58 protein-coding genes, 2 tRNA genes and 1 rRNA gene (1 of these 61 only partly in view) are annotated in these 57,165 nt (G+C 56.3%); 2 read left to right on the top strand and 59 right to left on the bottom strand.

What is annotated here, in order from left to right; all coding sequences use genetic code 11:
• The 17 genes from dusB to C8P63_RS13645 form a co-directional block, all read right to left on the bottom strand.
• Positions 1–10, bottom strand: the beginning of a protein-coding gene (dusB, locus tag C8P63_RS13725) for a tRNA dihydrouridine synthase DusB (protein WP_108025166.1). 998 nt of this gene lie to the left of the window's left edge; the window shows 10 of its 1,008 coding nt (coding positions 1–10); its start codon is at positions 8–10; its stop codon lies beyond the left edge, outside the window.
• Between the two features lie 3 nt (positions 11–13).
• Positions 14–544, bottom strand: coding sequence for a 2-amino-4-hydroxy-6-hydroxymethyldihydropteridine diphosphokinase (gene folK, locus C8P63_RS13720; protein ID WP_108025164.1), 531 nt, complete (start codon positions 542–544; stop codon positions 14–16).
• The gene (gene folB, locus C8P63_RS13715; protein ID WP_108025162.1) at positions 541–903 is read right to left on the bottom strand and encodes a dihydroneopterin aldolase; all 363 of its coding nucleotides are present in this window, start codon (positions 901–903) and stop codon (positions 541–543) included. Before folB ends, folK begins: the two co-directional genes overlap by 4 nt.
• Entirely contained in the window at positions 903–1,757 is an 855-nt protein-coding gene (gene folP, locus C8P63_RS13710; protein WP_108025160.1) for a dihydropteroate synthase, read from the bottom strand. Before folP ends, folB begins: the two co-directional genes overlap by 1 nt.
• Positions 1,758–1,839: 82 nt before the next feature.
• The gene (locus C8P63_RS13705; protein WP_108025158.1) at positions 1,840–2,439 is read right to left on the bottom strand and encodes an anthranilate synthase component II; all 600 of its coding nucleotides are present in this window, start codon (positions 2,437–2,439) and stop codon (positions 1,840–1,842) included.
• Between the two features lie 190 nt (positions 2,440–2,629).
• A complete protein-coding gene (cysK, locus tag C8P63_RS13700) occupies positions 2,630–3,556 on the bottom strand; it encodes a cysteine synthase A (protein ID WP_108025156.1) in 927 nt (308 codons plus the stop codon).
• A 95-nt stretch (positions 3,557–3,651) separates the two neighbouring features.
• On the bottom strand, positions 3,652–4,536 hold the full coding sequence (hslO, locus tag C8P63_RS13695; protein ID WP_108025154.1) for an Hsp33 family molecular chaperone HslO: 885 nt from the start codon (positions 4,534–4,536) through the stop codon (positions 3,652–3,654).
• 66 nt (positions 4,537–4,602) lie between these two features.
• Positions 4,603–5,370: a type III pantothenate kinase gene (locus C8P63_RS13690; RefSeq protein ID WP_108025152.1), complete on the bottom strand. Its 768-nt coding sequence runs from the start codon at positions 5,368–5,370 to the stop codon at positions 4,603–4,605.
• A 146-nt stretch (positions 5,371–5,516) separates the two neighbouring features.
• Complete coding sequence (locus C8P63_RS13685; protein WP_108025150.1) at positions 5,517–7,208, bottom strand: formate--tetrahydrofolate ligase; 1,692 nt, start codon at positions 7,206–7,208, stop codon at positions 5,517–5,519.
• 135 nt (positions 7,209–7,343) lie between these two features.
• Positions 7,344–9,308 (bottom strand): ATP-dependent zinc metalloprotease FtsH, encoded by a 1,965-nt coding sequence (gene ftsH, locus C8P63_RS13680; RefSeq protein WP_108025148.1) that lies wholly within the window; start codon positions 9,306–9,308, stop codon positions 7,344–7,346.
• Positions 9,309–9,371: 63 nt separating this feature from the next.
• Positions 9,372–9,917: a hypoxanthine phosphoribosyltransferase gene (gene hpt / locus C8P63_RS13675; protein WP_108025146.1), complete on the bottom strand. Its 546-nt coding sequence runs from the start codon at positions 9,915–9,917 to the stop codon at positions 9,372–9,374.
• Positions 9,918–9,955: 38 nt separating this feature from the next.
• On the bottom strand, positions 9,956–11,377 hold the full coding sequence (gene tilS, locus C8P63_RS13670) for a tRNA lysidine(34) synthetase TilS (protein WP_108025143.1): 1,422 nt from the start codon (positions 11,375–11,377) through the stop codon (positions 9,956–9,958).
• A gap of 188 nt (positions 11,378–11,565) precedes the next feature.
• Positions 11,566–14,031: a stage II sporulation protein E gene (spoIIE, locus tag C8P63_RS13665; RefSeq protein WP_108025141.1), complete on the bottom strand. Its 2,466-nt coding sequence runs from the start codon at positions 14,029–14,031 to the stop codon at positions 11,566–11,568.
• Between the two features lie 388 nt (positions 14,032–14,419).
• Positions 14,420–14,902: a ribonuclease FAU-1 family protein gene (locus C8P63_RS13660; RefSeq protein WP_170109659.1), complete on the bottom strand. Its 483-nt coding sequence runs from the start codon at positions 14,900–14,902 to the stop codon at positions 14,420–14,422.
• A 184-nt stretch (positions 14,903–15,086) separates the two neighbouring features.
• Positions 15,087–15,163 (bottom strand) — tRNA-Met (locus C8P63_RS13655).
• 79 nt (positions 15,164–15,242) lie between these two features.
• A tRNA-Met gene (locus C8P63_RS13650) sits at positions 15,243–15,318 on the bottom strand.
• 62 nt (positions 15,319–15,380) lie between these two features.
• Complete coding sequence (locus tag C8P63_RS13645; RefSeq protein ID WP_245920915.1) at positions 15,381–16,652, bottom strand: exo-beta-N-acetylmuramidase NamZ family protein; 1,272 nt, start codon at positions 16,650–16,652, stop codon at positions 15,381–15,383.
• A 191-nt stretch (positions 16,653–16,843) separates the two neighbouring features.
• Here C8P63_RS13645 and C8P63_RS13640 point away from each other — a divergent pair, with 191 nt between their 5' ends.
• Positions 16,844–18,181 (top strand): TrkH family potassium uptake protein, encoded by a 1,338-nt coding sequence (locus tag C8P63_RS13640; RefSeq protein ID WP_108025213.1) that lies wholly within the window; start codon positions 16,844–16,846, stop codon positions 18,179–18,181.
• Positions 18,182–18,225: 44 nt separating this feature from the next.
• On the opposite strand, the gene C8P63_RS13635 is transcribed toward C8P63_RS13640, so the two are convergent.
• The 30 genes from C8P63_RS13635 to C8P63_RS13490 form a co-directional block, all read right to left on the bottom strand.
• Complete coding sequence (locus tag C8P63_RS13635) at positions 18,226–18,603, bottom strand: FtsB family cell division protein (protein WP_170109658.1); 378 nt, start codon at positions 18,601–18,603, stop codon at positions 18,226–18,228.
• 57 nt (positions 18,604–18,660) lie between these two features.
• Positions 18,661–19,251, bottom strand: a complete 591-nt coding sequence (yabQ, locus tag C8P63_RS13630; protein WP_108025133.1) for a spore cortex biosynthesis protein YabQ — start codon at positions 19,249–19,251, stop codon at positions 18,661–18,663.
• Entirely contained in the window at positions 19,248–19,544 is a 297-nt protein-coding gene (gene yabP, locus C8P63_RS13625; protein WP_108025131.1) for a sporulation protein YabP, read from the bottom strand. Before yabP ends, yabQ begins: the two co-directional genes overlap by 4 nt.
• A gap of 69 nt (positions 19,545–19,613) precedes the next feature.
• On the bottom strand, positions 19,614–19,892 hold the full coding sequence (locus tag C8P63_RS13620; protein WP_108025130.1) for an RNA-binding S4 domain-containing protein: 279 nt from the start codon (positions 19,890–19,892) through the stop codon (positions 19,614–19,616).
• A 3-nt stretch (positions 19,893–19,895) separates the two neighbouring features.
• Positions 19,896–20,300: an HU family DNA-binding protein gene (locus tag C8P63_RS13615; protein WP_425437308.1), complete on the bottom strand. Its 405-nt coding sequence runs from the start codon at positions 20,298–20,300 to the stop codon at positions 19,896–19,898.
• A complete protein-coding gene (gene yabN / locus C8P63_RS13610) occupies positions 20,252–21,730 on the bottom strand; it encodes a bifunctional methyltransferase/pyrophosphohydrolase YabN (protein WP_108025128.1) in 1,479 nt (492 codons plus the stop codon). Before yabN ends, C8P63_RS13615 begins: the two co-directional genes overlap by 49 nt.
• A 13-nt stretch (positions 21,731–21,743) precedes the next feature.
• Positions 21,744–23,399 (bottom strand): putative polysaccharide biosynthesis protein, encoded by a 1,656-nt coding sequence (locus C8P63_RS13605; RefSeq protein WP_245920913.1) that lies wholly within the window; start codon positions 23,397–23,399, stop codon positions 21,744–21,746.
• Positions 23,400–23,541: 142 nt separating this feature from the next.
• A complete protein-coding gene (gene spoVT / locus C8P63_RS13600) occupies positions 23,542–24,084 on the bottom strand; it encodes a stage V sporulation protein T (protein ID WP_108025207.1) in 543 nt (180 codons plus the stop codon).
• Between the two features lie 172 nt (positions 24,085–24,256).
• Positions 24,257–25,291, bottom strand: a complete 1,035-nt coding sequence (locus C8P63_RS13595; protein ID WP_170109657.1) for a peptidylprolyl isomerase — start codon at positions 25,289–25,291, stop codon at positions 24,257–24,259.
• Entirely contained in the window at positions 25,275–28,820 is a 3,546-nt protein-coding gene (gene mfd, locus C8P63_RS13590) for a transcription-repair coupling factor (protein ID WP_108025124.1), read from the bottom strand. Before mfd ends, C8P63_RS13595 begins: the two co-directional genes overlap by 17 nt.
• A gap of 159 nt (positions 28,821–28,979) precedes the next feature.
• Positions 28,980–29,210 (bottom strand): anti-sigma-F factor Fin family protein, encoded by a 231-nt coding sequence (locus C8P63_RS13585; protein ID WP_108025122.1) that lies wholly within the window; start codon positions 29,208–29,210, stop codon positions 28,980–28,982.
• A gap of 60 nt (positions 29,211–29,270) precedes the next feature.
• Positions 29,271–29,870, bottom strand: a complete 600-nt coding sequence (gene pth / locus C8P63_RS13580; RefSeq protein ID WP_108025120.1) for an aminoacyl-tRNA hydrolase — start codon at positions 29,868–29,870, stop codon at positions 29,271–29,273.
• A 114-nt stretch (positions 29,871–29,984) separates the two neighbouring features.
• Positions 29,985–30,644, bottom strand: a complete 660-nt coding sequence (locus C8P63_RS13575; RefSeq protein WP_108025118.1) for a 50S ribosomal protein L25/general stress protein Ctc — start codon at positions 30,642–30,644, stop codon at positions 29,985–29,987.
• A 413-nt stretch (positions 30,645–31,057) separates the two neighbouring features.
• Positions 31,058–31,993, bottom strand: coding sequence for a ribose-phosphate diphosphokinase (locus C8P63_RS13570; RefSeq protein ID WP_108025116.1), 936 nt, complete (start codon positions 31,991–31,993; stop codon positions 31,058–31,060).
• Between the two features lie 38 nt (positions 31,994–32,031).
• Positions 32,032–33,405, bottom strand: coding sequence for a bifunctional UDP-N-acetylglucosamine diphosphorylase/glucosamine-1-phosphate N-acetyltransferase GlmU (glmU, locus tag C8P63_RS13565; RefSeq protein ID WP_108025114.1), 1,374 nt, complete (start codon positions 33,403–33,405; stop codon positions 32,032–32,034).
• Positions 33,406–33,639: 234 nt separating this feature from the next.
• On the bottom strand, positions 33,640–33,933 hold the full coding sequence (gene spoVG, locus C8P63_RS13560; RefSeq protein WP_108025112.1) for a septation regulator SpoVG: 294 nt from the start codon (positions 33,931–33,933) through the stop codon (positions 33,640–33,642).
• Between the two features lie 102 nt (positions 33,934–34,035).
• Positions 34,036–34,410 (bottom strand): RidA family protein, encoded by a 375-nt coding sequence (locus C8P63_RS13555; protein WP_108025110.1) that lies wholly within the window; start codon positions 34,408–34,410, stop codon positions 34,036–34,038.
• The gene (gene purR / locus C8P63_RS13550; protein ID WP_108025109.1) at positions 34,403–35,239 is read right to left on the bottom strand and encodes a pur operon repressor; all 837 of its coding nucleotides are present in this window, start codon (positions 35,237–35,239) and stop codon (positions 34,403–34,405) included. Before purR ends, C8P63_RS13555 begins: the two co-directional genes overlap by 8 nt.
• Before the next feature lie 58 nt (positions 35,240–35,297).
• Positions 35,298–36,173: a 4-(cytidine 5'-diphospho)-2-C-methyl-D-erythritol kinase gene (gene ispE / locus C8P63_RS13545; RefSeq protein ID WP_108025107.1), complete on the bottom strand. Its 876-nt coding sequence runs from the start codon at positions 36,171–36,173 to the stop codon at positions 35,298–35,300.
• Positions 36,174–36,388: 215 nt separating this feature from the next.
• Positions 36,389–36,559, bottom strand: a complete 171-nt coding sequence (locus tag C8P63_RS13540) for a small, acid-soluble spore protein, alpha/beta type (RefSeq protein WP_108025105.1) — start codon at positions 36,557–36,559, stop codon at positions 36,389–36,391.
• Positions 36,560–36,883: 324 nt separating this feature from the next.
• Positions 36,884–37,165 (bottom strand): biofilm formation stimulator Veg, encoded by a 282-nt coding sequence (veg, locus tag C8P63_RS13535; RefSeq protein WP_108025103.1) that lies wholly within the window; start codon positions 37,163–37,165, stop codon positions 36,884–36,886.
• Between the two features lie 163 nt (positions 37,166–37,328).
• A complete protein-coding gene (locus C8P63_RS13530; protein ID WP_342748076.1) occupies positions 37,329–37,808 on the bottom strand; it encodes a ribonuclease H-like YkuK family protein in 480 nt (159 codons plus the stop codon).
• Positions 37,809–37,852: 44 nt separating this feature from the next.
• Complete coding sequence (rsmA, locus tag C8P63_RS13525) at positions 37,853–38,746, bottom strand: 16S rRNA (adenine(1518)-N(6)/adenine(1519)-N(6))-dimethyltransferase RsmA (protein ID WP_281258718.1); 894 nt, start codon at positions 38,744–38,746, stop codon at positions 37,853–37,855.
• Complete coding sequence (gene rnmV, locus C8P63_RS13520; RefSeq protein ID WP_146172182.1) at positions 38,727–39,296, bottom strand: ribonuclease M5; 570 nt, start codon at positions 39,294–39,296, stop codon at positions 38,727–38,729. Before rnmV ends, rsmA begins: the two co-directional genes overlap by 20 nt.
• Positions 39,297–39,396: 100 nt before the next feature.
• The gene (locus C8P63_RS13515) at positions 39,397–40,173 is read right to left on the bottom strand and encodes a TatD family hydrolase (RefSeq protein ID WP_108025097.1); all 777 of its coding nucleotides are present in this window, start codon (positions 40,171–40,173) and stop codon (positions 39,397–39,399) included.
• Between the two features lie 36 nt (positions 40,174–40,209).
• Positions 40,210–40,743 carry a signal peptidase I gene (gene lepB / locus C8P63_RS13510; protein ID WP_245920912.1) on the bottom strand — a complete coding sequence of 178 codons (534 nt, stop codon included), beginning with the start codon at positions 40,741–40,743 and terminating at the stop codon, positions 40,210–40,212.
• A 153-nt stretch (positions 40,744–40,896) separates the two neighbouring features.
• Entirely contained in the window at positions 40,897–42,876 is a 1,980-nt protein-coding gene (metG, locus tag C8P63_RS13505) for a methionine--tRNA ligase (RefSeq protein WP_108025203.1), read from the bottom strand.
• A 348-nt stretch (positions 42,877–43,224) separates the two neighbouring features.
• Positions 43,225–43,728: a GNAT family N-acetyltransferase gene (locus tag C8P63_RS13500; RefSeq protein ID WP_245920917.1), complete on the bottom strand. Its 504-nt coding sequence runs from the start codon at positions 43,726–43,728 to the stop codon at positions 43,225–43,227.
• A 379-nt stretch (positions 43,729–44,107) separates the two neighbouring features.
• Entirely contained in the window at positions 44,108–45,946 is a 1,839-nt protein-coding gene (locus tag C8P63_RS13495) for an ATP-binding protein (RefSeq protein WP_108025093.1), read from the bottom strand.
• A 118-nt stretch (positions 45,947–46,064) separates the two neighbouring features.
• Complete coding sequence (locus tag C8P63_RS13490; RefSeq protein WP_170109656.1) at positions 46,065–47,021, bottom strand: DNA double-strand break repair nuclease NurA; 957 nt, start codon at positions 47,019–47,021, stop codon at positions 46,065–46,067.
• Positions 47,022–47,318: 297 nt separating this feature from the next.
• Here C8P63_RS13490 and C8P63_RS13485 point away from each other — a divergent pair, with 297 nt between their 5' ends.
• A complete protein-coding gene (locus C8P63_RS13485) occupies positions 47,319–47,591 on the top strand; it encodes an AbrB/MazE/SpoVT family DNA-binding domain-containing protein (protein ID WP_108025088.1) in 273 nt (90 codons plus the stop codon).
• A gap of 127 nt (positions 47,592–47,718) precedes the next feature.
• Here the strand turns inward: C8P63_RS13485 and C8P63_RS13480 are convergent, their stop codons facing one another.
• From C8P63_RS13480 to rrf, 12 genes are all read right to left on the bottom strand, one after another.
• Positions 47,719–48,705 carry a DUF7916 family protein gene (locus tag C8P63_RS13480; RefSeq protein ID WP_108025086.1) on the bottom strand — a complete coding sequence of 329 codons (987 nt, stop codon included), beginning with the start codon at positions 48,703–48,705 and terminating at the stop codon, positions 47,719–47,721.
• The gene (locus C8P63_RS13475; protein ID WP_108025083.1) at positions 48,705–50,189 is read right to left on the bottom strand and encodes a PTS transporter subunit EIIC; all 1,485 of its coding nucleotides are present in this window, start codon (positions 50,187–50,189) and stop codon (positions 48,705–48,707) included. Before C8P63_RS13475 ends, C8P63_RS13480 begins: the two co-directional genes overlap by 1 nt.
• Before the next feature lie 382 nt (positions 50,190–50,571).
• Entirely contained in the window at positions 50,572–51,456 is an 885-nt protein-coding gene (rsmI, locus tag C8P63_RS13470) for a 16S rRNA (cytidine(1402)-2'-O)-methyltransferase (protein ID WP_108025081.1), read from the bottom strand.
• On the bottom strand, positions 51,453–51,716 hold the full coding sequence (locus tag C8P63_RS13465; protein ID WP_108025079.1) for a GIY-YIG nuclease family protein: 264 nt from the start codon (positions 51,714–51,716) through the stop codon (positions 51,453–51,455). Before C8P63_RS13465 ends, rsmI begins: the two co-directional genes overlap by 4 nt.
• 53 nt (positions 51,717–51,769) lie before the next feature.
• Positions 51,770–52,117: a DNA replication initiation control protein YabA gene (gene yabA / locus C8P63_RS13460; RefSeq protein ID WP_108025077.1), complete on the bottom strand. Its 348-nt coding sequence runs from the start codon at positions 52,115–52,117 to the stop codon at positions 51,770–51,772.
• Between the two features lie 71 nt (positions 52,118–52,188).
• The gene (locus C8P63_RS13455; protein ID WP_108025075.1) at positions 52,189–52,992 is read right to left on the bottom strand and encodes a PSP1 domain-containing protein; all 804 of its coding nucleotides are present in this window, start codon (positions 52,990–52,992) and stop codon (positions 52,189–52,191) included.
• Positions 52,952–53,974, bottom strand: a complete 1,023-nt coding sequence (gene holB / locus C8P63_RS13450; RefSeq protein WP_108025073.1) for a DNA polymerase III subunit delta' — start codon at positions 53,972–53,974, stop codon at positions 52,952–52,954. The genes C8P63_RS13455 and holB overlap by 41 nt, the downstream gene beginning before the upstream one ends.
• A 20-nt stretch (positions 53,975–53,994) precedes the next feature.
• Positions 53,995–54,324: a cyclic-di-AMP receptor gene (locus C8P63_RS13445; RefSeq protein WP_108025071.1), complete on the bottom strand. Its 330-nt coding sequence runs from the start codon at positions 54,322–54,324 to the stop codon at positions 53,995–53,997.
• The gene (gene tmk, locus C8P63_RS13440) at positions 54,321–54,974 is read right to left on the bottom strand and encodes a dTMP kinase (RefSeq protein ID WP_108025069.1); all 654 of its coding nucleotides are present in this window, start codon (positions 54,972–54,974) and stop codon (positions 54,321–54,323) included. The genes C8P63_RS13445 and tmk overlap by 4 nt, the downstream gene beginning before the upstream one ends.
• A gap of 28 nt (positions 54,975–55,002) precedes the next feature.
• Complete coding sequence (locus tag C8P63_RS13435; RefSeq protein WP_108025067.1) at positions 55,003–56,427, bottom strand: aminotransferase class I/II-fold pyridoxal phosphate-dependent enzyme; 1,425 nt, start codon at positions 56,425–56,427, stop codon at positions 55,003–55,005.
• 35 nt (positions 56,428–56,462) lie between these two features.
• On the bottom strand, positions 56,463–56,669 hold the full coding sequence (locus tag C8P63_RS13430; RefSeq protein ID WP_108025065.1) for a sigma factor G inhibitor Gin: 207 nt from the start codon (positions 56,667–56,669) through the stop codon (positions 56,463–56,465).
• 404 nt (positions 56,670–57,073) lie between these two features.
• Positions 57,074–57,165 (bottom strand): 5S ribosomal RNA (gene rrf / locus C8P63_RS13425); the annotation flags it as partial.

Genomic DNA, 57,165 nt, shown 5'->3' with positions numbered 1-57,165 from the left:
TCCCTTGCATCCATCACACACCTCCTTCTGTTACGTAGGGAAGTGGAATCGAATAGGGAAGCTTTTTGACTCCCTCCGGTTCTCCCGCCTCCTCCGCCCAGCGGGCGACGGTCCGGCCGGTGCCGGGCACGGGAACATCCCCCGCAATCTCGGCGAGAGGCAGGAGAACAAAGGGGCGTTCCGTCATCCGGGGATGGGGAACGGTCAGGTTTTCCCTGCGGATCACTGCATCCCCGTACAGAAGCAAGTCCAAATCGATGGTGCGGGGACCCCAGCGGACCGTGCGGACCCGGTGAAGATCCCGTTCCACTCCCAGCAGAACCTGCAGCAGTTCATCCGGAGACCGATCGGTCTTCACTTCGGCGCAAGCGTTCAAAAAATCCGGCTGGTTGAGATAACCCACCGGGGCCGTCTCATATAACGACGACAACCGGGTGATCCGCACCCCCTCCGTCTCATGGAGGCGGAGGAGAGCCTCCTCCAGGTTGGCCATTCGCCGTCCCAGATTGGTCCCCAGCCCGAGATACGCCGTGATTTCCCTCATTCCCGGCGTCTCCGGGTGATTTCCACCCCGACGGAATCGTAATGGCCGGGAATCGGCGGGTCGGGCTTGGTGACACGGACCTTGACCTCTTCCACGCCGAACCGTTCCAGGATGCGTTTGGCAATCCCTTCGGCCAGGGTCTCCACCAGGGCGTGGGGACCCCCTTCCGCCTCCGCTTTCACTGTTTGGTACACTTTCCCGTAATCCACAGTCCGGTTCAGATCATCCGACCGGGCGGCCGGAGTAAGATCCAATCCCAGCTCCAGATCCACCCAGAACCGCTGCCCGAGCCGGTTCTCTTCGGGGAAAGCGCCATGGTAGGCGTAAAAGGCCATCCGGTTGAAAAAAATCCGATCCATCATGCTCCTCCTCCGGATGCTTGCACCATGGCATCGGTCATTCGGCACACCCGGACCATTTCCTTCACATCATGGACCCGGACGATCCGGCACCCTTTGCTGATGCCGAGGGTCACGGTGGCCCCGGTGCCTTCCACCCGTTCTTCCACCGGGAGGTTCAGGGTGAGACCGACGATCGATTTGCGGGAAGTCCCCAGCAACACGGGATATCCCAAGTCAACAATTTGTTCCAGGTTCCGCATGACGATGAGGTTCTCCTCGTAGCTCTTGGCAAAACCGATGCCGGGATCCAGAATAATCCGCTCCTCTTTCACACCGGCCTCCAAGGCGAGGGTGACGCTTTCCATCAGGTCGCGGCGGAGATCCTCCATCAGCGACTCGTAGCGGGCCTCCTCCCGGTTGTGCATCAGAACGACGGGAACATCCAGTTCCGCCGCCGTCCGGGCCATGTCGGGATCCTTCTTGAATCCCCACACATCGTTGATGATGTGGGCCCCGGCCTCCACCGCCCGGCGGGCGACTTCGGCCTTGCAGGTATCGATGGAGATCGGAACGTTCACGGCGTCCGACAATTTCCGGATCACCGGAATGACCCGCTCCAGTTCCTCCTCCTGGGAAACAGGCGTGTGACCCGGACGGGTGGACTCCCCGCCGACATCGATGATGTCCGCACCGTCGGCAACCATCTGCCGGGCGTGACGGATGGCCCGTTCCAACCGGTTGTATTTGCCGCCGTCGGAAAAGGAATCCGGAGTAACGTTCAGAATTCCCATCACGACGGTCCTCTGATCCGTGGGCAAGGTATGGGGTCCCGCCTGAATCGGCGGGATCGCGGGGTTGGCCGTCAGTGTCATCCATTTCTCCTCCATGGGGGCGGACGGACGCCCCGGATTCTATCCCGAACTCGCGGACCGCGTCGCTTGTGTTGGGGGGGTATCAGGCACCACCGGCGATTTCAGGTTCCTTCGACCGGCAGGTCCCGAGAAAATTGGTCAGGAGCCGTTTGCCGTGGTCGGTGATGATCGATTCGGGATGGAATTGCACTCCTTCCAAAGGGAACTTCCGGTGCCGGATCGCCATCACTTCCCCTTCCTCCGTACGGGCGCTTACTTCGAATTCGTCCGGCAGGCTCTCCCGATCCACGATCAGGGAGTGGTACCGGTTCGCCCGGAAAGGGGAGGGAATCCCCGAAAACACCGTTCTTCCGTCATGAATCACCGGAGACGTTTTCCCGTGCATCAGGCGCCCGGCCCGGACCACCCGCCCGCCGAAAGCCTGGGCGATGGTCTGATGTCCCAGGCAGACGCCCAGGATGGGGATCGATCCTGCAAACCGCCGGACCGTCTCCAGACTCACGCCGGCTTCGGAAGGGTTCCCGGGGCCGGGAGAGAGAACGATCGCTTCCGGTTGCAGGCGGACGATCGCCTCGGTGTCGATCCGGTCGTTCCGGACCACCTTCAGTTCCTCGCCAAGCTCCCCCAGGTATTGCACCAGGTTGTAAGTGAAGGAATCATAGTTGTCGATCATCAGAATCATACGCTCATCTCCTCTCCGCTCTTCTCCTCTCCGCTGACTGGTTCGGTCCGCTTTCGTGATCTTTTGAACAAAGGATGCAAAAAAGAAATATCCTCCCATCAGTTTACAACAAAATGCGCGGTGAAAAAAGGTTTCGCACAGGACTCCGAAAACGAAAAGAAGGCCCCGAAAGGAGCCTCAAACCGATGGTTCAATCTTCGAACTGATACAGTTGGGTGGTCAGATACCGCTCCCCGTTACTCGGGGCCACGGCCACCACCCGTTTGCCCTCACCCAAGCGGCGGGCGATCTTCATGGCCGCGGCCACGGCGGCGCCGGTGGAGATTCCGCCGAGGATTCCTTCTTCCCGGGCCATGCGACGCGCCCACTCGAAGGCCTCATCGTTGGTGACGGTGATCACTTCATCGTAAATCTCCCGGTCCAGGATCTCGGGAGCGAAACCGGCCCCGATCCCCTGGATCTTGTGGGGGCCCGGCTGGCCGCCGGACAACACGGGGGAAGCGGCCGGTTCCACGGCGGCGATATGGAGGTCCGGGATCTTGTCCTTCAGGACACGGCCGGCCCCGGTGATCGTGCCGCCGGTTCCGACACCGGCGACAAAGGCGTCGATCCGGCCTTCCATCTGCTCGAACAGCTCCGGTCCGGTGGTTTCCGCATGAATCTTGACATTGGCCGGGTTGTTGAACTGCTGCGGGACGAAGTATTCCGGATGTTCCCTGGCAATGCTCTCCGCCTTGGCGATGGCCCCTTTCATCCCTTCGGACCCCGGGGTCAACACCAGTTCCGCCCCGTAAGCCCGGAGAAGATTCCGCCGTTCCATGCTCATGGTATCCGGCATCACCAGGAGGGCCCGGTAGCCTTTGGCCGCCGCCACCATGGCCAGGCCGATTCCGGTGTTTCCGCTGGTGGGTTCCAAAATGGTATCCCCCGGTTGGAGGACACCGCGTTCCTCGGCGTCTTCGATCATGCTGAGCGCGATCCGGTCCTTGACACTGCTGGCCGGATTAAAATACTCCAGCTTGAGATACACGTCGGCATCGGCTTTGCCCACAATCCGATTCAGTTTGACGACCGGGGTCTCACCGATCAGTTCGGTAATACTGTTGGCTACGCGCATGGGAGGGCCTCCTGTCAATATTCCTTGTAATGCTCTGGGTTTTATCGGTTTAATTTTATAGAACAGCCGCAAGCCCTGTCAATCCATTCCGCCCCTCACTTCATTTCTTCTTTCAGTTTTTCCAGATCTTCCTTTGGTACACGGTAGGCTTCATTGCAAAAGTGGCAAATCACTTCCGCCTGTCCCTGCTCCTCGATCAGTTTTGCCAACTCTTCTCCCCCCAGACTCCGGAGGGTGGCATGAATCCGCTCGAGGGAACAGTGGCATTGAAACGACAACGGCTGGGTCTCCGTCACCTTCAGATCGTCCCCCAAAATCCGTTGGAGAAGGCCTTCCGGGCTTTCCCCCTTTTCCAACAGCTTGGTGACGGAAGGCATATGGACAATTCGCTGCTCCAGCTCTTCGATCAGGGAGTCCTCCGCTTCCGGCAGCACCTGAATGATGAAACCGCCGGAACGGACAATGCTGGCATCAGGGGCCACCAAAACCCCCACTCCCACCGAGGAAGGAACCTGTTCCGAGACGGTCAGGTAATAGGTGAAATCCTCCCCCAGTTCGCCGGAGACCAGACGAACGCTGCCGCGATAGGGCTCTTTCAGACCGAGGTCCTTCACCACATTGAGGACTCCATTTCCAACCGCTTCCCCTACGTTCAGCTTTCCCTGGGCGTTGTGGGGAAGATCGACCGCCGGATTCTCCACGTACCCCCGGACGTGCCCGCAGCCGTCCACGTCAACGATGATCTGGCCGAGGGGACCGTCCCCCTGGACCTGGATGGTCATTTTATCGGTCTCGTTTTTGAGCATCATTCCCATCATCGCACCGGCGGAGACGGTTCGACCCAAAGCGGCGCTGGCGATCGGCCAGGTTTGGTGTCTCCGCTGCATTTCATTCATCATATCGGTCGTGACGCAGGCGAACCCCCGGATCGATCCGTTCCGGGCGGTGCCGCGCACGGCATAATCTTTCGATTCACTCATACCGAACCCTTCTTTCCATCCATCGATGCAAAAGGAACCCCGTCACCGGGGTTCGTCTCGATTTCGCTATTTTTGATTCCGCTCATAAACCATTTTCAAACCTTTGAGTGTCAAGAGGGGATCCACTGCGTCAATGGTCCGGGTTTCCCCGCAGATCAGCTCAGCCAAGCCGCCGGTGGCAACGACCGTGGGTGTCTGTTGCATCTGCTCCTTCATCCGGGAGACGATCCCGTCCACCACCCCGACATACCCGTAGAAGACCCCGGCCTGGACCGCCCGGACCGTGTTGCGGCCCACCACGTTCCCGGGTTTGACAATCTCCACCCGGGTCAGCTGGGACGCCCGCTGGTACAGCGCCTCCGTTGAAATATTGATCCCCGGGGTGATCGCTCCTCCCACGTAATGACCTTCCTCGTTGATGAAGCAAAACGTGGTGGCCGTGCCGAAATCGACCACAATCACCGGCGGTCCGAACCGATCCAATGCCGCCACGGCGTTGACGATGCGATCCGCCCCCACTTCCCGCGGGTTTTCATACTGGATGTTCAGGCCTGTCTTCACTCCAGGACCGACGATCAGCGGGGTGACCCGGAAATATTTCTGGGCCAGCATCTTGAGGACATGGGTGAGGGGAGGAACGACGGAACAGATGATCACTCCGTCGATCTCTTCGAGATCGATGCCCACGTGGTTGAAGAGGTTTTTGAGCCGCATCCCGTACTCGTCTTCGGTGGCATTCCGGTCCGTATGGACCCGCCAGTGGTACAGCAGTTCATCTCCCTTATATATGCCGAACACGATATGCGTGTTCCCGACATCCATCACCAGCAACATCGGCATCCACCTGCTTTGCGGTTAAGTCCATTCCCATGATAGCAAGGGTGTGTCCCGAATTCAATTCCGCCCGAAAGCTCGGCCACTCCCCTTGGAAGCGTTGTGATTTCATGTTCGTTTCGAGAAAAGGGGAAGCGTTTACCCCTTTAGAACAGCCCGTACACCCGACCTTCTGCGTCCACGTCCATCCCGAGGGCCGCCGGTTTTTTCGGCAATCCCGGCATGGTCAGCATATTGCCGGTGAGAGCGACGAGAAAGCCGGCGCCGATCGAGGGACGGAGTTCTCTCACTTGGATGCGAAACTTTTCCGGACGCCCGAGAAGACGGGGGTTGTCCGACAGAGAGTACTGGGTTTTGGCCATGCAGATCGGCAGGTCGCCCCAGCCGTTCGCCTCAAACTCGTCAATCTGCTTTTCCGCCTCGGGGGTATAATCGACGCCGTCGGCCCCGTACACTTTTTGGGCGATCGCGGCGATTTTGGCCCGAACCGGCTGTTCCGGGTCATACAGGGGGCGAAGGCGGGACCGGCCGGACTCCGCCAGACGAACCACTTCCCGGGCCAATGCTTCCCCCCCGGCCCCCCCCTTTTCCCACACTTCCGTCAGTGCCACGGAGACTCCCCGCTCTTGGCACCAATGCCGGAGGAAGTTGAGCTCTTCTTCCGTATCCGTCGGGAACCGGTTGATGGCCACGACGTGGGCCAGACCGAAGTTCTTCATCGTCTCCAGGTGACGTTCCAGGTTTCCCATTCCCTGTCGCAACGCCTGGAGATGGGGACGGGTGAGTTCCTCTTTCGGGGCTCCGCCGTGCATCTTCAGGGCGCGGACGGTGGCAACGATCACCGCCACGTCGGGCTTCAGATTCCCGGATCGGCTTTTGATATGGATGAACTTCTCCGCTCCCAGGTCCACCCCGAAACCGGCTTCGGTCACGGTGTACTCCGACAGTTTCAGGGCATGGCGGGTGGCGGTCAGGGAGTTGCACCCGTGGGCGATGTTGGCAAAGGGGCCTCCGTGAACGAAGGCGGGGGTGTTTTCCAGGGTTTGGACCAAATTGGGCTGGATCGCGTTTTTAAGCAGCAGCGTCGCCGCTCCTTCCACTCCCAGATCGGAGACCGTCACCGGAGATCCGTTGAAGCGGTAGGCCACCACGACACGGCCGATCCGCTCCTTCAAATCCTCCAAGTCCCTTGCCAGGCAAAGGATGGCCATCAGCTCCGATGCCACGGTGATGTCAAATCCGTCTTCCCGGGGCATGCCATGGGCTTTCCCCCCCAGACCCACCACGATGTGGCGCAGCGCTCGGTCATTGAGGTCGAGCACCCGTTTCCATACAATGCGTCGGGGATCGATGTTCAATTCGTTCTCCCGGTGGATATGGTTGTCAATCACGGCGGAAATGGCGTTGTGAGCGGAAGTGATGGCATGGAAGTCCCCCGTGAAGTGCAGGTTGATATCTTCCATGGGAAGCACCTGAGAGTATCCTCCCCCTGCCGCGCCCCCTTTGATTCCCATGCTGGGACCCAGGGAGGGCTCCCGGAGAGCCACCACCGCTTGTTTGCCGATTTTGTTGAGGGCCTGACCCAGTCCGACCGTCACGGTGGATTTACCTTCACCGGCGGGAGTGGGGCTGATCGCCGTGACCAGGACGAGCCGGCCGTCCTGCCGGGTTTTGATGCGGTTCCATACATCGGACGAGAGTTTCGCCTTGTATTTCCCATACAGTTCCAGATCGTCCTCCGACAGGCCGATTTTCTCCGCAATCTCCGTGATCGGTTTCTTTTCGGCCTGCTGTGCGATTTCAATATCGCTGGGGATGGTTTTGGCAGGGGGTTTCACTGTGCTCACTCCTGTTTTGTGTTCGGGAAATTCCGCTCAGGATGCATCGGTATCCGATTGTTCGCTGAACCAAATGGCAACGGTTACATGGAAAGGGACGAAAAAAAGGATGCCGTCGCGGCACCCTTTTCCCGATCAGGCTTTGGGCTTCTCATCTCCACCCTTCGGGCCCTTCCCGTTGTCGGTTGTGTTTTCCGCGGGAGTTTCATCCGTATGATGGGGTTCTTCGTTTCGTTCTTTGCCTTGGATGTTGACGGACACTTCGGAGTCTTCCTCCAGGGGTTTGTCCAGTTTCCCTTTTTCCATCAGCTGACGGATCTCTTCCGCGTCCAGTGTCTCTTTTTTGTAAAGGGTCTGGGCGACGAGTTCCAGTTTATCCCGCTTTTCGATGAGGATGTCCTTGGCCCTCTGATAGCATTTGTTGATCATTTCCTGCATTTCCTGGTCGATTTCATAGGCAATGGCGTCCGAGTAGTTCTGCTCGTGACCCAGATCCCGACCCAGGAAGACCTGTCCCTGGCTCCGCCCGAACTGCATCGGCGCCAGACGCTCACTCATTCCGAACTCGGTGATCATGCGGCGCACGATGCCGGTCGCTTTTTCGAAATCGTTGTGGGCACCGGTGCTGATCTCGCCGAAGACCACCTCCTCGGCGGCGCGTCCGCCCAAAAGACCCGTGACCCGGTCCAGAAGTTCCTTCTTGGTCATCAGGAAACGGTCTTCCTTGGGGAGCATCACAACATAGCCGCCCGCCTGCCCCCGGGGAACGACGGTGATCTTATGCACTTCGTCCGCATGCTCCAAATAATAGCCCACCACGGCGTGACCGCCTTCGTGGTAGATGATGGTCCGCTTCTCTTTTTCGCTGACCACCCGGCTTTTCTTTTCGGGACCCGCGATTACACGGTCGATCGCTTCTTCCACCTCGGCCATTCCGATCTTTTTCTTGGACCGTCGGGCAGCCAGGAGCGCCGCCTCGTTGAGCAGATTCTCCAGATCGGCGCCGGTGAAACCGGTCGTCCTCTGGGCGATGGTCTTGAGCCTGACGTCGTCGGCCAAGGGTTTGTTCCGGGCATGGACTTTCAGCACTTCTTCCCGGCCCTTCACATCCGGACGGTTCACCGTGATCTGCCGGTCGAAACGACCCGGCCGGAGCAGAGCGGGATCCAGGATATCGGGACGGTTGGTCGCTGCCATGATAATGATCCCCTCATTCACCCCGAAACCGTCCATCTCGACAAGGAGCTGGTTCAAGGTCTGCTCCCGTTCGTCATGGCCGCCGCCGAGGCCGGCACCACGTTGGCGTCCCACCGCGTCGATCTCGTCGATGAAAATGATGCACGGGGCATTTTTCTTGGCATTTTCGAACAGGTCGCGAACGCGGGACGCCCCGACCCCAACGAACATCTCGACAAAGTCCGAACCGCTGATGCTGAAGAAAGGTACACCGGCCTCGCCGGCAACTGCCCGGGCCAGCAGGGTTTTACCGGTACCCGGCGGCCCTACGAGGAGAACCCCCTTGGGAATGCGGGCACCCACCGTGGCGAACTTCCGGGGATCTTTGAGGAAGTCAACCACTTCGATCAGTTCTTCTTTTTCTTCATCGGCTCCGGCCACATCCCCGAAGGTCACTTTCTTCTTCTCTTCGTTGTACATCTTGGCCTTGCTTTTACCGAAATTCATGACCCGGCTGCCGCCGCCTTGTGCCTGATTGAGCAAGACAAAGAAGAGGAGAAGCATAATGACGAAAGGAACGATGGAAGTAAAGAGCGTAATCCAGATGGAATCGCCCTTCGCTTTCTCGTAGGTCGTCTTCACACCCGCTTTTTGGAGGTCCTGAACCAGCGTGCTGCCTTCACCGTAAGGCCCGCTGGATACGAACGTTTTTTCCGTTCCTTGGTATTTTCCTTCAATGTGATAAGTATTGCCTTCCGGGCGCAAGGTCACTTGTTCGATCTGCCCCTGTTCCAGTTTCTGCTGGAACTCGGTGTACGAAAGCGTGTCCGTCTCCGTTCCGGGGTTCCATAAAACATTTACGATCCCGACGGTGACAAGGATGAGTATTATATATAATCCGGAGTTCCGGAAGATGCTTTTCATCCTTGACCTCCTCTCAAAAATACCACTTTCATCATTTTAGCACAGGGGCAAGGTCCCCACAACTCAACCTTCATTGCTGTAGATTTCCTCTTTGAGGACGCCGATGTAAGGCAGATTCCGGTATTTTTCCGCATAGTCCAATCCGTAACCCACCACAAATTCATCGGGAACTTCAAAACCGGAATAGTCCGGCTTCAAACCCGTGGTTCGACGCGCAGGTTTATCCAACAGTGTAACCACTTTGATGGAAGCGGCATTCCTGCGGCGAAGAAGGTCAAGGAGATAACTGAGAGTCAAACCGCTGTCGATGATGTCTTCCACCACAATCACATGGCGGCCCTCCACCGACGTATCCAAATCCTTGACGATCCGGACGACACCGGAGGATACAGTGGAGTGGCCGTAGCTGGAGACCGCCATGTAATCCATTTCCACATAGGTGTCCATCGCCCGGACCAGATCGCTCATAAAGGGAGCCGCCCCTTTCAGCACACAGATGCAGAGGGGATTGTGGCCCCGATAGTCCTCGGTCAGCTGGGCGCCCAGCTCTTTCACCTTGTTCCGGATCTCGGCTTCGGACAATAACACTTCTCGGATGTCTTCGTGCATGGAAACCTCCTGAAAGGAAAATATGTATGGGCTCAGGGCTACCCTTTCTCCGGAAAACTCACCTCCCAATCCCATTCGAGGTACAGGAAACGCCGCGTCTCTTCCGTCACCAAAGCCGCATCCGACCGGGCCAACCCGGGAACCCAAATCGTTTCTTCCCCCGAAAGTACCAGAGGGATCCCATCCCGAAGGCGGCGCGGAACCTTGGCATCGATCATGATCTCCTTCACTTTCTTCGTTCCGTCGAGACCGAGGGGCCGGATTCGATCCCCGGGTCTTCGGGTGCGGACTGAAAGGGGAGTTTCCAACCGGTCGAGGTCAAAAACCGCCCGGCGGTCATCCGGCGGATAGATCCACCGGGATTCGACCCGGGACCTGAGCCGGCCGGCCGGAAAGTGAATCTCCCCCGGGACGGGGAGGAAGGTGGTCCCAGGGGATGGGACGGTTCCGGACTTCACTTCAGGAGAGGATTTCAGAATCCTGAGCCGCTGGTATTCCCGTTCAGCCCGGTGTTCCCCAAAAAGCGGCACCGTCGAAGACGGCCCGGGACGGGCGGCCAGACGGCGGATTCTTTCCACACTGTCGAGGGTAACCCCATCATTCTCATCTTCTTCCACAAGACAATTTAATATTAGTTTAATCACCCTTCTTTGTAAAGCAACGTCCAATTCCAAAAGGGACGTCACATCCATGACGGTTTCCCCGTCCCCGCGGTGCAGGATGACACGCTCCGCTCCCTTTTCCACCAATTCCCTCCAGTGATCTTCTTCATCCGCCGCCACCTTTGCCAACTGGAGGAGGGCGTTTTCAAACCGCGGGTTGTAAGATTTTAATTCCGGAATCAAATCGTGCCGGATGCGGTTGCGGGTGTAACGGGAATCCCGGTTGCTGCTGTCCAGGCGGGGTTTCAGCCCGTGAGCGGCGCAGTAATCCTCCACTTCGGAGCGGCGGATCTCCAGAAGCGGCCGCACCACCCGGATGTTGTCCCATTCCCGTACCAAGGGGATCCCGGCCAATCCGGAAGGGCCGGTCCCCCGCAGAAGCCGCATCAGGAGGGTCTCCACCTGGTCATCGGCTTGATGGGCCAAGGCGAGATGATCCGCTCCGAAAGCGCGGGCGGCACGGTGAAAAGCCTCATAACGAAGCTTCCGGGCCACCGATTGTGGGTTCCCTCCATTTTTTTCCAGCTCCCCTTTCACATCCACCCGTTCCAACCGGAAGGGGATCCGCCATTCTTCACACCGGCCGCGAACATATCGCGCATCCCCTTCGCTCTCCTCTCCCCGCAATCCGTGGTTGACGTGAATCGCGTATACCCGCCATCCGTACCGGGGGGCCAAACGGTGAAGAGCATGAAGCAACGCCGTGGAGTCCACTCCCCCGGAAACCCCGACGGCGACCTTCGCCCCTTCCGGGAGCAATCGATGAATTTCAATGGTTTGGATCATGCGTTCCAGCATGGTGTCCTCCCGGTCCTCGATTTTGACGGTTCAAGCAGAAAACCCGGGGGAGCGTCCCTCCCGGGTAATATACCCCGGCTTCCGGCCGTTCAAGCAGTGGGAACCTTGGTTGACCAAAAAAATCTTAGGGCCATTTTAGCGATTTTCGTCCCCGGAATCAATTTTTGTTCTCCATTGGTTCTCAACCGTCACAAACCCGCCACATGCTTCCGTTCCAGACGGGGGATACCGGGCATCCGGATGGTGGACCACTCGGGTACATAATCGTCCACTTTAACGGCCACCACGGTCATGTCGTCATCGATTTCCCCGTCATGCTGCCGGATCACTTTTTCCAGCAGACAGTCGGCAAAACCCTGGGGATCTTTGGTGTGGATCCCGGCGATCAGCCGTTTCATGCACTCTTCCTTGTGGTTGGCGTAACGGGGAGCATCGTAGATGCCGTCGGTCATCATCACCACCAGGTCCCCCGGTTGGAGTTGGAAATCCACCGGTTCCACATCGATGTCGTTCAGGATGCCGAGAGGCGGATTGGCCGCGGAAATCATCATCACCTCCTTCCCCCGCTTGACAAACCCCGGAGTGGAACCGATCTTCAAAAAGCGGGAATCGGCCGAGTTCAGATCGATGATGGCCAGATCGATCGTGGCGAACATCTCGTCCGTCGAGCGAAGGCTGAGAATGGAGTTGATCGTCTCCACCGCTTTCTCTTCGTTGACTCCGGACTGAAGCAGCCTTCTCAGAAGGGAAAGCGCCGCACTGGACTCCTGTTGGGCCCGGTTGCCGTTGCCCATCCCGTCACTGATCGCAACGGCGTATTTCCCGCTGCCCACCTTCATGTAGCAATAACTGTCACCGGACAGCCAGTTTCCTCCCTTGGCTGCACCGGCCACCCCGGTTGTCACTTCAAAACGCTGGGCCGAACCGAGAGTGACCACCGCCCCGGAAGAACGTCCTTGGACCACTTTCCGTTGAACCGTGATCGGTTCCCCCACGATTTCGGTCAAAAGCGGGGCCACCAGCTTCCGGCATTCGTCCAAGGCATCACTGTGGGGCATGGTGACCTCGATTTCCACCTTGCCTTCTTCCAGGTCGATCACTTCCACCCGCTGAATGGACATCCCCAAGTCCTCCAGCGCCTGGTGAATCTGTTCCTCCTGCGCGGCCATCACCTGGGTTTCGTTCTTGATCTCCTCCGCCAGCCCCGCCATGACTTCGGACACCCCTTCCAGCTGTTCCGAAACCAGCCGGCGCGTTTCTTTCAAGCGATCCCTCCAGATCATGTCCTGTTCGTAAGTGCTGTAGCCTTCCCGAATCAGGTTCAGCACTTTCTCCGCCTTCATGCAATGGTCCGACCATGCACCGGGGACCTTCAACTCCTTATCCGGCCCATTCAACTCGACCAAGGCCATCAGATCGGTCATCCCGTTGTAAGTGGTGACGAAATTCTTTTCCCAACATTTCCGGTACAAAGGGCAGGTGCGGCAGGAATGATCCATCACCTCATCGATGAATCGGTTCATGTGGCTTTCGTTCTGCCGAGGGTCCCGGGTCGCGTCTTCCCGGAAACTGCGCGCCATTTCGCTGAACAGTTCCGTGAACTGCTCCATCTTGGCCGCGGTGACATCCCTCAGTCGCCGGGTGTATTCCTGGCGGGCCGATTCATTTTCAACGGTGCCCGGGACCAACCGGGCCACCGTCTCAAAAAAGCCTTTCGGAGTAACCAAAAACAGCAGCATGGCCAGCACCGATTCCCGGAGAGAGACCCATACCTCCGTGAATCCTCCCCCGTGAAGAGACAGGATGGAGGTCCCCAGCATAAACCCGATGGCCACCCCCCACTTCCGGGCTTCCTTGAACAACCCCGCCAACAACCCCGCAAATGCCAGCAAGCTGACCTGAACCAAAGCCCGGGTATCGGCCAGAGTGAGAATCATTCCCGTCACCACCCCGACCGAGGCACCCAGCATGCCGCCGCCGACCAGAGCGAAAACCATGATCAGGTACCGGGACACCACATGAACCACCGACATTTCTCCGACCGTCCAGCCGAGGGTCCCGGTGACAACAGAGGCGGTCAGGATCACCAGGCAGATGATCTCTTCATGTCGGAGGGAGAACTTCTTGCGACGGACGGTGAACAGGGGAAGGGACTGGACGAAGATGAAGGTCAGGATGAAGCTCAGGAGAACGTCCACGCCGGCCATCATCGCGGTGTAGTGCGTCCATCCCTCCAGATACAGACGAAGAAGGTGTGCCCCGGCGGCGGTGGTCAGGACCACGAAAGGAGAATAATTGAGATGCCCCTTGCCTGCCAGATGAAAGAGTTTCTGCATCGTCAACAGCCAAACCAGGGATCCGGATATCCAGGCCGCATGGGCAGCCCCCAAGGTGGAGGCCCCCAGGACCAGCGCCACCATGGCCAGCGGCCACTGGCGCCTGCATAAATGCAACACCACCCCCATATAGGCCACGGCGAAAGGAGAGAGGGTATCCAGGATCATCGCCCTGCCCAGCAGGAAACCCATGATCATGATCGGCAGGTTCCAAGAAGTGAGGAGACGACTCATCCACCGAGAGCCGGATAAACCGAGAATTCCATTCTGAAAAGGACGAAACAGATAAGCGCCCAAACCGGCCATCAAGGTTTGCATGATTATTCCACCCCTCGTTGTGATCGGTCAGCTTTTTCGTGCCGTGCTTGTCCCGGCGTGATGTAGGGATCATTATATCGGGGAGCTCCCGGGAAAGTTTGTCACAATGGCTGATAGACCGAAAAAAATTTTCCGACATTTTTTCGGCCGGAAAATGAAGGGGGAACGTTAGTAAGAAAAAAGGGGTTTTCGGATCCCGAGGAGGGGAACCGACGTTCCCTTGCCCGTGTCGGGCCAAGGAGGCTTCTTCCTGTCCCCCTGTGTCGATTAAACGGAAAAGGACACGGTTTCCGACAAAACTTCCGAATATCCACCCTTCCTTGACGCGGAGAAGGAACAAAAAAAGACCGCCGGTTCATCGACCGGCGGGTCTCATATCAGGAGCCATTCATTTTTTGGGTCGGGAATCCAGCGGGAACATCCGGGCCTCGTGCAGGTATTTCGGGATAAAGGAGCGTTTGGTCTGCAAGCGGATCATCTTGTCCAGGGTGCGGAGAGTGTGGACCTGTTGCCTGGTTTTCAGCTGTCCCTTTTCGATGGCGGTGGCAAACTCGTCCACATCGATCAGGTGGTAATTCCCGTCGGGATAGATGATCAGATCCAACAGGAGGTCCACCATCACATAGCGAAGTCGGCCGACCTGGCGCATTTCCATCACGTCACAATAGTAATACAAAAACTCTCCGTTCCTGAGAAACACTTTGGAAATGGTGTAGCCTTTTTTCACAAAGTAGTACGTCAAAAATATACGCTTGCCGTCGGGGTTGGGATACTGGGTCGCGAAACAGTGGCGACTGTGCCAGTCCCGCACTTTTTCCGTGTACGTCTTGTTGATGGTGGTGAATTTAATTTTTTTTATGGTAACATCCACAATACCACTCCTACACCCCAAATCCGCCTCAAAGGCCCGGCATTCTTTTTTCAGGATTCCCCGAGGCACCGTCGGTCAGTACCGTGGAACGGCCGCGCTTTGACTCCTTGAAAAAAGAAAAAAAGGCGAATCAGTGCCTTGACCGAACCTCTTCAGTCAAGGGCCTCACCTCGCCTTCCTCGTCTGGTAGCGGCGGAGGGTCTCGAACCCCCAACCTCACGGGTATGAACCGTACGCTCTAACCAGTTGAGCTACGCCGCCACGTGGGAAAGGGGAGGAATCCGAATTTCGATCAGGACTTCCCTTTGGTACCCGAACCCCTCACCCTTGTATGTTTAATTGGTTGCGGGGGCAGGATTCGAACCTGCGACCTTCGGGTTATGAGCCCGACGAGCTACCGACTGCTCCACCCCGCGCCAGTCACGAATATCATTATACACCTATTCGTGACTGTGTCAAGGTCTTTTTATGGATTGATTCATCGGCCGTGGGGCGGATACATCAGATACTCGGAGCGAAGTTCATTGAATTCCTCCAGCTCCTCTTTCCATCCTTTCGCGATTTTCTTCGCGGGAACCCCTTCGTCCACCTGCTTGCGGATCCGGTCGGAGCCGGTCAGCTTGTCAATCCAGTGGGAATCGCCGTTCTTCCTCCATTGGAACTGGTCGGGATACAGCTTTTTTGTTTCCTGAATGATGGTGATCCCCGTCAGGATCGGTGAAAACTGTTCCGGATCTTCCACATGGACCTGAACCCCTCCGACGGCTTCACCCTGATATTTGGAAAAGGTCGGGGTGAAGTAGGCTTCCCGAAAGGAGACTCCCGGAAGGTCCGCTTTGTTGAGGGCCTCCGCCAACTCCCATCCTTTGATGTAGGGAGCCCCCAGCAATTCAAAGGGCCGGGTGGTCCCCCTTCCTTCGGAAAGGTTGGTTCCCTCGATCATGCCTGTTCCGGGATAGACCAGAGCGGTTTCCGGGGTCGGCATGTTCGGGGAAGGAAGCACCCAGGGAAGTTTCGTATCCCGGAATCGGTCCGTCCGCTTCCACCCCTTCATGGGAATCACTTCCAGATCCGCCTGGTTCCCGAGGAATTCTTCGTTAAACATTCGGGCCAGTTCCCCCACCGTCATCCCGTGGCGCTGCGGGATGGGGAACAGCCCCACGAAGGAGGCGTATTCCGGGTCCAGGACCGGTCCTTCCACCTTCGTTCCCCCGATGGGATTGGGACGATCCAGGACGATGAATTCCTTGTCGGCCTGGGCAGCCGCTTCCATGGTGTAGGCCATCGTATATATATAGGTATAAAAACGGGTGCCCACATCCTGAATGTCAAAAACCAGCACGTCCACCCCGTCAAACAGGGGAACCATCTCTTCCGGTTTTTTTCCGTAGAGATTGATGAAAGGAAGCCCCGTCCGGGGATCCTCGTACGATCCCGGGGTATCCCCCGCCTGTTCCGTTCCCCGCACCCCGTGTTCGGGGCCGTACACCTTCACCACCTCGATGCCGGAATCCAGCATCGCATCCAATCCGTGTCGGTAGTCAGACGTCATTCCGGTCGGGTTGGTGATCAGGCCCACTTTCTTCCCCGAAAGGCGCTCCGAATCCTCGAGCAGAACTTCCAGACCGGTCTTGACTTTCCCTCCCCCGTCGCCGTTCCTGCCATCCACACCTGAAAACCCGATGAGACCCAACATCAAAAGCACCGCCATCGCGATCCCCACCGTCCGCTTCCAAACCATTGGTTCCATTCTCTCCTTTCTTTCGGGAGCTTGGCATGATCCGTTTCTTTTTCCACCGTGGATTCCCGCGTATATCGGCTCCCGCTGAACAGGATTCCTTTTCCAATTTCTCCTTTACTGCCGGAAATCCTTTCTTTGTTTGAAATCCGCACCCCATGTAATAAAATGGACAGTAACTGTTGGTGAAAGGACCCACGACCATGAAGTTGAAAAAAGTGTCTCCGGCCCAGTTGCTGTTTTTTATTTATCTTTCGGCCGCCGCCGTCTCCAGTATTCTTTTATACCTCCCTTTCTCCCACAAACCCGGAGTGGACGTCGACTTTCTGGATGCATTGTTCACTGCTGTGAGTGCCATCAGCGTCACGGGACTGACGGTGGTCAACACCGCGGAAACCTTCAGCCCCGTCGGTGTCTTCTTATTGATGGTCATGAACCAGTTCGGCGGGATCGGCTTCATGACCCTGAGCACGTTCCTGTGGATGGCCACGGGTCAGCGGATCGGCATCCAGCGCCGACAGATGATCATGCTGGACCAAAACCGTTCCGACCTGTCGGGTCTTGTTCGGCTGATGCGGGATCTCCTGGTTCTTTCCCTCGCCATAGAGGCGGTGGGTGCCCTGATCCTGGGAACCTATTTCTATTTTTCTTATCCCTATGGAAAAAACGCGTTTCTGTATGGAATATTCAGCTCCATATCGGCTTTCACCAACGCGGGATTTGACATCTTCGGCAATTCCCTCATCGGCTTTTCCGAAGATTATATTGTCCAGTCGGTGAACATCGCCCTGATGGTGGCAGGGGGAATCGGCTTTCCCGTGTTGATGGAATTGAAAGAGTGGTTTCTGAGCGGGAATCGCCGGAACTTTCGGTTTTCCCTCTTCACCAAAATCACGGTCACCACCTACTTCGTTCTGCTGATTCTTGGTACGGGAGTGCTGTGGTTACTGGAAACCCCGCACTTTTATGCGGACCAGAGCTGGCACCGTTCGTTCTTTTATTCCCTGTTTAATTCCGTCACCGCAAGAAGCGGCGGACTCGCCACGATGGACATCAACGAGTACACGACCCCTTCCCAACTCTTTTTGTCTTTTCTCATGTTTATCGGAGCCAGTCCTTCCAGCGTGGGAGGCGGGATTAGGACCACCACCCTCGCCGTGGTCGCCCTGGCTGTCTACAACTACGCCCGCGGTCAACGCTATATCCGGGTGTTTCGCCGGGAGTTGCTGGATGAAGACGTCCGCAAAGCCTCGGTCGTGTTTTCCACAGGTGTACTGCTGCTGGCTGTTTCCGTTTTCCTGGTATCCGTGGAACAGCCGCAGCACACGCTGATGGAAGTCATGTTTGAGGTTTCTTCCGCCTTTGGAACCTGTGGCCTGTCGATGGGAATCACACCCGAACTGACCGCAGCGGGTAAAATCAGCATCATGGTGCTGATGTTCATGGGACGGATCGGAATCCTGGTTCTGTTGTTTCTCCTGCGACGACAAACACCACCGGAGACCTACCATTATCCCCGGGAACGCGTCATCATCGGGTGACAAAAACAAGCCGTTCGCTCCCTGTGGAGCGAACGGCTTGTACCTTATTCAAACCCGTTCAGATCGAGGATTTCCTCACCCGGCTTCTTGTAACCCATCTTTCTCGCCAACTCGTAGAGGTACTCCTCGTTCTGCAACCGATCGATATCTTTTTTCAGATCCCGGTTCTCCTCCTTGAGTTGCACCAGCTTCTCCTTCTCTGCCGCCAACGCCGCTTTCCGGGATTCAAGCTCCCCCGCCTGGACGACCAGCTGGGTTCCGCTCCAGAGGAAGAAGAGCACCATCACGATCAGCCAGACCCAACGCCGGCGGCGGACGTTGGGAGCCAGGGGGCGGCGGACCTTCGAAATCTCTCGACCCGTTTGGGACGGTTGGGACGGACGGAAGGAGACGATGTTTTCCGTTGACCCTCTGTTCACCATTCCCATCATCCTTTTTTCTGTCTTACGCGATTCCGGAAAAAAACGGATAACCCTGCCTCACCCGTCCCCGCCATCCCCCTTGCCCGAAAACCACCGGCGGAGGGCTCTCACCATCCGAAACACGGGCCGAAACACGGGAGCGTATCGCTGTTTGAGACGCAAACCACAGGGTTGGAGCCATCGGCCCAGAGGGGCGAGGATCAGCCGGACGGGGATGGAGAGGAACATGCGGAGGATGCGAAGGATCCAGCCGAGGATCCGGACCACCAGCGTCCAAAGTCCCCTCAAAGGAATCCAAACCAGCATTCGGAACATCCGTACGCAAAAACGGAAAATCCGTCCAAGGGTGTCCACTCCCCATTCCATCCCGCGGCTGACCGCGCGGCTGAACCAGGTGTGATAGGTCATCCATCCTGCCAGAATCGCGATGAAAATGTAAAAGCGCAACTCTCCCCAATTGCTCCACATTAAAAGAGAAAAAACAAGTCCCGCCGCCACCGTCCAATAAAGGAGGTCCACCAGGGAGATCGCCCATCCCTTGAACCGGAACCGCCCGGACAGCACCCGGTACAGGTCCAACATCATGCCCATCAAGCAGCCTGAGCCCAGCATCAGGCCCATGGTGACCCACTGGGTATGAAGCGTCACCGGAACAACCTGCCGATCAGGCCCTTGGTTTTCCCGGCCCGGGAAGGGCCGTCGTCCAAGTAGCTCATTTCGTAAAACTCCCCTTCAATCGCCACCCTTCCCTGTTCCAGGTCCAGGGTTTGGATATGAAGGTTGGTCCCCCGAACCCCCAGATAACCGCATTCGGTCTGCAGCAGGAACTCCTCACTGTCGAAGCTTTCCACACCGAGCACCCCGGTGATGTCCAGGGTGTTCCGGCCAACCATGGTCACTTCGTGCTTCACCGTTCCGGAAAGATACAACTCCTCCGCCATCGGCATGTACCCCCCTTTTTGGTACATGATATGACGGAGGACAAGGATTAGAACCGCGGGTTCTACCGTTCAGGAACCGGTCTCATCGGTTCGAACCTTCGATGTTTGTTCCAGCACCGTGTACAATTCTCCCGCCTCGGATTTCCGGGTGGTTTCTTTTAAGGATTCCACCCGGACGCGGAGAGTGCGATTGCCGAAGCGGACCGCAACCTCGTCCCCCACCGCCACGGCCGTGCCGGCTTTTGCCGGACGGCCGTTGATCTCCACCCTTCCCTGATCACACACTTCCTTGGCCAGGGTGCGTCGTTTGACCAGCCGGGAGGATTTCAGAAATTTATCTAAACGCATGGGTTATTTAACAGCATCCTTCAGCTTGCTCCCGGCTTTAAAAGCGGGGATCGTCGATTCGGGGATTTTGATGGCGGCGCCGGTTTGCGGATTGCGACCGCTGCGGCTGGAACGTTTGCGGGTTTCAAAGGTGCCGAAACCGATCAGTTGCACTTTTTCCCCCGTTTCCAGGGCATGCGTGACTTCATCGAGGAAACCGTTGACCACCGTTTCCACGTCTTTTTTGGTCATCCCGCTCTTCTTGGCGATGTTGTTGATCAGATCATTCTTATTCATCACCCATTCCTCCTTCTCAAACGGTTGTGGGTATACTTTCTGGGTAAAAGGGAAAAATCCTCCTCCGGATCCGATCTTTCCTTTTACGGTTTCCCTTTTTCCCTCCGTTCTTCCCGTTTGGCCCGGTTCCACCAGTCATCCAACTCTTCCAGAGAAAAGGAGTCCACGGGGCGTCCCGTCTTCCGGGCCTCTTCCTCCACTCGGCGAAACCGCCGGACAAACTTACGACAGGCCGCCAACAGGGCTTGTTCCGGATCGGTTCCGAAATACAGGGAGAGTGCAACAGCGGTGAAAAAGAGATCCCCCACTTCCTCTTCCCGTTCTTCCGGGGAAGCCGACAAGATTTCTTCCAGCTCTTCCTCCAGTTTGTCGCGGATTTCTTCCGGCCGATCCCAATGGAAGCCGACTTTGGCCGCCTTTTTCTGCAATTTCGTCGCCCGGAGGAGGGCTGGAAATTCTGTCGGGATTCCTTCCAACACGGACCCTTCCCGATTGGCCCCTGACCGCTCCCGCTGTTTAATCTGTTCCCACTTTTCCTTTACTTCAGCCGCATTTTTCGCTGATTCCCCCCCGAAAACATGGGGATGGCGGCGAACCATTTTGTCGGAGAGGTTCTTCACCACGTCCCGGATATCGAATTCTCCCGTCTCGGAAGCGATCTGGGCGTGCAGGAGAATTTGGAGCAAAACGTCGCCCAGCTCATCCGCCATGGCTTCCCCGTCTTCCGCGGCGACGGCCTCCAGAAACTCATAGGCCTCTTCCAAAAGATAAGGACGGAGGCTTTCATGGGTTTGCTTCCGGTCCCAGGGACACCCATCGGGAGCCCGGAGTCTGGCGATGATCCCGGTAAGGGTCTCAAATTGCCGATGAAGCACCTGTTCCGATGCAGTCGGGGGGATATAAACCGTACTCAGGTTTCCGAATCGCTCTTCCCGGTCCAGTTCATAGAGAGGAACCCGGGTCACGACTTCCTCCGCGGCCACTCCCGCCGCCGTCACCACGGTAACCGGATAATCGTCAGGGTAGAATTCCATCAATGTCAGTTTCACTTCGGAGGCCCTCATCCGGTCATACACTTGGATAATCAACTGGTGAAGCCGCGGGTTCAGATCATCCGCGTTCAAATCCGTGCCGTCCAGGAGGAGAAATCCATCGGCGGGATCCACCCCGAGCCGGGCAAAAACCGGATCCAGGAAACTGGCTCCCCCTTTCACTTCCACGGGGATCCCCCGCTCTTTGCCCTCTCTCAGAAGGAGGGCCACCGTGGCCTCCGCCACCATCGGGTGTCCGGGAACCGCGTAAACCGGATGATGCCCCTCTTCCGCCCGATTCAAGAGTCGGTCCGCAATCTCCCGATACACCGAGGGGAAATCCGCTTGTTTTTCGTAAACCGAATCGAAGGAACGGAAGCGGACTCCCTCAACGCTTAACCAGTCGACGACGGGGTGCTTTTCCGTCCGCAGCCACAGTTCCCCGGCCCCGGTCAGCAAGCGGTAAACCCCCAGCGGAAGGCTGTCCTCGTCGCCGTATCCCAGTCCGACCACCGTAATCTTGCCCAATATGCAACGCCCCCTTCTAATATTTCAACAACCCGTACCGCTCCAATAATGGAACCAACCGGCTGCCCACCTTGGGAACCCGCTCCAGGTCCCGGCGGCGGACCACTCCCAGCACGAGAAGAGCCGTACCGTATACGACCGCGCCGGCCAGCACCCCTCCGAGGGAAGCGGCACTCATGGAAAGACGCAAACTCCAACCCTCCGTCCACCAAAGAATCCCCCGGACGGCAACCCAGGCAGCGAAGCCCATTATCAGGACCGAGCCGAATAACGGAAATTTGGCCGGGCCGAGGCGGAAAAGGGAGCCGATCCGTGAACGCAGGGCCCCCAGATTGAGGGCGGCCGCCGTGGCATAACCAAGGACCGTGGCAAGGGCCGCCCCGCGGATGTCCAGCACGGGAACCCAAAAAAGGTTCCCGATCAGCTTCACCCCCACCCCGATCAACAGGTTCCGAGCAGGCAACCCCACTTTCCCCAACCCCTGAAGGATTCCCGAAGAGGTCATCGCCAGGGTGGAAAACAGCGTGGTCAAGGCCAGGATCGCCAGGGCTTCCGAGCCGGCAGCGTCCCGGTACAGCATCACGTTGGTGGGTTGGGCCACCAAGGCCAACCCCAGCGAGGCGGGCAATCCCAGAAACAGAGTCATGCGAAGGGCCAGGGCGGAACGTTCCCCCGTTCTCCTTTCGTCTCCCCGGGTCTGCGCTTCCGCAATCGCCGGTACGATCGACAGGGAGAGCGCAGTGGCAAAAAAGGAAGCGAATTGGATCAGGGGCTGCCCCCGGTCATAAATCCCCTTTCCCTCCACTGCCTGGTATTTACTCCAACCTCCCGCCTCCAAAAGGTTGGCGACCGTGAAGGAATCGGCCAGGGAAAAGAGTGGGAGCACCAGCGCCCCCAGGGAGATGGGGATGGACAAGACCACCAGCTGTCGGATCAATTTCCCGAGGGGCTCCTTCCGGGAAGAAGTCAAAGGCCTGTCCGTTTGTCTCATCAACCGTTTCCGCTGTTTCCTGTTTCGGTTCCAATAAAACAAGAGCACCACCAGGCCGGCAGCCGCTCCGGTGAATGCGCCGAAAACCGCTCCGGCACCGGCGTAGACCACCCCGGCTCCCGTGGCCGTGAACCACCAGGCCAAGATCAAAATGGTCGCCACCCGAACTCCTTGCTCCGCCACCTGGGAAACCGCAGTCGGGGTCATATTCTGATGGCCTTGAAAGTACCCGCGGATGGAAGACATCACGGGAACGATCAATAGCGCTGTCGATACCGCCCGGATCGGCAGGGTAAGGAGCTTGCGGCTGCCCATCCAGGCAGCCACCGCAGGTGCCCCTGAATAAAGGAGGATAAACAGGAGAATACCGGAAAGGGACAGCAAGATCGAAGTGACCCGGAACACCCTCCGGGCCCCTTCTTCGTCTCCCCGTGTCAGCCGTTCCGACACCAACTTGGAAACCGCGATGGGAAAACCGGCCGTGGCCACCGTCAAAAGAGTGCTGTATAAGGGATAGACCTGCTGGTAAACAAACATCCCTTCGTTACCGGTGATGTTTTGATAGGGGATTTTGTAAACCGCTCCCAGGAGTTTCGTGATGAAAGCGGCAGCCGCCAGGATTGCGGCTCCTTTCATGAATGACTGTTTCCCCGGTGTCATGGCAATCCCCTTTCCGATCATTGAAACCTATCCTCCAGTATACACTTTCTCGCCGGGGAATGGTCATTTGCAGACGGAAAAAGCAGGCCTCTCCGCCTGCTCCACCGATACAAACCTGTTATAATGGTGTTCCTTGGAAAGGAGTCCGCGATCGGGCCCAGAGTTACTGTTCCATCTGTTTACCCAGAAAGGATGCAGCCGTTGTGGCCATCTTCAGCTCCGTATCCCCCATTTTTGCGCCGTTTTCCTTGGAAAGGAGGATGACGGCTCCGATGGGATCTCCGCCCGCGTTGATCGGGACAATGATATAGGACTCGTAGGCCTCCGGCATATCGCGGATCAGTTCGGCGCGGGAAGGGGTTGTTTCCTGATGGTGCTTTCGCTGGTCCATGCAGGTTTCCACGATTCCTCCCACGGGTTTGTCCAGATAATCCTTCTTCGACGCTCCGGCGACGGCGATCACCGAATCCCGGTCACAGATGAGGGTGACATGCTGCAAACTTTCAAAAAGAGCTTCCGCGTACTCTTTCGCAAAATCTCCCAACTCCCCGATGGGGGAATACTTTTTCAAAATCACTTCTCCGTCTCGGTCGACGAAAATCTCCAGAGGATCTCCTTCCCTGATGCGAAGGGTCCGGCGAATCTCCTTGGGAATCACGACCCGTCCGAGATCGTCGATGCGACGTACGATGCCGGTTGCTTTCATGGGTCTCTGTTGCCTCGCTTTCACGATAATTTTTTTCGAATCAGGCCGATTCTCTTCCCTGTATCTGCCGATGGATACGCCCATAGTATTCATCCCTTGCCAATTTATTATGCGAACACCAAAAACCAATAAAAAAGGCAGGGATTCACACCCTGCCGTCGGTCTTTCCGGCTTACTTTTTTTCTTTTCCTTTGTCACCGGGAATGTTCAGCTTCTTGATCTTGACTTCCTCTTTGATGAAATCCTGGTACATTTCCTGGACTTTCTGTCCTTTCAACTGATCCTTCACCTTGTCGAAGGGTTGCTTTTTCCGTTCGTTCACCTTGATGACGTGATAACCGAATTCCGTCTTCACGGGATCGCTGATCTTTTTCAACGGAAGTTCTTTGGCCGCTTTTCCGAAAGCCGGAGCCCATTGGTCGGGGGTTCCTTCCACCTTCCCGTTTTTATCCTTGGAGCCGGGGTCTTCGGAGTATTTCTTGGCCAACTTGGAGAACTTCTCCCCACCTTCCAATTTTTTCTTCACTTCTTCTGCCAACTGTTTGGCTTCTTTCTCGGAGTGTTTCGGTTCGTTGCTTTCCGGATCTTTCTGGGTGGAGATCAGCACATGCTGAAGCTTGATGTTGTAGAAGTCATCCGACTTCTCGTATGCCTGCTTCAGGCTTTTTTCGCTGACCTTGTTTTCGAAGTATGCGGAAACCTTGTTGTTATTTTCCAGAAACGTCTTCAGCTGTGACTTGGTAATCCCGTTTTCCTTCAGGACGGTGTCCATGTCCTTTTTCTTCTTATCCTTGCCCCCGGCGGGTGCCTGCTTCAGCTGCTTCTCGAACTGCTTCAGGGATTCCTCCGCTTTTTTCTCATACTTATCGTCATCCTTTACCCGATCCACAATCAGCTTTTCAGCAATATACTGTTTGACGATTTCCCTTTTAGCCTCGGGCGTGTTGACAAGAGCCGCCATTTGAGGCTGGAAGAAACGGAAAATGTTCAGGTAAAGGTTCAGTTCCCCTTCGGTCACTTTTCCGCCTTCATACTCCGCCACCACTTTTTTACTGTCCGTGGGAAGTGGTTCGGCTTGTCCAGCCGGCGTCTCTGCGGAGTCTTTCGCGTTCTTGTCCTCCTTGCCGGAACCACAGCCGGCTACCAACAGAGTGACTGCCAAAAGGGCGCTCAACGCCGTCAGCAGTCGCTTATTCATTGGCCGCATTTGGAACTGCTCCTTTCGTTTTAGGAACCGTTTCATATTTTATCAGAAACTGTTCCACCATTTCCAGTCCTTCGGCCATCGGCATTCCTTTCAACCGGAAGTTGATCCCGATGCGTTCACCGGAAGAAAGGCGCACGCGACCGGGAAATTCATGCGCGACGCTGAAGAGGCGCTGACCGTCCACCACTTGGTTTTGGTCCGGATGAAGCCGGATCTGGATCTCCTGACCCTGCTGCTTGATCTCTTCCATATGGTATCGAATGGCATAAGCACGAAGGCGGGCGACGCGCAGCAGGTTTTGCACCGGGCCGGGAAGATCCCCGAAACGATCTTCCATCTCCTCCTTCAAATCCCGGGCTTCCTCCAGGGTGCGGACGGAGCGGATCTTTTTGTAAATCTCGAACTTCTGTTTTTCATCCCCGATGTAATCGGAGGGAATATAAGCATCCACATCCAGCTCAATCACGGGATCGGGTCGGCTCTCTTCCTCTTTTTCTCCTTGTTGTTCCGCGATGGCTTCTTTCAGCATCTGGGTGTACAATTCAAAACCGACCGACGCGATGTGACCGTGCTGCTCTGCACCGAGAAGATTTCCCGCCCCTCGGATGGCCAGATCCCGCATCGCGATTTTGAAACCGGAGCCCAGTTCGGTAAATTCCTTGATCGCCTGCAGGCGTTTTTCCGCCGTTTCCGACAGCACTTTGTCCCGCTGGTAGGTGAAATAAGCGTAGGCAATGCGGTTGGATCGGCCCACCCGGCCCCGAAGCTGGTACAATTGGGAGAGGCCCATTTTGTCCGCATTGTAAATGATCAGAGTATTGACGTTGGGGATATCCACCCCCGTCTCAATAATGGTGGTACTCACCAGAACGTCATACTCCCCGTCCAAAAAGTCCAGCATAACCTTTTCCAGTTGGGATTCGGCCATTTGCCCGTGAGCGACAGCGATGCGGGCATCCGGGACCAGCATTCGGATCTGATCCGCCATTTTGTCAATGTTGTGAACCTGGTTGTACAGGAAGTAAACTTGTCCACCTCTGGCCATTTCCCGTTCAATGGCTTCTCTTACCAATGCGGCAGAGTATTCCAGAACATATGTCTGCACGGGAAAACGATTCTCCGGCGGAGTCTCGATCACGGACAGGTCCCGTACCCCCATCATCGACATGTGGAGCGTCCGCGGAATCGGCGTCGCTGTCAGGGTGAGAACGTCGACGTTGCTCTTCAACTGCTTGATCTTTTCCTTGTGCTTCACCCCGAAGCGCTGTTCTTCGTCCACGATCAAAAGACCCAGATCCTTGAACTGAACATCTTTCGACAGGAGGCGGTGGGTTCCGATCACAATATCGACGGTCCCGTTTTTCACCTCTTGGATGGTCACCTTTTGCTCCTTCCGGGAACGAAAGCGGGACAGCACCCGGATCTCCACCGGAAAATCGGCGAAGCGTTCCATGAAGGTCTCATAATGCTGCTGTGCCAGGATGGTCGTGGGAACGAGAACCGCCACCTGCTTTCCGTCCATCGTGGCTTTGAAAGCAGCCCGGATGGCCACTTCCGTCTTTCCGTAACCGACATCCCCGCACAGAAGCCGGTCCATGGGCCGGGGTTTCTCCATGTCCTTTTTGATCTCTTCGATGGAACGCAACTGGTCCGCCGTTTCCTCATAGGGGAAAAGCGCCTCAAATTCCCGTTGGTAAGGCGTGTCGGGGGAGAAGGCATATCCCTTGGCCGACTGCCGTTTGGCGTAAAGCTTGATCAGGTCGGACGCAATGTCCTCGATCGAGGAGCGAACTTTGTTTTTGACCTTGCTCCATTCGCTTCCCCCGAGGCTGTACACCTTCGGCGTCTTTTCTTCACTGCCGAGGTATTTCTGCACCTGGTCGATCTGCTCAATCGGCACGTAGAGCTTGTCATTGCCGGCGTACTGGATCAGCATGTAATCCTTGTGAACTCCGCCGACTTCCAGGGTCTCCGTCCCGGTGTACTTCCCGATGCCGTGGTTGACGTGCACCACATAGTCCCCGGGTTTCAATTCCTGATAATCCTTGATTTTTTCCGCGTGGTCCATTTTCGCGGATCGACGGACTCTGCGCCGTTTTTGGGTGAAGACTTCTCCTTCGGTCACCACCGCCAACTTCGCGCTTCCCAGCTCGAATCCACTGGCGAGAGAGGAGACGCGGACGGAGGGACGGCCGGGGGGCAGGGGACTCTCTTCCTTGGATCGGGTCACTTCCATCCCGTAATCGGACAAAACCCTCTCCAGGCGCTCGGCCCGCTCTTCGGTGCTGGCCAGAAACAGAACCCGGTACTTGGATTTCGTCCATCGATCCCACTCCGTTTTCAACACGTGCATCTGACCGTGGAACTGCTGCATGCCCCGGCATATGAACTGGACGATGTTTTGGGGTTGGATTCCCCCCACCTGTCTGACGAACAGAGAGAGGTGAATCCGCTGATTTTCGTGCCGCGCCAAAAGGTCGTCGTAGGAATGGGATAAAGCCAGTTGCGGCAGGTACTCCCCCTGGCTGAGGAGGGCGGTCTGCCATTCTCCTTCTTCTTTTTCCATCTGGCGCGCGGATTCCTGAATCCGGGCAGGTTCGTCCATCAGCCAGATCGTATCCATGGGCAGGTAATCCAACAGGCTGTGACTCTCCGGATAAATCCGGCTGATATATTTGTAAATACCGGTGAAAAGGGTGCCCGATTTCAGTTGCTCTGCCTCCCAGGTGATCTTCTCCGTCAGCTTTTTCCGCGTCTCGGGATCTTTCACTTTGGACAGCCGTTCTTCCAAGAGATTGAGCACCTCATCCCCGACTCGGTACAATGTATCCGAATCGGCGAACAGTTCCCGGGCAGGGGGGATTTCCACCTCGTCCAATGTCGACCGGGAGCGTTGATCCGTGACGGAGAACAGACGGATGGACTCCACTTCATCATCAAACCATTCGATCCGCACCGGGTTTTGGAACGTGACCGGGTAAAGATCCAGAATTCCGCCCCGTAAACTGAACTCACCGGGTTTTTCCACCATTTCGGTTCGCTCGTACCCGACTTTGACCAAGTGGTCCATCAAGGGGCCGATCGGGCTTTCCATCCCCACTTTCAGGGAGCGGTGGTTACCGGCAATTACATGGGCGGGGGGAAACATTTTTCTGAGACCGGCGAAAGGCACGACAAAAACCCCGTCAAATCCTTTCGACAGACGGGAAAGAGCGTGGATTCGATCACCCAGGGTTTCATGTCCGTCCAGGGCAATTTCCGTCGCGACCAGTTCGTTGGCCGGATAAAGCATCACCTGATCTTTTGGGAGCAATTCATAAAGATCTTCCACCGCTTTTTGGGCCTGGTTCAGGTTATGGGTCACCACCATCACCGGCCGTCGGGTTTCCCGGAAAAGAGAAGCCACGTACATCATCCGGGCCGAACCTGTCAGCCCGGCCACGAGTTGCTCTTTCAACCCTTGTTTCAAGGATTCCACTGTGGATTGAAACTCGGGGTCCCGGCGAAACAATTGAAGCAGGGTTTCCAAATCCCTTCATCCTCCCCTCCACTTCGATTCCTCGCAAACATACAAAAAGAAGCCTCAGCTGGGGACAGCTAAGGCTGTATTGTCGTATACCCGCAATCCGTCCCTGTCCATTTTTTCCTTCTCTCACCTGTCTTCGACGGTGCTTCACCACAGTCTGACCTACTGTAACGGTCGGGATAAGAGGGACAGCTCCGGATTTCGGTTCAGCATTTCCTGGCATGTTTCACATACCACTCGAACGGTGGTTCGACCGTCTGAATCATAGGATATTATATCCTTCCGCTCTTCCGGGGTCAACCAATGGAAACCCAGTTGCACTTCCGTCACCCCATCATGATCGATCCGTCCGATCGTGGAGTTGCAATACCGGCAGAAATAATTTACCTCCATACTATGCCTCCATGGAATGGATGATTCCGTTACAGTATCTCCCATCCGAAGGCCTTCCATTCACCCATCCTCACCCGGAGGGCCGATCCGTGATTCCCTGTTCCGGTTGAACTCGTTCATCACTTCTTCAAAGGGGCGGTCAATCCACGCTTTGGCCGCATCGACGGCACGTTGAACGGCATCGGCGATCGGTTCATCCTCTTCCTCATTGAAACGGGAAAGGACATAATCTGTGACCGGCACCGGTGAATCCGGTCGCCCGATTCCGATCTTGATTCGTTTAAAGTCGGCGGTACCGAGGTGGTCGATAATGGATTGTACACCTCGGTGCCCGCCGGCACTCCCCTTCAGACGCAAACGGATTTTCCCGGGAGGCAGATCCAGGTCATCATAAATCACCAGGAGATCCTCCAGATCGCATTTCAACCAATCCAGAGCGGGTCTTACGGATTGCCCGGACCGGTTCATGTAGGTTTCCGGTTTGAGGAGAACGACTTTTTCCGTGCCGACACGTCCTTCTCCCACTTGGGCTTTCCATTTTTCTTTTCCGACCGGGATCCCCCATTCCTCACTCAGTCGGTCCACCACCCAGAATCCGATGTTGTGCCTTGTCAACGCGTATTTTAAACCCGGGTTGCCCAGTCCGACAATCACTTTCATTGGTGTCGCTCCTCCTCCATTACACAGGAAGGCGCAACGGAAGCGTTGCGCCTGATCCCCGGTCCAAAGCTTGTCCTTTGAATCCCGTATCTATGATTTTTCCCACCAAAGGGGTTAATCCTCTTCCTTCCCTTCGACATCATCCTGATCAGCCGCTTCATCCTTGGCCTTGTCCGCCTCAGCGGCCGCTTCCGCCTCCTCTTCGGCTTCTTTCTCCTGTTCCACCTGAGGCGGCCGGACGGAAGCCACCACTTCCTGCGGGTCGGTGAGAAGTTCGGCGACTTCCGGAACCCTTAAGTCACCTGCTGTGATGGACTCGCCGATCTCCAAGTCCCCAATCTCACCTTTCGCCGACTCCGGGATCTCGTCGGGAAGACAGCGGATCTTCACGCTCCGGAGCTGTTGCTCCAGGATGCCCCCCTCTTTGACCCCTTTGGGTTCGCCGGTCAGTTCAACGGGGACCTCGGCTTCGATGGGTTCGTTCATCTTGACTTCCTTAAAGTCAATGTGGAGGATCTGATCCTTGACTCGATCCTTTTGCAACTCACGGATCATGACCTTACGGGATTTCCCGTCGGGAAACCGGATCTCGTAAACGGCCGAAGTTCCTTCCTGCTGAAGCATCTTGATTACTTCGCTGTTTTCCAGGTGAATCAGCTCGTTCTCAATCCCTTTTCCGTATACGACAGCCGGAACGCGGCCTTCCCGGCGAAGACGGGTCAAGATGGATCTCGGTCGGCTTTCGCGTTTTTCGACTGTGATGGTATAGGCCATGAATCGGTTTCCTCCTTCGCTGTTAAGAGAGGTCAGGCTCCATTGAGCGGACTTTGCTCAATATCCTATGCATTCCCTATCGCGAGGAAGGTTAAACATGGTTGCTCCAGAAGGATGGTGAAATAAGGGAGCATCGACATTTACCTATGCACTCACAGAGTACAAGTCTCGCCCGGGGTCGCTTCGCTCCCCGGTCTCGCTATGCTGTCCTGCAGGGATGGATGGTGCACGGTCCGCTCCGAATCTTCCTGCTGCGGCAGGGGCAAAACGCCTGCACACAGAGATGCTTTTGCCCCTGAACGCCCTTGCTGGCTGATTCTCCGCCGGGCAGACAGCAAAGCCGCTGTTTCGGGTAAACGCTTCCCTTTTCTCGAAACGAATATTCAATCACAACGCTTCCAGACTCAAGGGGGTCAGTCAAAGAGTTTGCTGACGGATTGTTCATTGTGAACCCGGAGGATCGCCTCGCCGATCAGAGAAGCGACCGAGAGTGTATGGATTTTGTCCAGCTGTTTTTCTTCGGGAAGCGGAATGGTGTTGGTCGCCACCATCTCCTTGATGGAAGAGTCCCGGATCCGTTCAATGGCCGGTCCGGAAAAGACCGGATGAGTGCAGCAGGCGTATACCTCTTTGGCCCCGTAATCCAGGAGGGCGTTGGCCGCCAGGGTGATCGTGCCCGCGGTGTCAATGATGTCATCGATAATGATGCACCTTTTGCCCTTGACATGTCCCACGATGTTCATCACTTCCGCTACATTGGGTTCCGGGCGGCGCTTGTCGATGATGGCGATCGGGCTTTCCAGCCGTTCGGCCAATTTCCGCGCCCGGATGACCCCACCGTGGTCCGGAGATACGACCACCACGTCGTCCAGGCCTTTTTTCCGGAAGTATTCTCCCAGGATGGGAACGCCCAGAAGGTGATCGACGGGAATGTCGAAAAAGCCCTGGATCTGGGTCGCGTGCAGGTCCATGGTGATCAGGCGGTCCGCCCCCGCGGTTTCAATCAGGTTGGCCACCAGTTTGGCCGTGATCGGATCACGTGCCCGGGTTTTCCGGTCCTGCCGGGCATAACCGTAATACGGAACCACGACATTGATGGTGCGGGCGGAAGCGCGTTTGAGAGCATCCACCATCACCAACAGTTCCATCAGGTTCTGATTGACGGGATGGCAGGTTGACTGGATGACATAGACGTCGGAGCCACGGACGCTCTCATCCAGACGGACATGAATCTCACCGTCGCTGAACCTGCCAACCACCGCATCACCCAGGGGCACCCCGATATGGTCGGCGATTTCCCGGGCCAACCGCGGATTTGAATTACAGCTGAAAACATGCAATCTGGACATCTTTCCCCCAACCCTCCACTTTTGTTGGAAAAGTAAGTTCAGTCTTTTTTCCGGAGTTTCCCGGCGTATTCCGGTTTGTTCGTTTGCCGTTGGCGGGCGATGGCCAGGGCTTCTTCCGGAACATCATCGGTCACAGTGGATCCCGCGGCCACGTAAGCCCCTTTCCGGACAGTCACCGGAGCCACCAGATTGACATTGCAGCCGATAAAGGCCCCGTCTTCAACCGTGGTCCGGTATTTCTGCCGTCCGTCATAATTGACCGTAATCGCCCCGCAACTGAAATTGACATTCTCTCCGATATCGGCGTCACCCGCGTAGCTGAGGTGCGGAACCTTGCTGCCGGCTCCGAGACGCGTGTTTTTCACTTCGGCGAAAGCGCCCACCTTGCTCCTTTCTTCGAGGGTGGAGCCGGGACGGATATAGGTGTAGGGGCCGACGGTGGCTCCTCGTCCCACGAAGCATTCCTGCAACACGGCGTAGCGGATATGGACTCCGTCCGCCGTTTCCACTCCGGTCAGGTCCGCTTGGGGTCCGATAACGCAATCCGATCCGATCCGGGTGTTCCCCCTGAGGATGGTCCCCGGATGGATGATCGTGTCCGCGCCGATTTCCACATCGGGTTCAATATACGTTTGATCGGGATCGGTAATAGTCACCCCGTTCATCATGTGCCGGTGCAAAATACGCCGGCGCAGTTCCTTTTCCGCTTCCGCCAGCTGGACGCGGTTGTTGATCCCTTTGGCTTCGGCCGGGTCCGTCATGCGACTCGCAGCAATCCGGTGCCCTTCTCCCTTTAAAACAGGGATGACATCAGGGAGGTAGTATTCACCTTGAGCATTGTCATTGTCCACTCTGGAAAGCGCCTTCCACAGGAGCCGGTTGTCAAAACAGAACGTCCCGGTGTTCACTTCACGAACACGGCGTTCTTCCTCCGAAGCATCCTTGTGCTCCACCACACGGTCCACACTTCCATCCTCTTTCCGAATCACTCGACCATATCCCGTCGGATCGGTCATCTCTGCCGTCAAGATGGTTGCTGCAGCCCCGGATTCCCGATGATGCCGGATCAGGCCTTCCAAGGTCTCCTTCGTAAACAGGGGATGGTCTCCGTTGAGAACGAGGGTCACTCCCGTCTCCCCCGACAAGTGGCTCTCCGCCTGCATCACCGCGTGTGCGGTCCCCAGCTGTTCCTTTTGCCGGGCAAAGGACACCCGCTCACCCAAGTGGTTTTCCACGGCTTCTGCATCATGACCGACAATCACCACCTTCTCCCGAACCTCCAGTTCGGAGAGCGTGTCGACGATATGGTCAATGATCGGCTTGCCGCAAACCGGGTGCAACACTTTGTGGACCTTGGACTTCATGCGGGTCCCTTTTCCAGCGGCCAATACAACGGCAAACAAATTTTCCATCTGAGAGAAGCCCCCCCGAAATTCCTTGCAAAAACTCCATATCCGACTATATCCCAAAGATTTTCGCAATGCAACAACAGCGAAAATGAAAGACCGATCCACCAAAGTAATAATATGGAATTTAAACACAAAGAAGCAGGGGGCCCATCGGACCCCCAGTGCGTCTCCATCACATGAGTTCTGTTTTCCCCGGCGTCCTGCAGGAGACGGGCCGCCTGTTTTTCCGACGCCCGGTCAGAAAGCGTTGTCCCCGACCGCTGGATTGATTTCTTCCTGTCCGGCCCGATGATACTCCTCGAGAACGGCCATTTCGATTTTCTCACGGGAATCGGGAGAAATGGGGTGTGCAATATCCCGAAATTCTCCGTCCGGCCTTCGCTTGCTCGGCATGGCCACGAACATGCCGTTGTTACCGTCGATTACCCGGATATCATGCACCACAAACTCGCCGTCGATCGTGATCGAAGCGATGGCCCTCATTCGGCCTTCGCGATTCACCCGGCGCAGTCGAACATCCGTAATTTCCAACCTGCTTCACCACCCATTTCCAGAGATGATGTATTGGACTATTTCCACATGGGCGGTAAGATTCCTTCAAGTTCCTGCCATCATTTTGGATTTTTTCGTGATTTATCCGACCACGGCCACCGCTTCGATTTCAATTCGGACATCCTTGGGTAAACGGGACACTTCCACACAGGAACGAGCCGGACGGGATTGATCGAAAAACTCGGCATAGATTCCGTTCACGGTTTGGAAATCCCCCATGTCTTTCAGAAAAACCGTCGTCTTGACCACCCGGTCCAGCCCGCTTCCGGCAGATTCCAGCACCGCTTTCAGATTGGTGAGAACCTGCCTTGTCTGTTCCTCGATGCCCCCTTTCACCAGTTCACCTTCCGGATTCAGAGGGATTTGGCCGGAAGTGAATACATACCCATCCAGCCGGATCGCCTGAGAATAAGGGCCGATCGCCTGCGGGGCGTAATCGGTTTGAATCTTATCCATCCTGGATTCCTCCCCGTTCCAATAAATTGCCGGGAACCACCTTGATCCTCTGACCTTTGACGTCCACTTCGTTCACGGTGGTAAGGGAAACGTAATCCTCCACCAACCGCTCGTCGACCCGGCTGTCCGTCATCACTCCGACACCCGCCACTTCGGCGTTGAATTCCCTCAAAAGATCGATCATGCCCCGAACGGTCCCGCCCGCTTTCATGAAATCATCGATAATGAGCGCCCGGCCTCCTTCCGGCAGGCTTCGCCGGGAAAGTGAAAGACTGCCGAGCCGTTTACTCGAACCGGAAACTGTGTTGATCGTTACCACTGAACCTTCCGTAATCCGGCTGTCGCGACGGACAATGGCCACCGGCAGCCCCAGTTGGCAGGCCGTCGCATAAGCCAGCGGGATTCCCTTGGTCTCCACCGTTATGACGGCATCGGCACCGCTTGCGGCAAAAACGGAAGCGAAGACACGGCCGATCTCCCGAACCAATGACGTATCCCCGAGCAAGTCGGAAAGGTAAAGATAACCTCCGGGCAGAATGCGGCCGGGATCGGACAGACTCCGGCAGAGCCTGTCGATCAGAGCCCGGGAAGAGGATCGGTTGACCCGCGGGAGAAAGCGGACGCCTCCGGCGGCTCCGGGGACCGTCTCCAACTCCCCGAGTCCTTCCGACCGACACACCTCGTGGATGATGGCCAGGTCTTCGCTGATGGAAGATTTGGCCGCCTGGTAACGTTCCGCAAAGGTGCCCAACGGAATCAGGCGATGGGGGTTTTGAAGCAACTGTTGGGTCATGTGGACCAGCCGCGCACTTCGCTTCCACTTTTTCATGGATACCCTCCACAAAAAATCCGAATGTTATTATTAAAATATACCATTTTATACGGATTTAATCAAGAGAGGTTCCTTCCAGTCCGCCCAGCATCCGGACGGCATAAACCTGACGGCAAAAGCCCCGCAACCCGTTAACCACGCGTCTGGCAACGTTGTCCCGTTCAACCAGACCAAACACCGTGGGACCGCTGCCGGACATCAAAACCCCCGGAACGCCGAAGGATTTCATTTTTTCTTTCAGGTGGCGGACCCGCGGATACTGTTCCAGTGTAACACTCTCCAGAACATTGGAAAGCTCCTCGCATACACCGGAAAAATCCTTTTTTTCCAGCGCTTCTTCCATCCGGTCCAACCGGGGACGGCTCTGAACCCGATCCGCACGGAAAGCGTTGAACACTTCCGCCGTCGAAACCCCATGGGAAGGTTTGGCCAACACGACCCAGCAGGGAGGGGGGGGAGGAAGAGGGGTCAGCTGTTCCCCTCTCCCTCTGGCGATGGCAGTGCCGCCGCGAACGCAGAAGGGGACGTCCGAACCCAATTCCAGTCCCAACCCCGCCAGTTCCTCCACCGACAATCCCAGCTCCCACAGCCGGTTCAACCCCCGCAACGTGGCCGCGGCATCGCTGCTTCCACCCGCCAGACCGGCCGCCACCGGTATTTTTTTGTGAATCTTGATATGGACGCCTTTTTTGATGTCAAAACGCTTTTTGATCAGGGCGGCTGCCCGGTATGCCAAGTTCCGATCGTCAAAGGGGACAAATCCCGAGGTGCTTTCCAGACCGATTCCTCCCGCCCTTTCGGTCAGATCGATCCGATCGGCCAGATCGATGGTCGTCATCACCATTTCCAATTCGTGGTAACCATCATCCCGTTTATGTAAGACATCCAGCGTGAGATTGATCTTGGCCGGAGCCTTCAAGGAGATATCCATACTTCCGCCCCCCTTTCTCTCACCCGTTTCTTGCTTCTTTCGAGGGTAAAAGCGAAAATCTGGCTTTTCTATTGTACCATTTGGCCACAACCCGTAAAAGCAAAGAAAAAACGGACGGGGATCTCGTTCCCCGCCCGTTCCCCCGCACCGGAAAACTTCAGGTCCCGTGACTTTTTTCACGCCAACCGCGAGGAACAGTGTACAGTCCCGGACGGTTATCGGTCTGCCATACGCTCTTCGGCCAGTTGGATGGCCCGTTTCACCATGTTCCCGGCATCACGGGCCTTGATTCCGCCCCAGCCTTCACGTTGAACCACATCGTAAAATCCCAGTTCCTTGGCCAATTCGACTTTCAAGTCTTCCGACATGACGCCCCGTCTTGCCATCTGACTCCCCCTCTTTTTTCTCCGACGCGGGTTAAAGATAGTATGAACCAAAGATCCATCCGCTTTCCCGACCAATGACTTCCTGATTCCGTCACAGCTCATCGAGGCCGTTGTCCGCGGTCACTTTGGCGCACTGACGGGATTTTCCGTCGAAGCGGACTAGGCATTAACCCGAAGCCGCTTCGGTCCATCCCAGATGTATCAATAATATCCCTGCAGGAAACGGTCCGGATGGACAACCATTCCTGAAAAAATAAAAAATCCGATCCTCAGAGGGCTCGGATCAGGAGATGGTAATCGGGACAGGAAGGAAGGTCCCGTCATTTATTGAGCATCTTTGACATATCTTACGGGGACTTGCCCCTCATCTTGGAAAACGGTCAGTTCGACGGTCTCAGTCAGGATGTCTGCATAGCTGTATGAGACGCGCTCAAAGGAGTGTTGGTCTTCGTCAAGCTTGACGATGAACACGGAGGGGTACGTTTCTTCCAGGACCCCGCTTCGTTCAACGATTTTGCGACGTCCACTGTTGGCTTTCAACCGGATCTTCTTCCCGATGTAGCCATCCAATGTCCGTTTTATCTCAGACAACGCATTCCTACCCATTTACTTCGACCACCTCACTCGATGTTCATTATAACACGGTGAGGCACGGTTGTCAAAAAGTGAATTATAGCAAGGGTATAAGCCCTGTGTCAACGATTTTTCGCCAAATGACAATAGAAGTGAAATCCCGACAAAATCCTCACCGAACATGAGCCGGTCACCCCTATTTGGTGAACCGATCGGCCACCGCGCTGGCCGCGTAAGCATCCGGTTTGATTTTGGCTGTATACCCCACAGCGGTCACCCAGCCGACAACCTCCTGAATCAGTTTCCGGGTCTCCCCTTTCCGTCCGACGTCCAGATGAATTTCCACGGGAAGCTCCAGGGAAGCCCCTAAAAACCCCTTTTCCTTCAACTGTTCCATCAGGGTCAAACTGTACTCGGTTTCCTTGTAAATCCGGTACCGGAGATCCAAAAGCGGACGGCTTCGTTTCTTGGAGTAGTAAAAAAGCGCTCCCTTCCCCACCCGGTGCAGGATGATGGCCGTTACGAAAAGTGTTCCTTTGTGGCTGGTTTGGGAATCGGTCCCGATCACCATTTTGTAAACGGCGTTGCGGTCCGCTTCGATAAATGAATAGATCTCGGATATCATTTGATCCAGGCTGATGCGTCCTTTTCGCGGGTGATAGAATTGCAACCCCATTCCCCTCCGAGGTTTCCGGACGTTTCCGGGTGGTTTTGCCTATACTATATGAATGATTTCGCTCTTTCATCCAGCCGATTGGTAAGCTTCGCGAACTCCTCCAATGAAAGTGTTTCCCCCCGGCGGTTGGGATCAATCCCGACCTCTTCCAGACACCGGATCACGCTTTCCTTCCGCTCTCCTTTGAACAACCCCGAAGTCAAGGCATTGGACAGCGTCTTTCTCCGCTGGTTGAATGCGGCTCGGACCACGCGGAAAAACAGGGGTTCATTGGTGACCTCCACCGCCGGTCGCCGGCGAACATTCAACCGGATCACGGCGGAATCCACCTGGGGGCGCGGAACAAACACATGTGCGGGGACCCGGGTTACCCATTCGACTTCCGTGTAATACCGGGCAGCTACGGTGATGGCACCGTATGCTTTGGTTGACGGCAAAGCCATCAGACGCTCCGCCACCTCCTTCTGGATCATGACCACGATCCGTTCCAAAGGAAGCCTTTCTTCCAACAGACGCATCAGGATCGGTGACGTCACGTAATAAGGGAGGTTGGCAACCACGCTGATCCGGGAACAATCCCCGAGATGCTCACGGATCAGGCGATGGAGATCCAGTTCCATCGCATCTCCGTGGATGATTTTCACATGAGGGCGGTCGGAGAACAATTCGGCGAGAACCGGGACCAGTCGATCATCCAACTCGACGGCGGCCACCTTTTTGGCCTCCTGTGCCAGCCTTTCGGTAAGGGCTCCAATTCCCGGACCGATTTCGAGCACACCCGCTTCCCCGTCGAGTCCCGCGGCCCGCATCATTTTGTCCAGTATATGCCGATCTGTCAGGAAATGCTGTCCCAGGCTTTTCTTCAGCCGCAGTCCGTGTTCCGCCAGCAACCGACGGGTCTTTTCCGCAATCCCGCTTTCAACGATCATCGGTTTCATCCTTTCCCACACCTGAGCACGCCTCTTCAAATTCTTCTTCCGTGACCCGGAGGATGTGGAGCCGCCGAAAGAACTGCTTGGCGTTTCCGTACCCGATTCCGAGCCGGCGTGCCACAAGCTCCCGTAGTGACCGGGAATTGGGTTTTCCTGCCAATCCGACCTCCAAATAGCGTTCCCACGAAACCCCGTCGGAAAATGGAGCGTCCTCTTCCCAACGAACCCTCCGCAACGCACGGAGAATCGCTTCCGGAGAAGCGTGTTCCACTCCGAATCCTTTCTTTCCAGCCGCCTCTTCCCGTTGGAGAAAGGCATGCTTGCACCCGGGGACTTCCCTGGAGACAATCCGGCGGATCCGCTCCCCGGCTCCGTCGGGATCGGTCAGGATAATCACTCCCCGGGACTTTTGGGCCCGCTTCACCCGGGCGATCACGTGGGGCCCCACCGCGGAGCCCCCCGTTTCGATGGTATCGGCGGTCACGGCCCGGCGGACGGCCGCTGTGTCGTTTTGGCCCTCCACCACAATCACTTCCTTTATCTTCTTCGCTTCGATGGTCCCCACCCTTTTCCATGTACAAAAACGGTGATGAATCATCACCGTTTCCGGATACGGATACTTCTATTTTATCACAACGAACCGAATCCCCATGCAATCAGGCTTCCCGGATCCGGAAGAGGCGGGTGGCGTTGTCGAAGGTGCAGCGGGCCAGCTCTTCCAGAGGCATGTCCCTCAGTTCGGCGATCGCTTCGGCCACCAACCGCACATAGGCGGATTCGTTCCTTTTCCCCCGGTTGGGGTGGGGAGCGAGGTAGGGACAATCGGTTTCCACCAACAGGCGGTCCAAGGGTACCCGTTTGGCGATCTCTTTCGGGAGACGGGCATTTTTAAATGTGACGGGACCGCCGAGTCCGATCATGAAATTCAACTCCATGCACGCTTCGGCCGTTTTCCAGTCCCCACCGAAACAGTGCATCACGCCGCCCACTTCTTCCGCCTTTTCCTCCCGCAGGATGCGCACCACATCTTCATCCGCCTCGCGATTGTGGATGATGATCGGCATGCCGAGCTCCCGGGCCAGCCGGATCTGCTGACGGAAGACGCTTTCCTGAACGCCTTTGGGCGATTTGTCCCAGTGATAATCCAGCCCCATCTCACCCAGAGCCACCACCTTGGGGTGATCGGTCAGCGACTCGATCCACTCCAAGTCCTCAACGGTGCACTCAACGGCGTCGACGGGGTGCCATCCCACCGCGGCGTAGATGTAATCGTAGGTCTCCGCCAGTTTCAAGGTATCCTTGATGGTATCCCGGTTGAAACCGACGTTGAGGATCCGACTGACCCCGGCCTCTTCCCGGGCCCGCCGGATGACTTCCTCGCGGTCTTTGGAAAATTGTTCATCGTTCAAGTGGGCATGGCTGTCAAACAGCATTCCTTTCCCTCCAGTCTCTCTTCCGATGGTTCCACACTATCGGACCAGAATTTTGAATTCTTTCAGGGGGGTCAGCTTCAGATCGGCCCGGCCGACCACTTCGGAAATCCGGATGGCGCCGATATCGCGACTGTCCCGGCTGTTGCTCCGGTTATCCCCCATCACGAACAGATGACCTTTCGGAACCACCATCTCCGGCAGGGTCTTCCGGATGCGGTCGCCCGCAAAGGTCTGCTTGTTTATATAGGGCTCAATCAAAGCTTTTCCGTTGCGGATCACTTTTCCGCCTTCCACGGCGATCCGGTCACCCGGTTTACCGATCACCCGTTTGATGAAATCCCGGTTCTCCTTGGTGTGGAAGACAATGATGTCTCCGTATCTGGGTTCGGAGATATCATAGATCCACATGTTGACCAGCAAAAGCTCTTCTCCTTTCAAAGTGGGGAACATGGATTCACCGTGGACTTCGTAAGGAGCGAAAAGGAACACCCGCATCACAAGCATCAGGGACGCCGCCACCAGAACGGCCTTCAGCCATTCATTCACCACACTCTTTGCTTTCTTCCCCAACCGGACCCCCTCCAAACACTGTAACAGTTTTCTAACAACCTTTTCGACCCCCGGGAAGCCGGCCCCTGCCAACGATTGTCAAATTTCCTCCATATGGGGGATTGCAGCCCGGAACCCTTTAAAAAAAGCCCCCCGGGCGAGGGGGGATTCTCTTTATTTCACACGGGTTCCGTTGGGAATATCCCCGCCAACGGAAGAAAGAACCAGCCGGTCGCCCTCCTTGGCGGCAAGCACCATCCCCTCGGAGAGTACCCCCCGAAGTTTGACGGGCTTCAGGTTGGCAACGACAATCACCTTCCGTCCCGGCAGCTCCTCTGGACGGTAATGCTGGGCAATTCCAGCCACCACCTGGCGTTCTTCGAACCCCAGATCCAACCGGAGTTTGAGCAAACGGTCGGCACCCTTCACTTTTTCTGCCTCTTTAACCTGAGCGACTCTCAGATCAACTTTGGAAAAATCCTCGATGGAGATGGTCTCTTCCAAGTCCGGCTCGTGGATCCGCCGGTTTTTTCCTTCCTTTTCGCGAGCCGACTCCCCTTCCTCCACGGGGGTGCCGCCCATCATCCGGACGATCTCCTTCGCTTCCTCTTCCACATCCAATCGGGGAAAAAGAGGCTTGGCCTTTTTTACTTTCGTGCCGGCGGGATAGGATCCGAAGCGGTACAAGCTTTCCCAGGAGACGGCTTCCGAGGCTGCGTCGAGGCCCAGGAGCTCCCACATCCGAAGCGGAGTCCGGACGAGGAAAGGCTGGATCAGGATGCTGACCATGCGCAAACTTTCCACTACATGGTACAGGACCGACCCCAAGACTTCTTTCTTTTCCGGGGCTTTCGCCAGTTCCCATGGCATGGTGGCCTCCAGATAGCGGTTGGTCCCACGGACCAGTTCCCAGATGGAAACCAGGGCCACGGAAAACTTCATCTTGTCCATGGCCGCCTCGACTTTCTGAACGGTTTCTTTGGCCAGAAGCTTCAGCTTTTCATCTCCCGCTGTCGTGTCTTCCAGGGGTTTGGGAACGACCCCTCCGGCGTATTTTTTCACCATTGTGAGCGTGCGGTGGAGCAGGTTCCCCAGATCGTTGGCCAGGTCGGCGTTGGTCCGCTCGACGAAGCCTTCCGGCGTAAACACCCCGTCGGATCCGAAGGGAACCTCCCTCAACAGATAATAGCGCACGGGATCCAGACCGTACCGATCCACCAGAGGGATGGGATCGACGACATTTCCTTTGGATTTGGACATCTTCCCGTCTTTCATCATGAAAAAGCCGTGGCCGTAAACCTGTTTGGGCAATGGCAAATCCAGGGCCATCAGGATGATCGGCCAATAGATCGTGTGAAAACGGACAATGTCTTTACCCACCAGGTGAACATCGGCAGGCCAGTAAGTCCGGTACTTGGAGTCATCCTCTGCCCCGTAATCGAGTGCGGAAATGTAGTTGGTGAGGGCATCGATCCAGACGTACATCACATGTTTGGGATTACCCGGAACCGGAATCCCCCAGTCGAAAGTGGTCCGGGAAACCGCCAGATCTTCGAGACCCGGTTTGATGAAGTTTTGAATCATCTCGTTCTTGCGGGATTCCGGCTGGATAAATTCCGGATTCTCCTCGTAGTACTTCAACAGGCGGTCGGCGTATTTACCCATGCGGAAAAAATAGGATTCCTCACGAACTTTTTCCACCGGGCGTCCACAGTCGGGGCAATTTCCGTCTTTGAGCTGCCGCTCGGTCCAGAAGGATTCACAAGGAGTGCAGTACCAGCCTTCATACTCATCCAGGTAGATATCCCCTTGGTCCAGCAGTCGCTTGAACAGTTTTTGCGCCACTTTTTTGTGACGGGGTTCCGTGGTCCGGATGAAATCATCGTATGAGATTTCCAGCTTGTCCCACAATTCCCGGATTCCTTTGACGATCCCGTCGACAAAAGTCTGGGGATCCATCCCCATCTCTTCCGCCCGCCGTTGAATCTTCTGTCCATGCTCGTCGGTCCCGGTCAGATACATGACATCGTAGCCTCTCAATCGCTTGTAACGAGCCATGGCGTCCCCGGCCACCGTGGTGTAGGCATGGCCGATGTGCAGGTTGTCATTGGGATAGTAAATCGGTGTAGTGATGTAAAAAGATGGTTTGGTCATGGGAAATCCGCTCCTCATCTGAAACTAAAAAACCTCCACCCATCCATGGGGCGGGAGGCTCTCCTCACGCGGTACCACCCAAATTCGGCACCCCCTCGCGGCGGGCACCCTCAGTCAGTGATCACACTGTCCCGATAACGCCGGGTACGCCCTCCCTTACGCACTCCTTAAGAGCTTCGGGGCGGGTTCTCGGGGGCCATGTTCATCCTTTGCACCCATACCGGCTTTCAGCTGCCCCGGCTCTCTGTCATGGGTGCGCCGGACTACTCTTCCCCGTCGCCGAATTTGTTCGTTCGTCCGTTAAAATTGGTTTTTCTCACCAACTATTATAGACAAAAGAAGGCCGGCTTACAACCGCCCGGTGCAAACGCTGCACTGCCCCGCCGGTTCCCAGTCGATTTGCATCCGGGGCAGTATCCGGCCCGGGATCGATTCCGATGGGGCCTCTCCCGTCCGGCGACCGCCCATGCGGCGATAGAATTCCTCCGCATGCGGGTCCGCATCCCAGATCATCGCGGTACACTCCGCTTCCGGGGTCAGGGTGGTCGCCCGCTCCCACAGGCGGCGGCCCCAGCCGCAGCCGTGAAAAGACGGATCGACGTAAAGGGAGACAAGGCGCATGACGCCTTTTCCCTCCGGAGTCAATTCGATGAAACCGACGACCCGGCCCCCCTCCTCCGCCACTTCCAACCGACGCCGCATTCGGTCTCGCGTCAGGGTCAACTCCTCCCGGCAGGCTGCCATAAACGCCGGATCGTAGCCCCAGTGAGCTTTGGAACGGAGGGCCAGCTCCGTCAGCACTTCTGCCTCCCCCTCACGGGCCGGCCGAATTCGCCCCTGTTTTTCTTCCACCAACCCTTTCCCATCCTTTCTCCACGGTGTTGATGAACGCTGGCGGATCGTGTTTTACCACATTCCTTTTGCCATCCGGCACAAGTCTCGCCGGGATCGCTGCGCTCCCCGGTCTCGCTATGCACTCACAGAGCACAAGTCTCGCCGGGATCGCTGCGCTCCCCGGTCTCGCTATGCTGTCCTGCAGGGATGGATGCACTTTCGCTCCGACGCCGGGCAGGACAGCGAAGTCGCTTTTCTCGAAACGAACATGAAATCACAACGCTTCCAAGCGCCCTCCCGAAAAACTTCCCGCTGAGCAGGATGGCAAAGGTGGGTCAGGCCAAACACGAATCCCCCCCAACACCAGTTACGGAATAAACGACCGTCCTGCTGTCTCTCACTTGACATCGTAGCGGGTGACGAATGGGGATTCCTTCCGGATGATCTTTCCTTCCGCCGACCAGTCGTCCAATTCCCGTTTCAGACGCTCGACGTCCCAATCCAAGCCGCATTCCCGATTGACGTGGCCGACGGCATCCAGCAGATCCGTGTCAAAGAGGGGCAGATGGTCCCGGATGACGTGGAGCACCCGTTCGTCCCGCTCTGCCCGGACCGCTTTCAGTTCATCAAAGGGGTTGGCCACATGGGGGCTGTCGGTGTGGGAAGCCCGAATCCGGACAAACACGGTGCGGCCGAAGATTGCCGAGGAGACGAAGGTGTCGCCCGAGCGGAGATAGGGAAGACGCTTTCCTTCTTCCGCCGTCAAATCCGTTTCTTCCCGGAGAGTGGCGATGTCCGTCCCTCTCACCGTCCGAAAGACGAATTTGGTGTTCAACTGGGCGGTGATGGTTTCGTCCAGAAGGGTGGGGCGCTGGGTGGCCAGGATCAGGAAAGCCCCGTATTTCCTTCCTTCCTGGGCGATTTCCTTCAGGATCATCTTGGGCGGGGAATCCACTCCTTTGGGAGCGAAATGGTGGGCCTCGTCGGTGACCGTGATGAAGGGAGGGAAAAACGTCCCTTCCTCCCCGTTCATGCGTGCGTCCTTGTAGTCCCTCCGCTTCCGGTAAAGAGCGCCGATGACATAGGTGGAAAAGACCTGAAGAATCCAGGATGCTCCCTGCACCACCACCAAGCGTCCCCGTTCCAGGCCCTCTTCGATCGGACGGATATCCTGTTGAAATAACCCCGCTTTTTCCAACCGGTTCAACCGCCACTGGACTCCTTTCACCGAAGCGAGGGGGAGGCTGCCGTATTGCTGATGCAAGTCGAGAAGATCCTTTACCCGTTGCACATCCGTGGGCGTCAGATCCTCTTCCCTCAGACGACGTTTCAAACCTTGGGCGCCCTCTTCAATCGCCTGGGCCACATTGCCCAACCTGTCACTGAAAGAGTGGAGGGAATCCCGCCGACGGTGAAGGGTTTGAACCACATTCACCATCGATTCCGACAGACTTCCCCCGGCAGCTCCGATCAGACTGACCACATCCCGCGTGGACAGATCGGAAAAGCGGATGCCCACTTCCTTTCCCACCTGCACTGACAGCCAGCGTCCCTCGAAGGAAGGGACTTCCTCCCCGGTTTCCGAAGTCCGCCTTCCAAACTGCATCTCAAAATGGGGATCAAAGACCAACGTCGGGATGGAGAGCTTCATGATTTCTTCCAGGATCACCCGGAGGCCGAAGGATTTTCCCGAACCGGAACCTCCGAAAATGCCGATGTGGGGATACTGTTGCATCGACTGGATGTCAAACAGAAAGGGAACCCCCCTCTGCGGCAAAATTTCCCCGTCTTCCAACAAGTGTACCCGGTCGCGAAGATCCTCGTCCAAGGTATCGGCGAGGGATTCGGTTCCCCGGATTTCCCCCAGTACCAACCCTTCATCGGGTCCGGTTTTCACCAACAGACGGCGCACTTCTTCAAATCGGGGAGCCCTGACTCCGCAACCGGTCCGCACCGGATGGGGCGCCTCGGAAAACAACCGGAGCTTGGCCAGATTGACCTCGTCGGAGCCGATATCATAACCGATTTGCTCCAGGGACCGGATCACCTCTGAATCCACGATGGATTTATCCAGCCCCATGGGAATCAAACGGTTGTAGGAGAGGGTCTCCACCACTTCCCCCTTGGGGTGGCCCAGCTCGGCATCTTCGATGACCAGAATTTCGTTGATGCGGAATTTGCGGTCTTTGGAAGCCACATAGATTTCCTGCTGCGTAGTGACACCCACCACTTGCATAAAGAACTTCCTCCTCCCCTGTTCGGATCTGCCAGAAGTATTGTGAAAAAGTGAGCGACGGCACTGTTTCGGGTCAGCGTTCCCCTTTTCTCAAAACGAACATGAAATCACAACACTTTTAGAGAATCCGGTCACTCCGTTTGGGAACCAACAACCGGTGACGCAGGTCCGGGTCAATGTGCTGTTCCACCATGGCCTCCACCAGGGAATCGGTTACCCGGACTTCCCGGTCGACGATATCCAACCACAGCGGGATTCCCCGGCCCTGCAGAGGGGTCAGGGTGTAAACCAGGCGGATCAGGTCATCGGCGGCCCCGGACTGGCTGAGCAACCCATCGATTCCCACCGGCTGCGGATTCCGGGACGGGGAAAGGACTGCTTTCCACAAACCGGTGCCGGAGGGATTCATTTCTTCGGAAGTGTACACCTCCCCCGGTTTCATCACCCCGAACAGCACATCCCGGTCCGAATAATGGCCCCGATCGGGAAACAGGATCCGGGCAAGGGTTTGAGTCCCGATCTCCTCGGACACTCCCACGAGCAAAACCTCCGCTTGTTCCGCTTCCAACACCAACTCTTCCCAGGATTCGGCATGGTCGATCCGGAAATGCAGCAATGACCCGTCCATCATCACCACTCGGGGCCTCCAACGACGGATGGATTCCAGCGCCACCCGGATCTCCAGGCCGGCCAAAAGACGCCCCCGGTGCTTGGCTTCCCGGGCCAAGAGTCCTTCCCCGGAATCTTCTTCCCCTTCCAACAGAGGAGTGTAGAGGTCGGCCGCCCACTCTTCCTCTCCTCCCGTTCCCTTGGCCAGAGCCTGAAAGACCGACAGGGTATGGGGATGGGACCCCGGCGTGGAATTGACGGATCCATCCACCCCCACCAGAGTCCGACCGTCCAACCACGTTTTCATCTCCTCCCCCTTCCACTTGTTCCATTGTTCAAACCGGCCGACCGATTGCAACCGTTTCCGGATCCCGTCCCGATTAAACACTTCACCGGGATAGGCTCGCCGCAAATCCCGGTTGGTCTCCTTCAGCTTCCGTTTCAACTCTTCGGATACGGGAAGCAAGTCCACTCCCCCCTTGGAACTTCCATTGATGTCGAAACCACTCATTCCCAGTGTATCGAAAAAAAACCGGATGCGGCACCCCTTTGTCCCTCCCGGCACCGCAACCGGCGCGAAAGGTCTTTGAAACGCGGGAAATTCCCTTCAATCTAAAAAAATTTTCTATATAATTTGGAGTCTGTTATATTGACTGTTATGGGAATCGCTGGTATGATGTTGATGAATCGTCGCTGTCGAATTTTGACGCTTCGAGACCAAGACCAGAGAAAAAAGACCAAAAAGTGAGAGGAGACATTCACAATGCTCAAATCTACCGGAATTGTGCGTAAAGTCGATGAGCTCGGCCGGGTGGTCATCCCGATCGAACTCCGCCGCACTCTTGGAATCGGGGAAAAGGACGCCCTTGAAATTTATGTCGACGGAGAGCGAATTGTGTTGAAAAAATATGAACCGGCTTGTATTTTTACCGGAGAAGTGGATGAAACCGTCCGTTATAAAAACAAAGTTGTCAGCAAAAAGTGCATCCAGGAAATGTACGAACTCCTGGAGCAAGAAGAAAAAGTGAAAGCCTGACACGCGCGAATATGAGAAGGCGTGACGGAAAACACATAAAACACTGAAACGTTTCCTTCATCCCTTGCGTTCTCATCTTTCAAAAAGGACCTTCCAGTGAAGGTCCTTTTTGAATTTCTTTCAATTTTTACCGTTTCTTAAGAAGGGATTGGGCCATTCTTCGATACGTATGGCGTTTTCCCCGCAATGCGACCGAATAGGCCAAGATATTCTCGGGTGGAGCCATGCCGGAAAATCCCGCATCTCCGATGTGAAACAGATCGCCTCCGGCAGCTTTCCCCTCCAGTGCCAACCGTTCCAAAAGCGATGAGTCGGCGCTTTCCTGGGAAGTGCCGATGGTGAGAAGGGCCATCATCCCGAAGCGATGGGCTTGATTCACCCATTTCCGGACCGTCTCCCGGTCCGCCCCCGGAACCGTACCCGGTTGCGGCAACAGGAGAACATCTGTCCCTGCAGCGGCGAGTCTCTCCAGCTCTTCTTCCCCCAACCAAGGCCCGCGGTTTTCCCAGCTTCCCGCTCCGTGCATTTTTCCCGCCATCAGGGGAAATTCGGATCCCAATTCCTTGCGGAAGACCCGCACTTGTTCAGAGATGGTGGACCAGGTTACCCCGGTGCCGGGGTTCCCCGTCAAGACGAGAAAGGCGGCCCCCTGCTCCACCGCTTTGATTGCATTGGAGACAGTGGCCTTGCGGCCCGGAGCCAAAGAGGTTAAGGGAGCCTCCTCCGGCACGGGTTCCAGATTGATCCCCACCGGACGACCGGTCATCCGCCGGACATCCCCGGCGGTCACCCCCCATCCCAACACGCCCTCTGCACCCGAAAGACCATATCGCGCGAGGGTTTCCGAATCCGGGCCGCTCCCCCCGCTGGAGGGAAACCCTCCGATCCGGGGGGCCTCCACGTCATACAAATTCAACAGGAGCAGATCGGCACCAAAGGCGGCTGCCAGTTCCGGGTTGCTGCAACCATCCACCAACGGCGGAACGCTCACCACCGTTTCCGCCATCACCGTCCGCCCTTCGGCCGCCTTCACGGAAGCCAGCAACTCCCTGCCGGACAACCGGGAAAGCTCGGAGGGAGAAAGGTCCAGAAGTCGTCGGGTTTTCTTCTCCATCAGGCGGATTCCCTTCCGATCAGGCGCAGGATCCGGTCTCTCAAAAGTTCTGACTGGGTTCCGAACACGGCCTGGTAATACCGGGGCCCGACCCGGATCACACCGGCAGCGCCCAGTTTTTTCAACAGCGGCTTATCCAGCTTTTCCTCGTCCTTCAAGGTGATCCGCAACCGGGTGATACAGGCATCCAGCTCCTCGATATTTTCCTCTCCGCCGATCGCTTTCAGCACTTCATGGGCCAACCGGTCCAGTTCATCGGGGTTCTTTCCCCCGTTCGCAACCCCCCCGGTCTCTGTGGAATCCGTTTCTTCGATCCGACCCGGTGTGGGAAGGTTAAATTTTCGGATGGCAAAACGGAACACCCCGTAATAGATCACACCGTACCCCAGGCCCACGGGAATAATCCACCAGGCATTTGTGGAAAGGTGGAAATTGACGAGGTAATCGATCAACCCGGCGGAGAACCCAAAACCATGTTTTACGTCGAGGAGATACGTCAGCGCCATGGACGTCCCCGTCAGCACCGCGTGAATAAGGTAGAGGGCGGGTGCCAGGAACATAAACGAAAATTCGATCGGTTCGGTGATCCCGGTCATAAAGGAGGTGAGCACCGCACTTCCCAGAACCCCCGCCACCATGGGTCGTTGCGAAGGCTTGGCCTCGTGAACCATCGCCAGACAGGCGGCCGGAAGGGCAAACATCATGATCGGGAAGAAACCGGCCATGAAGATACCGGCACTGGGGTCCCCGGCCAGAAAGCGGGAGAGGTCCCCCGTCACCACTTCCCCTTCGGGTGTTTGAAATTTGCCCAACTGGAACCAGGCCACCGAATTGAAGATATGGTGAAGGCCCAAGGGAATCAACAACCGGTTCAACATCCCGAATCCGAACAAACCGGCGGCGCCGGCTCCGATCACTCCGTTGCCCGCCGTTTCAATCCACCCTTCGACAGTGGGCCAGATGAAGTAAAACAGGATCCCGACAAAAAACATGACGAAAGAAGTGATGATCGGAACAAAGCGTTTCCCCCCAAAAAACTGAAGCCACTCGGGGAACCGGACATCGTGGTATTTCCGGTAAAGCCAAGCCGTGACGAGACCGGTGATGATTCCTCCCAATACGCCCGTCTGATCCAGTTTCACCTGCCATTCCCCATTATCCGGCTTGGGCGCGTCCATCCCCACGATGGAGTTGAGCACCAGATAACCGGCCACCGCCGCCAATCCCGCCGCCCCGGAACTGCCGCTTAAGCCCACCGCCACACCGACGGCGAACAGGATCGGCAAGAAACCCAGGATCCCGTTGCCGCCGGTGATCATGGTGTCGCCCACGTGGTTCAGCCACGATCCTTCCATGGACATCTTGACCGCCACCGTGTTGACCAGCACCCCCAGCGACATCAGAATCGCCGCCGCCGGCAAGACCGCAACCGGTAACATCAACGCTTTACCGACCTGCTGCAACTTTCCGAATAACGCTTTCATCCTTGGTGTACACCTCCAAAAAATAAAATCAGTACATGATATGTAGGCTGTCCCTCGAATAGGCGCACCGGCCCCCTTGAATTTCCGGTCCGCATGAGCAACACCCATTATAGTTAGAGTTCGCTCCATCGGACCTGATTCCTTTTTTCCGGGATCTTCCTTGCGAACAGGCCAAGGGATGTACAAAAAAGGACTCCCTCGGAGGAGTCCTGCGTTCAGTCGGATAACATCCAGAAGGATTGTGAAAAAGTGAGCGGGGCATTTACCCGAAGCCGCTCCGGTTGTACTCACAGAGCACAAGTCCCGCCGGGCAGGACAGCAAAGTCGCTGTTTTGGGTAACGCTTCTCGTTTTCCCGAAACGAACATGAAATCACAACGCTTCTAGGTCCTGCGATCGCGATGGTACTCGTTGTAAACTTCGCGCTTCGGAACCGATCGTTCCCCGGCGACCGCTTTGACAGCTTCTTTTTTGCTTTTTCCCCGCCGGATGTGCCAATCCACATGTTCCTGAATGGTCAGGGCCCGCCACCAGGACGCGGGGCGATCTTCTTTCCCGGTTTGTTCCAAAAGCGCCTTTTCCACGACCACCGTGAACTCGCCCCGGGGTTTCTCCTCTTCCAATCGGTGGATACATTCGGTCACGGTTCCGCGCAACCATTCCTCATGCTTTTTCGTCAGTTCCCGGGCAACCGCCGCCCGACGGTCCCCCAACACCCGGGCCACATCCTTCAGCATGGCGAGGATCCGGTGAGGGGCTTCATAGAAGATCAGGGTGGCGGGCGTTTCTTTCCATCGTGTCAGTTCCGCCGTGCGATCTCTGGAATTTCGCGGGAGAAAACCGATGAACAAAAAAGGCTGCGGAGAAAGCCCCGAAGCGACGACGGCGCTTAAGGCGGCACTGGGTCCGGGAACAGGGATCACAGGGATATCCTGCTCCACCGCTTCCCGGATCAGTTCTTCTCCCGGATCGGAGATCCCGGGCATCCCCGCATCGCTGACCATGGCAATCCGTTCCCCCCGCAGCAGACGCTCCATCAACCCGGACAACCGGGAGAAACGGTTATGTTCATGGTAACTGATCGTGGGTACTGATAAGCCGAGATGGGAGAGAAGCTTTCGGGTGTGCCGCGTATCCTCGCAGGCCACCACATTCACCCCAGCCAGGACTTCACGGGCACGGTCGGACAGATCGGAGAGATTGCCGATGGGTGTGCCCACGACATACAGCACCCCGCCCTCGTTTTCAAAACTTTTCTGCCTTCTCATCCGCCTTCCCCCTTCCGGATCAATCGTACCTTCTCTGACCGGTCCATTTTTTTGATTTCCCGTTCTCTGGAGAGTGCCCGGGACCGGCTCAGCCCCCTCTCCACCCACCGGAGGGTCAGCGGACCCCGTCCCCGGGTGTACTTCGCTCCCGACCCCCTTCTGTGTTGTTTCAACCGTTTCTCCAGGTTGTTGGTAATCCCGGTATAAAGTGTTCCGTCTCCGCATTCCAGTATGTATAAGACATACTCGTTCTTCGGCATGATCGCCTCCAGAGGTTATCGAAAGTCAGAAAAGTGCCGGGATCACCGGCACTTCACTTTTCTTCCTGGGATGTTTTGTTCAGAAAGGAGAGGCAAAACAGGCAGTCTCCGTTCCCCCGCATATTGCCGTAATGAACGTTGCAGATATGGAAGCCCTCACTGTAAAGCCGGGCCAGATTGTCGTGCCCTTCGCCGGCCGTTTCCGGAGGATCGGTCGGAATCTCTTCGCGGGATTTCTGCTTTTCCAGCTGTTCCCTCAGGGCTTCGTTCTCCAGTACCAACCGTGTGTTTTCCTCCAACATCTGCACGATTTGCTCCTTCAAACCGCCCAGTTCCTTATAAAGTTCCCCGATTTGGTCTTCGATCTGGGTCATCCGGGATAAAATGGCCTGTTTGTCCAAGCCCCCCACCTCAAATCACCCGCTGTCTGTTCAGGATCACCCAGTGAAACGGCGCTGCATCGGCAAGCCGTTCATCCCTGGGCCTTAACGGCTTCCGCCGGATGTTCCACTGTCCGGCCCGAATCGGACAGTTCCACCTGCACCCGACGTTCCAGAAGGTTGAGCACCACCACACGACCGTCCCCTTCCGGGGTGATGACCCGGGTGCCGACATCGGGCATCTTTTTCTTGGCATCCACGTAGGTGTCATTTTCGTATTTCAAACAACACATCAACCGGCCGCAAAGCCCGGAAATCTTGGCCGGATTGAGGGAGAGATTCTGGTCCTTCGCCATCTTGATGGAAACCGGCTCAAAATCGCCGAGAAAGGAAGAACAACAAAGAACCTGTCCACAGGGCCCGATCCCCCCGAGCATCTTGGCCTCATCCCGAACCCCGATCTGCCGGAGCTCGATGCGGGTGCGGAAAACCGATGCCAAGTCCCGCACCAGCTCCCGAAAATCCACCCGGCCGTCAGCAGTGAAGTAAAAGATGATCTTATTCCGGTCAAACGTGTACTCCGCGTCCACCAGCTTCATTTCCAGCCCGTGGTTCCGGATTTTTTCCTCACAGATGGACAACGCCTCCCGGGCAGCCCGTTGATTCTTCTCCACCTGTTTGACATCCTCGTCTGTGGCCACCCGGATCACTTTTTTCAGGGGAAGAACCACTTCCTCCTCGGTCACATGGCGAGTTCCAGTGACCACCCTGCCGAATTCCACTCCCCGGACGGTTTCCACGATAACGGAATCATTTTTCCTGATTTCCCACTTCCCGGGGTCAAAATAATATATTTTACCCGCTTGCCTGAAACGGACTCCTACGACTGACAGCATGATCAAGTCCCCCTTGCATGGACAGCACCATTCTTTCCAGGACAGCCTGGGATTGAACGGGACCGGTCAACGCCTTCCGCGCATGGATGACCGCGTCCATGGCATTTAACAGGGCGGGCAGAGTCCACTTGGACGCCTGCCGCCGAAGATCTTCACTCCATCCGGAAAACACCGGCTCCTCGTGATTCCCGGCCCGATGTTTCAACAGATCCCGAAGCCACAGAAGGGACAGGTCCAGCAAAAGCTCCATCTCTTCCAATCCAGGATCCGTCGAAAGCCAGGTTTGGATTTCAACCAAGGCATCCGATTTTCCGGAGGCGATCTCCTCATTCCATTTTATCACTCGCTCACAAAAGGGGGCAAACCCGTCCTGATCGGCCAGCTCCCGGGCCCTGGTCACGCCGGAAGCCAGATGGGAGAGAATTCGGGCCCGATCGGGCGGGACGCCTTGTTCTGTCAGTATCTCTTCGATCCGGTGGGGAGAAAGGGGGTGAAAACGGATTAACTGGCAACGGGACAGGATGGTGGGCAGGAGGGCATGGAGGTTCTCGGTCAGAAGGATCGCGACAATGCGGGCCGTGGGCTCCTCCAGGAATTTGAGGAGGCTGTTGGCAGCAGGCAGGGTGAATGCCTCCGCCTGACGCAGGATCACCACAGGCATGGACTCCTCCGACGGACTGTAAGAGAATTTTCGTTGCAGTTCCCGCATCTGGCCGATTTTGATGGTTTGTCCGTCGGGTTCCACCAGGGTCACGTCCGGGTGGTTTCCATGATCAATCCGACGGCAGCTCCGGCACCGATCGCAGGGTTCATCCGAAGAATGAAGACAATTGAGTGCTTTGGCAAACTCAAGAGCGGTCTTTTCCTTCCCCGTCCCTTTACGTCCCGCAAAGCAGTAGGCGTGGGCCACCCGTTGATTCCTCAGGGCGTTTTTCAACAGACGAACCACCCGTTCTTGTCCGGTCACTTTATCAAAAGACATTTTCCATCCCTCTTCCCGCTTCAGAACTGCTCAAACCGGTCGATGGGCAGGATGAAAACCGTGGCTCCCCCCACCTCCACCTCCACCGGATAGGGAACATAGGAATCCGTGTTGCCGCCCATGGAAGACATCGGTGCCATCATCTGTTTTCTGGACCGGCAATTGTCACGGATGAGTTTACATACCCCGTCCACCCGGTCATCCTCGATCCCGATCATAAAGGTCGTGTTGCCGGACTTCAGAAATCCCCCCGTGCTGGCGAGCTTGGTCGCCCGGACATTATGTTTTACCAACGCATCGGAGAGGCGGCTGCTGTCCTTGTCTTGGACTACCGCGATCACCAATTTCATCCCTTGTGATCCTCCCGTCCCCTGGATTTGAAAATGTGGTTTTCCAAATCCCGGATGATGTAATCCGACACCTCGTCGGGGGAAAGAGCGGCATTGACAAGACAGAACCGTTCCGGCTCTTCCTCCGCCAGACGGATAAAACCTTCACGGACCTTTCGGTGAAATTCCTTTCCCTTCAGTTCCATGCGATCCTTTCTGCGGTCGCGGCCTTTTAACCGTTTGTCCCCTTCTTCCGGCGAAAGGTCCAACAAATACGTCCGGTCGGGCATCAGACCTCCCGTGGCCATCCGGTTCACTTCGACCACTTCGTTTCTTTTGGCATTTCCTCCGAAAGCCTGATACACGATACTGGAATCCACATACCGGTCACAAAGGACCGTTTTCGCCTCGTTCAGGGAAGGACGGATGACCTCCTCGACCAGTTGGGCTCTGGAAGCGGCATACAACAAGACCTCGGTGGAAAGGGCCATCTCCGATACCCGCGGATCGAGGAGAATCTCACGGATCCGGTCCCCCACCGCCGTTCCTCCCGGTTCCCGCGTTAGAACGACAGGAATTCCCCGCCTCAAAAGATAATCTCTCAGACGGGCGATCTGAGTGGATTTTCCCGCCCCTTCCGGTCCTTCCAGTGTGATAAACCAACCTTTCACAGAAGTTCCTCCAAGCTTGATTTGTGACTTATTTTATCACGTAGACCCCAACCGGGAAACCGGAAGCCAGTCCCCTCACCCGCCCTCCCTGACGGATGAGGCGGGCAATTTCTTCCGTCTGCTCACGACGTACCCTTTCACCGGGAAGCAACAGAGGAACACCCGGGGGATAAGATACCACGGTTCGGGCGGCCAACCTTCCGCCGGCTTTTTGAAGGGGCACCGTCTCCACTTCCGCAGTCCGGAGTTGCTCATAGGATACCTCACTCTCCCGCATCACGGGAATGTCCGGAGATGGAAAGGGCGGACATTCCTCCATCCCGGGAATTTCATCATCCAGCCCTTCGAGCCACTCCATCAATCGGTCCACTTCTTCCCATTCCGTACCCGGGGAGAAGACAGCCAGCACTTTTTCGTGATCCGCCATTTCCAGATACATCTTCCGATCTTCCAGCCACCGAAGGAGTCGGTACCCCGTTACCGGCCGATGTGCTCCGATACACACCTTAAGGGGATCACTTTCCGGGAACCGGTATTCCACCAAGTGGACCAATCGGGAGATCTGTTCCCGAAAAAGACGGATTCTCTTCAGAACCCGCCCCAACTCTTCCTCCCCCCGGGTCACCATAAACCTTCTGGCCAAATCCAGGGAAGCCATCAAAGGATAGGAAGGACTGCTCGATTGAATTATTTTCAACCCATGCCGGATCCGTTCAGGATCCAATCGGTGGCCGCGAAGATGCAGCATGGAAGACATGGTCATGGCGGGCAGCATTTTATGCGTTGACTGCACCACCCCGTCCGCACCTTGTGACAGCGCCGGGGCGGGAAGATCGGGGTGAAAGCCGAAGTGGGCTCCATGGGCTTCATCCACCAGCAGAGGCACCCCGTGCCGATGGCAGACCGCTGCCAGTTCGGACAGGGGTTGCGTCCGGCCGAAATAATCCGGACTGGTGACAACAACCCCTTTTACATCGGCATAAACGTCAAGCGCCCGATCCAGGTCCCCGGGTTCCAAGCTTCCCCCCAGCGGTCCGGCCCCCCGTCCCTTGATAAAAACGGGTCGTACACCCGCCAACATACATCCGTGAAAGACCGATTGATGGGAACTGCGGTGAACAAGCAACCGTTCTCCCGGACGACAACTGCCCAGAATCATGGCCAAATTGCCGGCGGTACTGCCGCCCACCAAGAAAAACGTCCGATCGGCGCCGAAAGCTTCCGCTGCCAATTCCTGCGCTTCACGAATCACTCCTTCAGCTTGATGAAGATCATCCAGATCGCCGATCTCGGTGAGATCGAGAGTCAAAAGCTCCCTGTAGAGCACCCGGGCTTCCGCGTCAAATGCGCGTCCCTGTTTGTGACCCGGCACATGGAAGTTTCCCCTGGATTTCTCCCGGTGCCGCATCAGAGCATCATAAAGAGGCGCCTTTTGCTGGGTTTTTGGTTCCATTTCCTCCCCCTCCACAAAAAGAGACGAGGACTCTCTTAAAGTCCTCGTTCCGCCCGGTTTTCTCCGCCCGTCCAAAGATGTTTCAGACGCGTCACAAAGTACGGGTATTTTTGATCCTCTACATCGGTTTTCACAATTTCTTTTTCACACGACTCGCAGATAAACTCATCCAGGATCTCGATGCCCTGTTCACGCCATTGGTTACAAACGATACAGCGGATCCGATCATCCTTCTTCTGCAAGATCGACCCACCTTTTGCAAGTTTTTCATCCCATTCTTCCCCGGTTCATCTTGTTTATACCCATCTGTTCTTTTTTCGCCTCTGTATGTACGCCTCCAGTATAACACGGGAAACGCATGGGAAGAACAATTACCGATCGGTTCTGCCCTTCTCTCCCCTGCAGAGACAATCAACCATGAAGAAAGGCGGGTACTCAGATGATAGCCAAGACAATGGCCGAATGGCTGTTAATCGGTTATGTTCCCGTCCTGGCGCTGATCAAGGGGATAATTTATTATATTCACACCCCTCGTCTATGAAAACAGTGTTTAACCTTTTAAAAAACCTCGGGTAAGGAAAGGTTTTTTTTACGGCCGGAAAAACGAAAGACCCCCGCTCCCTGAAAGGAACGGGGGTCTTGATCTGCCTGGCAACGTCCTACTCTCCCGGGGGCTCCCGCCCCAAGTACCATCGGCGCTGGAGGGCTTAACTTCCGTGTTCGGGATGGGAACGGGTG

The sequence above is a fragment of the Melghirimyces profundicolus genome (genome assembly GCF_003054245.1).
GTDB lineage: Bacteria > Bacillota > Bacilli > Thermoactinomycetales > DSM-45169 > Melghirimyces > Melghirimyces profundicolus.
Note: the sequence above shows the minus strand (reverse complement) of the source record. Positions and strands in the feature narration are given on the sequence as shown.

What these genes read in the sequence shown, in the direction of transcription:
- metG (WP_108025203.1), bottom strand. Translation starts at nt 42,876, where the DNA reads ATGACCAAACCATCTTTTTACATCACTACACCGATTTACTATCCCAAT.
- C8P63_RS13540 (WP_108025105.1), bottom strand. Translation starts at nt 36,559, where the DNA reads ATGGCAAGACGGGGCGTCATGTCGGAAGACTTGAAAGTCGAATTGGCC.
- C8P63_RS13455 (WP_108025075.1), bottom strand. Translation starts at nt 52,992, where the DNA reads ATGCTGTCAGTCGTAGGAGTCCGTTTCAGGCAAGCGGGTAAAATATAT.
- C8P63_RS13605 (WP_245920913.1), bottom strand. Translation starts at nt 23,399, where the DNA reads ATGATCGGAAAGGGGATTGCCATGACACCGGGGAAACAGTCATTCATG.
- C8P63_RS13480 (WP_108025086.1), bottom strand. Translation starts at nt 48,705, where the DNA reads ATGGAGAAGAAAACCCGACGACTTCTGGACCTTTCTCCCTCCGAGCTT.
- cysK (WP_108025156.1), bottom strand. Translation starts at nt 3,556, where the DNA reads ATGCGCGTAGCCAACAGTATTACCGAACTGATCGGTGAGACCCCGGTC.
- C8P63_RS13595 (WP_170109657.1), bottom strand. Translation starts at nt 25,291, where the DNA reads ATGCGGCCAATGAATAAGCGACTGCTGACGGCGTTGAGCGCCCTTTTG.
- C8P63_RS13555 (WP_108025110.1), bottom strand. Translation starts at nt 34,410, where the DNA reads ATGGATAAGATTCAAACCGATTACGCCCCGCAGGCGATCGGCCCTTAT.
- folP (WP_108025160.1), bottom strand. Translation starts at nt 1,757, where the DNA reads ATGACACTGACGGCCAACCCCGCGATCCCGCCGATTCAGGCGGGACCC.
- holB (WP_108025073.1), bottom strand. Translation starts at nt 53,974, where the DNA reads ATGTCTTTTGATAAAGTGACCGGACAAGAACGGGTGGTTCGTCTGTTG.
- C8P63_RS13530 (WP_342748076.1), bottom strand. Translation starts at nt 37,808, where the DNA reads ATGGGGTTGCAATTCTATCACCCGCGAAAAGGACGCATCAGCCTGGAT.
- hpt (WP_108025146.1), bottom strand. Translation starts at nt 9,917, where the DNA reads ATGCACGAAGACATCCGAGAAGTGTTATTGTCCGAAGCCGAGATCCGG.
- hslO (WP_108025154.1), bottom strand. Translation starts at nt 4,536, where the DNA reads ATGAGTGAATCGAAAGATTATGCCGTGCGCGGCACCGCCCGGAACGGA.
- C8P63_RS13690 (WP_108025152.1), bottom strand. Translation starts at nt 5,370, where the DNA reads ATGTTGCTGGTGATGGATGTCGGGAACACGCATATCGTGTTCGGCATA.
- rsmA (WP_281258718.1), bottom strand. Translation starts at nt 38,746, where the DNA reads ATGAAACCGATGATCGTTGAAAGCGGGATTGCGGAAAAGACCCGTCGG.
- spoVT (WP_108025207.1), bottom strand. Translation starts at nt 24,084, where the DNA reads ATGAAAGCAACCGGCATCGTACGTCGCATCGACGATCTCGGACGGGTC.
- rsmI (WP_108025081.1), bottom strand. Translation starts at nt 51,456, where the DNA reads ATGAGAAGGCAGAAAAGTTTTGAAAACGAGGGCGGGGTGCTGTATGTC.
- C8P63_RS13585 (WP_108025122.1), bottom strand. Translation starts at nt 29,210, where the DNA reads ATGGAGGTAAATTATTTCTGCCGGTATTGCAACTCCACGATCGGACGG.
- ftsH (WP_108025148.1), bottom strand. Translation starts at nt 9,308, where the DNA reads ATGAAAAGCATCTTCCGGAACTCCGGATTATATATAATACTCATCCTT.
- folB (WP_108025162.1), bottom strand. Translation starts at nt 903, where the DNA reads ATGGATCGGATTTTTTTCAACCGGATGGCCTTTTACGCCTACCATGGC.
- C8P63_RS13515 (WP_108025097.1), bottom strand. Translation starts at nt 40,173, where the DNA reads ATGCTGTTTGACAGCCATGCCCACTTGAACGATGAACAATTTTCCAAA.
- glmU (WP_108025114.1), bottom strand. Translation starts at nt 33,405, where the DNA reads ATGGAAAATTTGTTTGCCGTTGTATTGGCCGCTGGAAAAGGGACCCGC.
- C8P63_RS13435 (WP_108025067.1), bottom strand. Translation starts at nt 56,427, where the DNA reads ATGGAACCAAAAACCCAGCAAAAGGCGCCTCTTTATGATGCTCTGATG.
- C8P63_RS13575 (WP_108025118.1), bottom strand. Translation starts at nt 30,644, where the DNA reads ATGGCCTATACCATCACAGTCGAAAAACGCGAAAGCCGACCGAGATCC.
- pth (WP_108025120.1), bottom strand. Translation starts at nt 29,870, where the DNA reads ATGAAAGTGATTGTCGGACTGGGCAACCCGGGTTTAAAATACGCGTTG.
- C8P63_RS13445 (WP_108025071.1), bottom strand. Translation starts at nt 54,324, where the DNA reads ATGAAATTGGTGATCGCGGTAGTCCAAGACAAGGACAGCAGCCGCCTC.
- C8P63_RS13640 (WP_108025213.1), top strand. Translation starts at nt 16,844, where the DNA reads ATGAAGTTGAAAAAAGTGTCTCCGGCCCAGTTGCTGTTTTTTATTTAT.
- ispE (WP_108025107.1), bottom strand. Translation starts at nt 36,173, where the DNA reads ATGGATATCTCCTTGAAGGCTCCGGCCAAGATCAATCTCACGCTGGAT.
- C8P63_RS13705 (WP_108025158.1), bottom strand. Translation starts at nt 2,439, where the DNA reads ATGATTCTGATGATCGACAACTATGATTCCTTCACTTACAACCTGGTG.
- purR (WP_108025109.1), bottom strand. Translation starts at nt 35,239, where the DNA reads ATGAAAAAGTGGAAGCGAAGTGCGCGGCTGGTCCACATGACCCAACAG.
- veg (WP_108025103.1), bottom strand. Translation starts at nt 37,165, where the DNA reads ATGGGTAGGAATGCGTTGTCTGAGATAAAACGGACATTGGATGGCTAC.
- yabP (WP_108025131.1), bottom strand. Translation starts at nt 19,544, where the DNA reads ATGGCGGAGGAGTTGTATCTTTCCGGAACGGTGAAGCACGAAGTGACC.
- spoIIE (WP_108025141.1), bottom strand. Translation starts at nt 14,031, where the DNA reads ATGCAAACCTTGATGGCCGGTTTGGGCGCTTATCTGTTTCGTCCTTTT.
- C8P63_RS13495 (WP_108025093.1), bottom strand. Translation starts at nt 45,946, where the DNA reads ATGCAAGTGGTGGGTGTCACTACGCAGCAGGAAATCTATGTGGCTTCC.
- folK (WP_108025164.1), bottom strand. Translation starts at nt 544, where the DNA reads ATGAGGGAAATCACGGCGTATCTCGGGCTGGGGACCAATCTGGGACGG.
- C8P63_RS13475 (WP_108025083.1), bottom strand. Translation starts at nt 50,189, where the DNA reads ATGAAAGCGTTATTCGGAAAGTTGCAGCAGGTCGGTAAAGCGTTGATG.
- C8P63_RS13485 (WP_108025088.1), top strand. Translation starts at nt 47,319, where the DNA reads ATGCTCAAATCTACCGGAATTGTGCGTAAAGTCGATGAGCTCGGCCGG.
- C8P63_RS13645 (WP_245920915.1), bottom strand. Translation starts at nt 16,652, where the DNA reads ATGGAACCAATGGTTTGGAAGCGGACGGTGGGGATCGCGATGGCGGTG.
- C8P63_RS13465 (WP_108025079.1), bottom strand. Translation starts at nt 51,716, where the DNA reads ATGCCGAAGAACGAGTATGTCTTATACATACTGGAATGCGGAGACGGA.
- C8P63_RS13570 (WP_108025116.1), bottom strand. Translation starts at nt 31,993, where the DNA reads ATGTCCAGATTGCATGTTTTCAGCTGTAATTCAAATCCGCGGTTGGCC.
- C8P63_RS13620 (WP_108025130.1), bottom strand. Translation starts at nt 19,892, where the DNA reads ATGCGTTTAGATAAATTTCTGAAATCCTCCCGGCTGGTCAAACGACGC.
- C8P63_RS13635 (WP_170109658.1), bottom strand. Translation starts at nt 18,603, where the DNA reads ATGGTGAACAGAGGGTCAACGGAAAACATCGTCTCCTTCCGTCCGTCC.
- tilS (WP_108025143.1), bottom strand. Translation starts at nt 11,377, where the DNA reads ATGCTGGAACGCATGATCCAAACCATTGAAATTCATCGATTGCTCCCG.